Origin of the sequence: Bacillus sp. 7894-2, from assembly GCF_002272225.1 — a bacterium.
In the GTDB taxonomy this organism is placed as follows: domain Bacteria; phylum Bacillota; class Bacilli; order Bacillales; family Cytobacillaceae; genus Cytobacillus.
In genome coordinates this window covers 1-49,823 of record NZ_NPDG01000111.1, presented here as the reverse complement: position 1 = coordinate 49,823, position 49,823 = coordinate 1, and the positions used below count along the sequence as shown (strand labels likewise).

Sequence of the window (49,823 nt, the reverse complement as noted above, 5' to 3'; positions counted from 1 at the left end):
AAAAAAGCAGCCTCCCTCACATGCACCAGTTTGGGAGACTGCTTTTTTGTTATATAAACAGCAGCAGACTGAGAGCCATGACGGCCATTCCTGCAACTAAACCATAAATGGATGTATGGGCTTCATCATACTTCTTGGCAGCCGGCAATAATTCATCAAGAGAAATGAACACCATTATTCCGGCAACTGCAGCAAAAATGACACCAAACATGACATCGTTTAAATATGGCATTAAAATCAAGTAGGCCACTATTGCGCCAATCGGCTCAGACAGTCCTGATAAAAATGAGAGCTTAAAAGCTTTCTTCTTGCTTCCTGTGGCATAATAGACAGGAACTGAGACAGCTATTCCCTCCGGTATATTATGAATGGCAATGGCCGCCGCAATGGCGATTCCAAGTGAAGGATCCTGGAGTGCAGAAGTAAATGTTGCAATTCCTTCCGGGAAGTTATGAATCGCAATCGCCAATGCCGCAAAGGTTCCCATTTTCAAGAGTGCCGGATCCTTGACGGCATTTCCGGATTCATTCATTTCTTCAACCGTCCTCACTTCATGGGGATTATCCTTTTTAGGAATAAACCGGTCAATTAATGCAATAAGGAGTATCCCCCCAAAAAAACCTCCAACAGTTGCCCAGTTGCCGCTTACTTGACCTAGTGCTCCTACAAGTGCATCTTTGGCTTTTACAAAGATCTCAATCATGGAGACATAAATCATCACACCTGCGGAAAAGCCAAGTGCCAATGATAAAAACTTCGTATTCGTTCTAGAAGTAAAAAAAGCCATTAAACTGCCAATACCTGTCGCTAAGCCGGCAAACAATGTTAGACCCAATGCAAATAATACTTCCTGCGACATTACACTCTCTCCTTTTTCTCTATTGCCAAAAAGTTTCTCCAGGGCAACTTTTGCATTAAAAAAATATATATCAATAAGTATATGCGCCTAACTTAAAAAGTTTACTTTGGTAAACATTTTATCTCCAACCCAAACCAAAAGCAATAAAAAAGGACTATTCGATTATTTTTTCTTCAATATTATAAGAATAAATGAGGAAAATGTGCATTAAAAAATAAAAAACCTTCGCTCTTTATTGCAGCGAAGGATTAATCCCAGACACGTTTTAATTGAAAAAGCTCCTGAAGGTATCCCCATACAGATATGGGCGACATTATCATTTGATAGATAAGGATAAACGTTAAGAATCCTAAAATATTTTTTCTGACTTTCAGGTTCAGATTTTTAAACACATAATGCTTTTGATATATATATAAGATACCGTAGCTTAAAATGGTAAGCGGCAGGACAAACAAGGTCATCGGTCCAACTATCCAGAAATAACCGAAGAACGCAAGCATCAATCCCGGAATCCAGAAGAAAGTATACACCATATCCAGATATGGCATTACCAGGTTAACGCCTGTTAAGTATTTTGTGTAAATTTGCGGCTGATTCCATGGCTTAATTTCATTCAGGCCTTCAATCATTCCCCTTGCCCACCTCGACCTTTGCTTTGCAAAGTGAGATAAAGAGGAAGGAACATCGGTAAAAGCTGCAGCCAGAGGCTCAAAGTACACTTTCCATTCTTTTTGAAGCAGTCTCCATGTTAATACGATATCTTCACCAATGGCATCGGGCCAGCCATTTACCTGACGGACTGCATCTGTTTTGTATAAACTGAAAGCACCTTGGGCAACCAGTGTTCCCTGATATAACCCCTGCAGCCTCTTTATTGAAGCTATACCCAGGTAATAGTCCCACTCCTGTATTTTAGTCAAAAGGTTTTCACGGCTATTGCGCACAAGCATGGAGCCTGCTACCGCACACACCTCTTCAGGACTGCTTTCCATGCGCGATACTAAAAAGCGGACTGCTGAAGGATGCAGCAGGGTATCTGCATCAAGTGTGATAACATACTCTGTTGTCACATGCTGAAGACCTCTATTTAATGCATGGAATTTTCCGGTATTAGGTTCCTTCAAAGTATCAATCGTAAGGTTAAGCTCTTTTTGAGCTCTTACTATTTCATTTTGCGTATTGTCTGTAGAACGATTGTCTATAACGATTACCTTAATCTTCCCTTGATAGTCCTGGCTCGCCACATAGCTTAACGTTTGAAAGATTGTTTTTTCTTCATTGAAGGCAGCTACCAGCAATGTCACTTCCTTATCAGGATCCGAATTTTTAAAAGATGGCTGCTTGTCCAAAAGCAGACTCATTACCAGAAAGGCATTCATATAGCCCGGTACATAGGCAATACCTCCAATAATAAGAATGCTGATCGGGTATGTGACAATTTCTGCTAAATCCTTCAGCCAGGGCAGTGAGATATATATAGAGAAAGCCATCCATAATATAGAAATCAGGTGACTAATGACAAATTTCTTATTTATGGATAGATAAACTTTTTTTCTCCTGCGATTTATGACTGGATCTGCAGGTTTAGAACTCGGCACCATAAGCTCACCTTCAATGAATATAGTTAATTAAAAAATATAGTATTTTATCATTTAAGTAACCTGGTAATTTATACAAGTATTCAAGGCAGAATGTCTTCTTTTTTGAATGTCTGAAGCATTGCTCCCGCAAAAAAGAGCAGCCTTAGACTGCTCCTCACCCGTATCTTACCTTAGAAAGGTACCATTCATATATTCCTTATACGCCGTCCGTATTTCTTCTTCGGTATTCATGACAAACGGTCCACGTGCCACAACCTGTTCTTTGACTGGCTCGCCTGCATATAGTAAAAAGCGCAAAGGCTCTTCAGCTTTTACGAAAATTTCGCTTCCAGCGTTCCCGCCATCTCCCAATTCAAGGACCTGGCCTTTTGCTGCATTGACTTCATTTTCTCCAAAAACCCCGCTGCCTTCTAAAATATAGATGAAGCCTTTGTAGCTTCCAGGCAGGTCCTGCGAGGCTGCCGCGCCTCTTTTCATCCTTGCTTCAATCATCGTAACAGGCACATGATTTAAGGCAGGAGATACAACCCCTTTGGAGGATCCGGAAAAGACTTTAATAGTAACGCCCTCTTCCTCTCTGACAGGAACTTCACTGCCTTTAAGATTTTGATATCTTGGTGCTGTCATTTTTTTCTCGCTGGGAAGATTGATCCACAGCTGCAGCGAATGGGCAGTTATTCCTTCTGTTGGCACTTCGTTATGGACGACACCGCTGCCAGCTGTCATCCATTGTACATCTCCAGGGCCTAACACACCGCCCTCACCGGAATGACTGTCATAGTGCTCAATGGCGCCTTCGATGACATAAGTTACTGTCTCAATCCCGCGATGCGGATGTACGTCAAACGCTCCCTTTTGAAATTTATCTTCCATCATCAAAAGGAATGGGTCAAATTTTTCCCACTTCCCTGGTTCTATCACAGGGCCTGCTGCATGAATGGGGCTATGTTCCTGCAGATTTACTTTCCTGATTGAAACAATTTTCCGCTTAGTAATTTCCTCATTTTCCATACGCCATTTCTCCCCTTTACATGTAAAGGGAGCAATTGAAAAACAATTGCTCCATCTGTAATTACTGATTACCTTTTTTAATCCACCCAGCAACTGTGACGGTTCTTTTCGCCTGATGCTTAACAGCTTCCTTCACATCTTCAATCATTTTCCCATCCTGGTCAACCGTTACGCTGATTCCATACGGATTGCCGCCTGCTCCGAAGAGAACCGGATCTGTATATCCAGGAGCAGCCACAATCGCTCCCCAATGGTACATTGTAGTATAAAGGGAAAGGATAGTTGCTTCCTGGCCCCCATGCGGATTTTGGGCTGATGTCATTGCACTTACTGCCTTATTAGCAAGCTTCCCTTTCGCCCAAAGACCGCCAGTTGTATCAATGAACTGTTTCATTTGGGAAGGCATATTGCCGAAACGGGTCGGCACGCTGAATATAATGGCATCTGCCCATTCAAGATCGTCCGGCTTAATTTCAGGCACATCCTTTGTTGCCTCAACAGTAGCTTTCCATACAGGATTGCCTTCAATTGCAGATTGCGGTGCCAATTCTGGAACCTTAAAAACTTTAACTTCCGCACCAGCTTCTTTGCCGCCTTCCTCCGCCCATTTAGACAATTGATAGTTTGTTCCGCCCATGCTGTAAAAAATTACGGCCAATTTCACATTTTCCATATGAATCGTCTCCTTTTTAGTTGAATTTCCAAATAACCTTGATAGGATACCCATATCAGCACCGCCTATTCTTTCATTCTCTTCCCTTTAATTCATTTCATTAACTAGTTTTATATTTGTTTATACCAGCGGGCTGCAGCCTGAACTTCACCCATGGTTAATTGGTGTCCAAAACTTTCCCAGTGAAGCTCGACTTTCGCTCCTGCACTTTCCAATAAAGACTGTAAATCAGTTGATTCTTCTGCAGGACAAATCGGGTCATTGGTTCCTGCAGCGATAAATACCGATGTTCCGCTAAGATCAGGCAATTCAGCACAACGCCTTGGAACCATCGGATGATGCAGAATCGCCGCTCTTAATGAGTTTTTATGATGGAATAATAAGCTTCCTGCAATATTAGCTCCATTCGAATAGCCAATTGCCACTATGTTTTCACGTTTAAATTCATATTTCTGTGCAGCTTCATCTAAAAAATCGTTTAATTCTTTAGTGCGAAAAATCAAATCTTCTTCATCAAAGACACCTTCTGCCAGTCTCCGGAAAAACCTCGGCATACCATGTTCCAGCACATTTCCCCGCACACTAAGGACAGATGCCTCAGGATCAATATGCCCTGCAAGCTGAAGCAGGTCAGTTTCTGTACCTCCTGTTCCGTGAAGCAGCAATAACACAGGTTTAGAAGCATCTTTTCCTTTTTGAAAAATATGTTTCAAAGTATCTTCCCCCTCTTCTTTTTAATCCAATTCTCTAACTTCAATTGGGATTAGTTTCCGCTCGATGTGATTTCTCATATCCTCATATTGTTCTGGAAGCATCAGCTTCTCTCCCATTTTCCCAGGTGATTCGTCATGCGCAAATCCAGGTGGGTCGGTTGCAATTTCAAAAAGAAGTTCCCCTTGCTCCCGAAAGTAAATGGCATTAAAATAATTCCGGTCCCTGACTGGCGTCACACCATATCCATTTGATCTCACATATTCCTGCCACTCCAATTGATCCTCGTCATCTTCTGCCCGCCAGGCGATATGATGGACTGTGCCGACACCCATCTGGCCGCGCTTGCCGGAAGTTTTTTTCAGGTCAATGACATTGCCGATCCGGGCAGTGGATTGGAACCGGATCATTTCTCCCTCTTCCCCAATGCGTTCAAGGCCCATAACTGTTTCAAGCAAATGTGCCGTTTGCTCAGGCTGGGTTGAATATAGTGTCGCTCCAGCAAAACCCTTTATTGCAGCATCAGGAGTGATGCCTCCAAAAGACCATGTATTCATCTCTCCCTCTTCTCTTTCTACCATTTCTAATACAAGGCCATGTGGATCAAGAAGCTTAATCGACTCTTCTCCGAATCTTTTTTCCATTGTGTAAGAAATATTAAACTTCTCAAATCTGTCTTGCCAAAATCCAAGGGCACCCATGGGAATGGCATAGGAGGTTACCCCAACCTGGCCATCCCCTATGACTCCCTGGAAAGCATTCGCCCATGGAAAGAAAGTAATGATTGTCCCCGGCTTTCCTTCTTCATTGCCAAAGTAGAGATGATAAGTGCCGGGGTCATCAAAATTTACGGTCTGCTTGACCATTCTCAAACCCAGTACTCCTGCATAAAAATCGACATTCTCCTGCGGATGGCCGACGATGGCAGTGATATGATGGATCCCACTAGTTTTTCTGCCCACTGTAAACACCTCTTCCTATTTAATGTATCCTAAATTCAGCCAATAAAACTCATTTCAATTCAAATATTTTTAATTCAAGATATTAGATTTAACTCTCTGTTCGTTTTTTAACTTTTTCAAGTAAATTTACTAAATGATCCAGCTCAGCTGAATTCAGTTCTTCAAAAAATGTATTAACCCATTGCTGGTGTTTCGGCATAATCTCTTCCAATAACTTATTTCCTTTGTCAGTTAAACCAATATGAATCGCCCGGCGGTCATTAGGACATGCGTTCCGTTTTGCATATCCCTTTTCCACAAGCTTATCAATTACATAAGTCATCGAGCCGCTCGTAATTAATATCCTCTTACCAATTTCGTGTATCGTTTGCATATCTTTGTGGTATAGAGCTTCCAGCACTGCAAACTCGGTCATGCTAAGGCTAAATTTGGTGATACTGTCCTTTATGCATTCATGAATGGATTTGGATGTCTGCATGAGAATCAGGAAGGCCGGATTAGGGCACGACCTTTTCATATTATCACCTGCCAATACCTCAAATTAATTTATCTTGATTTCGAGATAATTATAAAATACATTTCTGATTGTGTCAATCTTCTGGATTGAAGACCTCTTTCTTCAGTCAGCTGTTTTAATTTAGCCGAGTGTTTTTCACATTATTAAACACCGGCCATTTTAAATCATTCAGCATATTGACTTCTTCTTTAACATAAAGGTATATATGATTTATAATGTTGGAATTTTCCGATAAATTCAAGGGGTGAGGGAATGTATAATGCATACTGCCGAATGGTTCAAAAAACCTTCAAGCTGGCATCGCCTTTTCTGCCATGGCGGGAACCGGAATTATTAGAAGGCGCCAATAGCCTGGATAAGCTTCCGGATGTAATTAAGAAGAATGACATCAGCAGAATTCTGATTGTAACTGACAGCGGCATCAGTGCTCTTGGCCTAATGAATGGTTTGCTGTTAAATTTACAGAAAAAGAGCATTGAGTTTTATATATATGATCAAACCATTCCAAATCCTACAATTACGAATATAGAAGAAGCACTTGACGTATATAAAAAAAAGGATTGCCAGGGGATTATAGCTTTTGGCGGGGGTTCTCCGATTGATTGCGCCAAAGGAGTTGGTGCAAGAGTTGTGAGGCCAGAGAAAAGCATTTCACAAATGAAAGGCCAATTTAAGGTTAGAAAAAAGCTCCCTCCCATTTTTGCAGTCCCGACCACAGCAGGTACTGGAAGTGAAGCCACTGTTGCTGCGGTCATTACTGACAGCGAATCACACGAGAAATATGCGATCATTGATTTGAACTTAATCCCGCATTATGCTGTTCTTGACCCGTTGATTACTTTACAAATGCCTCCTCATATAACAGCTGCAACCGGTATGGATGCACTAACCCATGCCATCGAAGCCTACATTGGCAGAAGCAATACAGCAGAGACTAGAAAATTCAGCATTGATGCAGTCCGGCTCATTTATAATAATCTTTATGAAACATACAAGAATGGAGAAAATCTGACGGCAAGAGCCAATATGCAGAAAGCTGCTTATCTTGCAGGACTGGCTTTCACCAGGGCCTACGTTGGCAATGTTCATGCTATTGCCCATACACTCGGAGGTTTTTATTCGGTCCCTCACGGTTTGGCAAATGCCGTCATCCTTTCATATGTCCTGGAGCATTATGGAGAGACAGTATGGGATCCTTTGGCTGAGCTGGCAGTGGCCGCACGTATCGGCAATGCGACAGATTCGGCTGAAGAAAATGCCCGAAATTTTATTCTTAGCATAAAATCCCTAAACAGCAGCATGGGGATTCCGCCAAAAGTGAGCGGAATTCAAGACAGGGACATTCCAATCATGGCTGAACGTGCCTTAAAGGAAGCAAATCCCCTGTATCCTGTTCCGAAAATCTTCAGCAGAGATGATATGTTTAGACTGTACCAGCTGATAAAAGAGTAAGAGGCAGGTTGCATTTGACTGCAATCTGCCTTTCTAAAACCGTTTTTTTATAAAATTCATGAACACAAGCATGGAAGTTGAAATCAGTAATATAATTGAAACCCACATCCAAGCCAGTTCCATATCTCCTGAATCCATAGCAACGTAGATCGCGGTGGGAAGTGTTTGTGTCTTTCCGGGAATATTGCCTGCAAACATTAATGTGGCACCGAATTCTCCTATTGCCCTTGCAAAGCTTAATATTGCTCCTGTCATGATAGCTTTAGAAGCCAGCGGCATCGTTACATGCAGAAAAACCTTTAAATCTGATGCACCATCGACTCTAGAGGCGTCTTCAACCTCATTGTCAATGGATTCAAAACCAGCCCTGGCAGATTGATACATCAGAGGGAAGGCTACAACGGCCGCTGCAATAACAGCAGCCCACCACGTGAATATGACTGGCCCGTTAAACAGCGATTCAATCCCTCGTCCGACGAAAGATTGCTTTCCAAAAACCACAATAAGCAAAAATCCTACAACGGAAGGCGGAAGGACCAATGGCAAAAGCAGCAAAGTATCTATAATTGCCTGGCCTTTAAACGTCCGATTTGCCATCAGTTTTGCAGCTAAAACCCCTATTACTAAAACAGCGAGAAGCGATATAGAGGCAATTTCCAGTGAGAGTTTAACCGGTGACCAAAAGTATTCGGATTGAATCATTTCAGCAGGTAAAAAAACCGTATGGCTCCATTTTAGACATTCCTTGTTCAGCTTGCATAAATCTGTAGAAAAGCTGTTTCGTATCCCGGTTATTACTCTTTTTTAATACTCCCAGCTGATTGAAAATAATCATATAAACTCCTTTATAAATAAAAATACATCTGTTAAATATAATATACCTAATCATTATAAATGAAAAATTAAGAGCAGCATTCTATTATCTTGAAGTTTTTGTGTCACGGATCAGATTTTTATAGTAAATCACTGTTGCCTCCAGATTGCCTTGTTCAGACTGTGCGAAGCCTGGTATGATGCCTGCTTTAATATATCCTGCTGATTGATAAAGGATATTGGAAACATCACCTTCTCTAGTATCAAGCACAAGCAGGCTTCGGCCCTCCTGCTTCGCTTTATCTTCTGCCGCTTTTAATAGCAATCGTCCCAAACCCTTTCTGCGGATGGAGGGGTCAGTCATTAATTTTGCAATCTCCGCACGATGGCTTCCATTTTCTTTCTGGCATAAATGGAGCTGGATTGTTCCGGCAGCTTTCCCATCCATTACAGCTAAAAACAAAACCATATCTTTGTTTTTTAATAAACCCTCCCAATATTCCTCTGCCTTAGCTTGACCAAGCGGGGGCAGAAACCCTATTGATGCTCCCTCATTTACCACCTCAATTAATAGTTTGGACAGCTCTTTTTTGTATCCTTCAATGGATTTAACCTCGAAAATATCCATTCCCGTTCACCCGTTTCTTTTAATTTATCTAACCTGTCCACTTCTGGCGAATCTAATACATTAACATTCCATATAAGTAAAAAGTTCTCCTCCCTTCCTCAAAACAAAACAAAAAAAAGCTCTGCCAAAAATTTCACGCAAAGCTTTCATTATGCTTTATCGAAACCAGCCCTTCTTCTTAAACCACCAAAACATGCCTAAGGCAATAATAAACATTAATAACAGCGTTTCAAAGTATCCATATTTCCATGTTAATTCCGGCATGTTTTCAAAATTCATTCCGTAAATTCCCGCAATGAAGGTTAATGGCATAAATATGGTGGTTATCACGGTAAGAACTCTCATTACCCGGTTTGTCTGATGGGAGTTGATCGATAAATAACTGTCACGGATATCGGTTGTCAATTCCCTGTTTTCATCAATCATTTCAGTCAATTTCAATAAGTGGTCATGAATATCAGCAAAGTATTCGTATCTTTCCTTTACGCCTTTAAGCCTATGGGAATTAATGACACGGTATATTAAATCCCGCATCGGAATGACTGTATATCTTATCTGCAATAAATGATGGCGGATATCAAATAACTTCTCCAATAATTCTTCCATCGTTTCATCATTTGGGTTGTCTTCAATGAGACTCAAACGATCTTCCAGCTGATAAACGATGGGAAAGTAATTATCCACTATTTTATCAATGATATGGTACATGACCAGGTAAGGGTCCCATTTACTAATCTTCTTACTCAAGCTCAGCCTTTCCCAGACATCATCCATTTCCCTGGAGAGGTCATGATGGTAGGATACTATGTAATTTGAACCAATAAAAAAGTTAATTTCCTGTTTATCTTCGTTAATATGATTTAGGCTATGGGTGACAAAAAAGCTATAGTCTTCATAATAGTCCATTTTGGGGCGCTGGAGTTTGACAACACAATCCTCTATTGCCAGGGGGTGAAAATGAAAAGTCTTATCGAGCTCAGCAGTTTCCTCCTCGGTTGGCTGATCAAAATCAACCCAAAACCACTTATAACTTTCCCACTCTGCTTTCAGCCGCTCAAATGTAATATCTTTCTGCAGTTCATTTTTTTTATTAACAGCTTGTATTCTAATCATGATTGTCTCCTAGTCTTTCCATTCTGTAAACGTATTTTTTCCACTTTTGATACCGATATCCTAATGAAGACTCTTCCACTGGATATTTATTATTTACCTCTTCACCTTGCTCTGTTAAACAAGAAAATACTTTTCCGATTCAAGTCAGACCATGCATGTTTTTATTCCCTGATCCAAATTGCTTTTGTGTATCCAATTTTCATACCCGCTTTTTCCATATTATTCTGGCTTACCGAACCAAACCTTGCCTGACCAGTCACCAGCTCGGCATCATTTGTAATCGCCTGGGAGATTCGGTCTTGAATAAGCGCACTGTGGACTCCCCTGTTTTTGAAAGAAGGCAAAACAGCCGCAGCGGCAAGATTTGCCACCCCTTCCTCCATGAAAATGACACCTATTCCAGCTGGTTCGCTGTTTACAAAAGCGAGGTAAAAGACCCATTTTTCATTGCCATGAAGCACCTCATTATTTTCAGCTATCCCCTGGCTAAGGAATCCTGGCATGCCAAATCCCTTTGTATAAACCTCACCGAAAAGTCCAAAATCCTTTCTTTGCATCCTGCGTATATAAATACCAGCATGAATGGGAAGATCCTTAAGATCTGATGGCTCCGCAAACAGAGTGGTATGGAAATCACATTGATAAAATCCTTTTTGATGATCCGTTTGACGGTGTGATCTCCAATCGAATGGGAATCCCTTTTCCCTGGTAGAAATCAACTATTTGGTCAAGAACTTCGGTATCGGCTTCCTTAAACCCCTTTACGAGATTGAAGGTTGGACCCGGAATATTCCTGGCAAAAAAAAGCGGTTGTCTGGCCAAATTTTTTTATCTCCACGCCCATTGGGTTTCCATCCCGTTTTTTAATAGCTGTCAATCTGGAGTGCAGCACATCTGTCTCTGCCTGGTCCAGCCTCTCAGCTAAGTCCCTTTTCATCACTAGATTCATAATTTTCACCTCATTTATCAAAATCAAGCCTTCCAAAAGAATGCAATATTTTATATCGCTTAACTGCAAGTATTCCTTTCCAATGATTGCGTGCAACTTGGAATTCCTTATCAAATTGTCCCCAGCTCCAGGAAATATCCCATGTCCCTTCTTTTGAGATCTGCTCAATATAGAAATCAAGATTATCATCAATTAACAATCCAAATTTCATAGAGAGAGAATCTTCAGGATGCTCAGCAAAATCCAACGGAGTGGCTGTATAGCCTAATCCCCAATCTCCTTTGTTCTTCCCGGCAGCTATGTATGCAAGAGCATTCACTTTGTCAGCCGTATGCTTGAGAGTGCAATTAATTCTGGAATCAAATTCAGTTTCCTGCTTAGACATTAGCTTTATCAACTGCTGAAAATTGTTTTAGGAGACAAAGATGAGTGATAGGGATTTAGAAACCGGACAATGTTTTACTATGTACGTAGAGTACAGAGACAACGAAGGAAATTTTCTTGAACCACTTAAAAGAAAATATCGTCCGGTTGTAATATTTAAGGATCCTTTGGATGATTCTGTTTATGCTTGCCAAACAACTGGCCAAATGGATAAACCACGCTATAGAAAAAATGGTGTAGTTATCAGGGACATTCAAGAAGCCGGTATGAAGAAAGAAACTATTATCCGGCTCGAATACCACAGTAGATACAAAATCGAAAATCCAGAAGATTTGAGAGGACCTATAGGAAAGTTATCTGAAAGAGATATTGATAACTTCCTTGAAAAGCTAGTTGAAGTACGATTAAAGGAATACTCAAGAGAAAATTCATTAGAACTTTAAGGGGGCACTTCGAAAATTTTGTGTTGTAAGCAAAATTTGACACGACAAAAGCCAAATTCCTATTAGGTAAAAGGATTTGGCTTATTTTTTCGTAGGCTTTAAAAATTCTTTTAAACACCAACCAGATTATACATTAACGCTGTAATTGATAGTCGTTCAATTCTTGAAGTAACATTTCAATCCCTCTAGGGCTTAAAGTTAATTCTCCGTTTCCAAAGGTCTTATTTTCAGGTGTGATTTCTCCGGTTATAGCACAAGCTTTACCAGGGTTATATTTTTGGAGAATTATTTTATCGTTTTCAACAAAGATCTCTAAGGGATCTTTTATTTCTATATTAAAAACTCTGCGTAATTCAATGGGAAGAACAACTCTTCCTAATTCATCAACTTTTCTAACCACACCAATGCTTTTCATTGAAAATCATCCTTTCCCAACTCTATCCATCAAAATATTTATTATTATAGCAAACTAATTATAAGGTGTATCGCCAACATTTCACAAAAACTTCATATGCTAAGATCGCTTAATTCTGACGCTATTCAATATGAACTTAAAAAAGATGACTCCGGCTGCTTACCGAAGTCATCTTATCGCTGCTTGGTGTCTACTTAATAGGTTTCGGTTAACATAACAACAAAAACAGTTTTTATTAATTGTTGTTTACAACGTCTTCAACAATCTGAAAGATTCAGTAAATAATGCCGGAAACTTTTTAATTATCAGAGAATATTTAATTCAAAAGTGCCTAATATAAGAAATTTAATACTTATTTCATAAAACTCCAAACAATAAAAAACAATAAGAGTACACTGTTTAAAATAAGCATTTTCTTTATACCGAACCCTTTAAATGTAAAACCCAATTTGTAAAATATAACATCAACTACACTTTTACTAATAAAGAACAATCCAGCATATAAGAAGGAGTTTTCAGTCGATTGTTTGATTAAATAAATAATCAAAAACAGGATACCTACTGTAATGAGAGAATGGTAAATGCTAAGTTGTGTTTCATTGGTATTTTCATTCATTTTCACTTACTCCTCCACTTTAAAAAATGTGTAAAAGTCATTATTTACTAGATTATTAATTAATTGTCTTAGCTATAGAGCAAATAGTATTTTTTGGTTGTACCAGCTTGGTGTTGACGGTTAGGATCCCAATACATAGTGACAAAATATTCTTGAGCAAGAATACCTAAACTCTTATGATCCCATCTTTGCTTTTTGTAGAATATAGCATACGCATTAATGTCAGTTTCAATTGCAATAGCAATCAGCATGGAGGATATTACAGTCCCTAGAACAGTTGAAATTACTCCTATAGCAACAGCCAAAGCACCAGTTGTCATGTTTTTGATATTTGTTGACAGCTGTACATTACCATAAGTTGCACCTTTATTTATTGTATAGTCGCTACTTGGATACGGAGAGGTTTTCGATTCATGATATGCCATGATTCCTATTTCATTATCTGTCTCTTTTGAAGCTGGCGTTAATGCCTCACTTTCCGGAACATACTCTTCATTGAAAGTCGCAACTTTCTTACCATTTTCATCATATAAAACGTTGTCATCCAACTTAAAAGCTTCTACATTGCCTTCAGGGCTATGCGCTTCCATTCTAACAGATCCATCAGCTTGTTGATACTGATAAACGTCGTATTTTTCTCCTCTAACCTCAATAGATTGCTTTTCTTCCTTTTTCAAGGAATCTAAATAAGCCTTCTTGTCAGTAATTTCTTGAGTTCCATTACTGTTGGCAAAAACATTTGATACTGGACTTAGTAATACAGCAACCGAAAGTAATGATACTAATGTCTTTTTAAACATAGTTTTTCCCCCTTAGATTAGTGGACAATGACTTTTACACACTTTAATCTTACCTTAAATTATCCAAAAATACCAATAATTTATAAAAATGTAAAAATTATGGGATTGTGTGCTATGATTCAAATCTCCTATAATTAGGGGGTTTTCTGAACATCAAAAAAACCGACAAGGTATAAACCCTGTCAGTTTCTTGTTTGTTTTCTCCTTAATGACCATCTGATCCATCTAACTAGCCATATAATCACAGTAATAACAAACAACACAAATAAAGGAAGGAAGTTATCCTTTGCTATTTCGGTATTAATATAATTCAGGGCAAAAAGAAACAAGATTGTACCAAACGTAGCTACATAAATTTTTTTTAGCATTCCTTTACAACCTTTCGCTCATAAATGTTTTTTCCTGAATTTAGGAGGAAAAATGGATATATATATAGAATTATTATATTGTGAAAAAACTTTAAAAAGGGAGATAACTCATGAGAAAAATTATGAAGTCTTTAATTGTTTTTCTAACGCTTTTACTAGTTTTAACGTCTTTCCCAAGTTTAAATTTTGCAAGCACTAATCTACAGAGTGATTCTTCATTAGAGAAGTCCCAAGTAGATGAAAACGAATTGGAAACCAATTTAAATGGTGATATTCAACCTAATGCTATTATTGGTGGCGGTGTAATAACTTGCCAGGGTCTTACAGGATATGCAGAGTGTGACATCGACTTAGTTTCTACAAGACCTTTAACTTCCGGACAACTTACTGTAAGATTTTATAAAATAGTAGATGGAACTAAAACTTTATCAAAATATTATAATCTTCCTGTACGCGGACTTAACGGAAAGACTTTTGTTGAGCTAGTTACAAATCCTGTTTTAACTAAAGGCAGTTACCAAGCAAGTGTCCATGGTTATATATACGGATATGAAAGCGATATTCCATATAATGTAGCTACATTTTGGTCTACAAAATTTACAGTCAAGTAAATAAGAATGGGAGATAAAATGGTCTATGAAGGATTGGGCAATTAAACGAGATTCTCAGGATACATCCATTTTTATAACAAACGAAATGGAAAACAAGGACTTTAAGTCTATAACCAAAAAAGAAAGAATTCCTTCTGAGATCAGAACTAATACCGGAACTTTATCTAGTGTAGAGCAACTATTACTATCTAGAAACTATGTGTTTAGTAATAGTCTTTCTGAGTATATTTGGAATCCTTCAGGCTATGATATGAAGAAATTAACCCTTTATACTAAACACTTTAAACAAGTAAGATTCTTATATTCAGGTGAACAATTAAAATTTATTCATCTTGAAAATCCAATTGAATCTTCAATCCATCAATTTTCCAATCAAATTAATAATAATGATTTAAACTTGTTTGTTAAAGGACTTTACTTTAGTCCATTTAATGGGTTTGAAAAAAAAGATTATTCACAAGTAGTCCCGGAAACTGGAGAAAAAGAGATTTACACATTGAATAATAATTTTATTGAACCGTTAAATCTCACTGAACAATCTTCAGAGACTGAGTTGATACATTTTTTAAAAAAATGTTATCCTAATTTCAGAACAGAACCTGACAGACTTTTATTTAATGAAAACATTTTGAACAATTTTGCTGTTAGATTACTAGCTACAATTTATGAACAAATTTCTTTTGTTGTAGAAGTAAGTTCTAAAAGAATTTTACTACTAGGAGTCTCTAAATAGCTATTTCAAAAACAGGAAGGACTATCTTATTTAAGTTCTTCCTGTTTTTGATTATGTAAAAACCCTCTAAATTAAGCCAGAAATTAAGATAGTAAAGGATGTGGTCTTTTGAATAAACTTTGGTTTTTTCTTTTTATTTTAGCCATAATTTTTGGAGTTAATTTTGCAAAAGAACATACCAATGAAATTCTGGGAACAATAATATTATTCGGACCTCTTATCTTTTTTCTTTTATACTTAATTCCAGCAGCAGTATATTACTTTAAAAATAAATTCTAACTCAGTTTGATGATTACTGTTCAAATTATTACAAACACGACTAGGCTACCTTAATGGCCTTTTTTTCTTGAGGGCAAACTACATAAGTTCCAAAAAAAGTTAATACCAATTTACTTTACTTATTTGCAAATTCAATCCAGTTTTTATCCATATTGAACACCACATCGGCCTTATATGACTTTCCTTGTTTTGACTTCAGTGTCACCTTAATGGTTTTACCAGAAAAGAGCTTATCAGCTTCATTTTTGGTAATAGTCTTTTTCCCTAACTTCTCTAATCCATTTTTCCAAATAGTTGTTTTGCACCCATCTTTATATCCTGAACATGAGTATCCTTTGCTATTTTCATAAATTTCCTTTTTGCATTTCGGGCAAATAGCAACAGATTCTTTGGCTGGATTTGATGCTGAAGAAAGAGTTTTTACATTTCCTTTAATTTCTTCAGCAGTTCGTTTCAGAAGCCCTTCAAGTTCTTCATAAAAGGTTTCTTCTTTCAATTCTCCTTTTTCTACTTGGGATAGCATTGTTTCAAAAAATGCAGTTAACTTAACACTATACAAGGAAAAATCTTCAGGCATCATTTCTATTAATTCTCGGCCAAGTGTTGTTGAAATGATTTGGTTTTTCTTTTTCTCAATAAAGCCACGCTGCACTAACTTTTCGATAATGCTATCCCTAGTTGCTGTGGTGCCAATCCCCTCAACTGCTTTCATCATTTTTTTATCATCTGCTTGATCCAGGAACTTAGCTGCGTGTTTCATATCATGTAATAAAGTTCCTTCAGTATATCTCTTTGGTGGTTTTGTTTCTTTTTGAATTAAAGAGTATTCTCCTACATCACTTAAACTAGAATTCTTCAACGAACCTTCCTGAAGAGATTCACCATAAAGCTCTCTCCATCCAAGCTCAATTAGTACAGTTTCTTTCGCCTTAAATGTGTATTCTTGATCTAAAAAAGTAGCTGTTGCTTCTTCTTTTACAGCATACGGATAAAAGGCTGCTAAAAATCTGGTGAAAATCACATTATATAGTGTTGCTTCATCCCCCGAAAGGTTGCTGGCCACTTTAGATGTAATAATAATTGTCTCATGATCTGTTACTTTCGAAGGATCTACAAATGAAGATTCAATCTTATACCCCTTTGAAAGAATGTTTTGAACCCATTCATGGCCAGAATGTTTTTCAAGCAGTTCAGGGAGTTCCGAATCGTTCGCAATGTATTCCGAACTAGTACGAGGATATGTTACATATTGTTTTTCGTATAAGGCTTGGGTGGTGCTTAATGTATGGCTTGCACTCCATTTATATTTTTCATTCATAAACTTCTGAAGCTCAGTTAAATCAAACAATTTATTAGGCTTCTCTTCCTTTGTTTTTACAGTCATATCAAAAGCCGTACGGCTTCCGAGAGTTTTTAAAATGGATTGTGCAGCCCCTTTCGTTAAATGAGTATCTTTATCCAATACAAGCTCATATTTAGCTCCGTTTTTAGCTGTTGCAGAAATTGAATAATGAACAACCTTAGAGAAATTTTCTATAGTTTTATCCCGCCTTACTACCATGGCCAGAGTAGGAGTCTGAACCCGACCTAAAGAAAGTACTTTAGGACTTTTGCTTAATTTTGTAACCATCATGGTACTATTCATTCCAATAAGGAGGTCCGATTCTTCTCTTAATTTTCCGGCCGCAGCTAAACCTTCATAATGTGATCCGTCTTTAGCGTTTTTGAATGCTTTGATAATCCCTTCCTTGGTCATATCCTGAATCCACATGCGCTTTAAAGGTCTTTAGACCCCACTTAACGAGTAGATTTTTCGAAAGATGTGTTCTCCTTCTCTTCCAGCATCAGTCGCAATATAAACTAAATCTGATTGTTTCATAAGGGCTGTGATCGTCCTGTATTGCTTTTTGACTCCTGGATTGTCAATTAAAGTTAAAGGAATATTCTTGATGAAAAAAGGCAGCTTGTTAACATTACCCTTCCATCCCCATTCTTCGTTTATAGATTCCGGACTTACACAATTAACCAGGTGGCCAAAAGCGAATGTATAAAGTTTTCCATCGTTTCCGATATAATGTCCTTCCCCTTCTTTATAACCTCCTGAAATGGTTGCTGCTAAGTCTCTCGCTACACTTGGTTTTTCACAAACAAATAGTTCCTTCATATTACAATCTCCTTTTTAACAGTAGTATTTAAGTATTTAATTTCGGAAATTAACGAAACAATAATGTGCTTCTCATCTTGCGTAAAAAAACCCGATTCTTTATTGGGACTAAAGTAAGAAAAAGAATAAAGATAAATATTTCATTTTCATGGATGGATGGTGGTAATATATCAAGTAATCCCTTTGGGCTTTTGTAAAACTATCACTTAAATCTGATATATTTATTGTTTTACGATTTAAATAAACATCGTTTCCTAAATTGTATTCTTCTATTATTGAATCCAATTTTTCATTTAATGCCATGCATTCAACTTCATTAAATTCATCATATTTATACTCATTAACAAAGGTACTAAATCCTAGTAGATTTAGTTTCTTAACCCGATCCCTGAAAAATATATTTTTTATATAATTAATCATTGTTTGTCTTCCTCCAAAACAAGGGGGTGTCCCAAAAGTATTTCTTTTGGGCACTCTCTTTTTGATTGCATAAAAAAATAAGAAAATCGTTCACTTTTGGTATAATTAAGTCACCACAACAAACCATACGTGAAAGGAACGATTTTCTTATGTATAGAGAGTATAACACGAAACAACTAGTTCTTCCATTGGACCTTCAAGTACGAATCCCCCAACAACATCTTGCCCGTTTGATCGACTTCGCAGTCGATCAGATGAATCCTACTATCTTTTCATCTTTATATCCAGGAGGCGGAAGTCCTCCTTACCACCCTCAGATGATGTTGAAAATTATTCTTTATGCTTACTCAAACCGAATTTATTCTTCCCGTCAAATCGCTAAACAGCTAACAGAAAACATTATTTTCATGTGGCTTTCAGGTGAACAGCAGCCCAATTTCCGCACTATTAATCGGTTCCGATCTGAACGAATGAAAGATGTCATTTATGAAACCTTCTTTTCCATTGTCGACCTCTTGCGGGAAGAAGGATATGTAAAACTAGAGGATTACTTTCTGGATGGCACCAAAATAGAAGCTAATGCGAATAAGTATACCTTCGTCTGGCGAAAATCGACTGAGAAATATGATCGGAAATTGGATGAGAAATTTAAACAGCTTAGCCTTCAGATTGAGCAGGTTACAGAGGAAGACGAAGAGGCAGAACAGGAATTAGATCTAATGGAGAAGTTAGAAGAGTCTCCGATTTCTTCAGAAAAAATAGCTGAAACGGTAAAAAAATTGGAGAAACGTTTAGAAAAGGAACCGAAAAATAAGACCTTAAAAAAAGTAAAGAACCAATTGGAAAAAGACCTTCTGCCAAGAAAACAAAAATATGAACAGCAAAAATCGACCTTTGAGGGGAGAAATAGCTACTCTAAAACAGATCAGGACGCTACTTTCATGCGGATGAAAGAGGATCATATGAAAAACGGCCAGTTGAAACATGGCTACAACGTGCAAATCGGGACAGAAAACCAGTTCGTTGTTGGTTTTAGCCTGCATCAGCGTGCTGGAGATCCAGGTTGCCTTATTCCCCATATGGAGGTACTGGATAAATATAACCGTCCCAAGCCCAAGTCAATAATTGCCGACTCTGGATATGGGAGTGAAGAAAATTACGCTTATTGTGAAAAAGAAGAAATCGAAGCCTACATTAAATACAATACATTTGATAAAGAAACCAAGAGGAAATGGAAAGAACAAGTCGGAAGAATAGAAAACATGGATTACGATGCGGAGTTGGATGAATGGATTTGTAAGAACGGCAAGCGCCTTACTTTCCAATATGAGTCTAAAAGAAAATCAGATAATGGATATGAATCAATTAAAAGAACGTATCGCTGTACCCAGTGTCAAGGCTGTCCGTTTCAATTAACCTGTGCTAAAGATAAAGACACAAAGACCGTTCAGGTCTCCATCGGAAATCAAAAGCAGCGAGAGGAAGTCAGGAAGAGACTTGCCTCAGAAGATGGTGCTCGAAAGTACAGAAATCGAAAAATTGATGTCGAGCCAGTCTTTGGACAGATTAAACACAACCGAAAATTTAGCCGTTTTTCTCTAAGAGGCCTATCAAAAAACAGCACGGATTGGGGTCTTATTTGTGTTGCCCACAACTTAAAAAAGTGGGATGAACGGAGAAAAAACACGATAAAATTGGAAACAAACTAGAGGGAAATGGCCCTCTAGTTTTGATTATTTGTTCAAAAATAGAGAAAAATATCCAAAAAAATAAAACTGACTCAAAAAAGTCGTCATTCAACGACCTTTTGAGTCAGCCTCATTTTATCTCCTTTTAATTAGATTTCCATTTCGTTGATTTCGTGTCTATCCATTTCATCAGCTTCCATTAAATATGCAACTACGGTTCTCCACCCTATTTCAGCAGCACTGCTTCCTGGCAGTGACCAATGCAATAAGAACCCGGCAAGCTCCGCACTTGGATTATAAGACCAATTTTCCTGAACACCCTCAGTCCAATGCCACCATGGAGCATGTGGGTAATCGTTGTTTGCAGGCATCACTGATGGCCACATATTCTTTTCATGTATATAGCTGTGTTCTAAATAATTTAATAGCTTTTGTACAACCTGTAACTCAGGTTTTGCCTCAATGTTCATCAATATTTGTCCGGCTGCCCATGAAGCCATCGGTGATGAGTGTGGTGACCAGAAATCAGGTTCAATGCCATTCCGAATCCTCCGTCGTCATTCTGAAAAGCTTCAATGCAGTTTATTGCCCCTTCAGCATTACGATCCTCAAAATGGTATGACCATAAAGCTGATTCAAGCGGTCTTGCATTTCTCTTTATCCATCTGCTGGTGTTCTCAAATCTTTCTTTTGTTATCTTCATAAAGGCTTCCTTTCTTAATTGGGCGCATTTGATTTCTTATTAGTTTTCTAGCTATAATTACAATTTCCTTTTTTTACAATCAAAAAGGAAAAGAGTCCAAGCTCTTTTCCTAATCAATCCACTTTACAATATCATCGAAAGGTCTGCGTGTTTTCGGCCTTGGGTCTTTCACTCTGTACCCAAATGCACACATTACCGACAGTCCGAAGCTTCCATCTTCAAGAAGACCTTCCTCACCCAGAAGCTTATTCATTTTTTCAATGTCAAAACCTTCAATCGGGCAGGAATCTATGCCAATTTGTGCAGCAGCAGTCATCATATTCCCCAGTGCGATATAGCTTTGCTTACAGGCCCAATCAAAGAGAGGTCGGTCTCCTTCCAGAAGATCAAAATCAGACTTCTGGAATTCCTCAATCCGCTGCAAATATTTTTCCAGCATTTCTTCCGGCATCTCCAGAGTATTTCTAAAATGATCCTGCAGATACCGGGAATCATACTTTGTATCTTTTTTCGTTCTTGCCAGGACTAAGACAAAGTGGCTTGATTCAGGCAGTTTACCGAATGCTCCCCAGGAGGCATTCTTAATTTTCTCACGAAGCTCCTCGTTCTGAACAACCACAAAACGCCATGGTTCAAAACCAAATGAACTTGGTGACAGACGGCCTGTCTCCAATATAAATCGAAAATCTTCTTCCGGTATATGTTTATTTGGATCAAATTCCTTTGTTGCATGCCTGAATTGATAGGCATTCAGAATGTCTTCCTTTAAAGTTTCCTTTTCACGCAAAACCAAACACTCCTTTTCTGACTGTTCTAACTTTAACGTAACACATTACAGCACAACATTCATGAAATCAGCTTTTAGTTTGTCCTTTTCACTGCCGTTTCTAATTATTTGGGGGACTTTCTTTGTAAATCCATAGACAGTCTGATCATATCCCGGCAATGAATTCCATTTTCATGAATATCTTCTTTGTAATGCCGCACAAAAAAATCTCTATCGACCCCTGTGATTCTAAAACCGCATTTTTGGTAAAGAGCCAGCTGCCCGATACTGGAATTCCCCGTACCAATTTCAAGGGTCTTATTTCCGCCTTCAAAAGCAAGCTCTATTGCATGCTGAAGAAGTTTTCTGCCGATGCCCTCTCCCTGATGTTTTTCACTAACGGCAATATTAACTATCTCACAGGTTCCTGGCCTTGTGGCAAGAAGGATATAAACGCCGACAACTGCCCCGTTTAGTTCTGCAATATATATTTCCCCTCGACTTAGATAATCCTCAATAAATTCAATTGAAGGATCTGCCAATAATAGCAGATTCATAGGCGGAGACTCTGAATGGTCTATACTTCGAATCTTCATTATGTCCTCCTATTTATGTCAAGCTAGCAAAATAATCTTTGAAAATACTTTCTGTTTGTTCTTTCGGATCAAAAACGGAATGTCCTGCCCCTGCAATCAATTCTTCTTTTAATGAAGGGTGATATCTTCTAAATTCCTGCACCTCTTCTTCCTTTATCAGAGTGCCTTTTTCCTCTCCGCGCAATAAAAGGACCGGCTCTTCAATTTGATCCAGTCCGTGCGTTAAGTCCAAATCCTCTGAATCCATCTGAAGTTTTATGGGGAGATCTTTATGAACCCTTGCGTGAATTCCATCTACTTTTTTCACATAGAATTCTTCCTTTCTTTCTGCAAATTCTTCCGGGCTGATTTCCTGATTAGGGGAGATAGCCTGATAAAGCTCCTCCCATGTCTGATGAACTTTATATCTGGCGATTAGGTTTTCAACCCATTCCTTTTTCATAACAAAGCTTTTTGCAGGAAAGTCCCCGACCACAAAACCCTTTATTTTGCCCGGATAATCTACTGCAAATTGCACAGTATTCGGGACTCCCCTGGAAAATGAAATAAAGTGTGCTATCTCAATTCCGGCGTGCTGGAGAACCGCCTCAATATCACTGGCCAGATGCCGGATTGTAAAGCCGGTCTCCGGAAGACCGCTGTCCCCGCACCCTCTTAAATCAATTGAAATGACCCGTCTTGGTTTTCCCCATTTTCCTTGAGAAAGTTTTTCCCCAATCCACCTGAACATTCTTCCATTTGAAAGGTTCCCATGAATGCATATTACTGGAAGGCTGTCATTCTCGAATGCAGGTATCCATTCCAGATAATGAAGGGTAAAGCCTTCCTCTCTTTCTATAAAATGATGATCCATAGCTGTCATCTCCCCAGTCCATTTTTGATTACCTTTTTTATTTGAGTTTCCCTTTCATGCTTAGCGATATATTCAAAATATCCAATTCTATTTCCCCAGGGATCCGAGAATGTTGCCCACTTAACAGGGACTTCTTTCCTCGTATGAATATCAAATGGTGTTATTTTTAATTCTGTGATCAGCCTTTCACGTTCCTGTTCAAGATCAGGCACACCCAGTCTAATTGGACCGCTTCCTATACTGGGGGTACCCTCAGCTATCTGAAGCCAGCACCCAGTGATGAGTTCCCACTCTGCAAATCCTTCATGCGGAATGAAATCAGGTTTTTTATTAAGCAAAGTTTCGTACCACCACAATCCCTTTTTCATGTCCAGCACCCTGAATTGAATCGTCATTTCATAAATCATTTCAATCCTCCCTTCCTATTCCAAATTATGTAATTCGTTAATATTATCACATTTCCTTTATTTTATTGTTTTTGAACCATAGTAAAGGGAATTAAGAGTATTGGATATTAGAAAGGGAGTTGATAAACCATGACAATTAATGCTTTAGTATTAAACTGTACGCTAAAAAAGAGCAGTGAACCCTCCAATACCGGTGCACTTATAGATGAGGTTATTAAATTTTTTGATAAAACGGAAGTGGAAACAGAGGTGATTACAGCAGCAGACTTTAAGATTGGATACGGCATAACTTCTGAAGCTGTGGATCAGGAGGATGAATGGCCGGATATTTTTAAGAAGGTTGAAGAGGCAGATATCCTTATCCTTGGTTCTCCCATCTGGCTTGGCGAGCAAAGCAGCATCACCACTAAAGTGATCGAAAGATTATATGGAGGGAGCAGTCTGACCAATGAAAAAGGCCAGTATATTTATTACAACAAGGTTGGCGGCGTAGTGGTGACTGGCAATGAAGATGGAGCCAAACATGTTTCGCGTTCTGTGCTATATTCACTCTCCCATATGGGATTCACCATACCGCCAAACGTTGACACCTATTGGGTTGGAGAGGCTGGTCCCGGCCCATCCTTTATTGAAGCAAAGGGCTATGAAAATGACTTCACAAGACAGCATGCCAAAATAATGGCCTATAATTTAATCCATTTTGCTAGAATGTTAAAAGCTCATCCGATACCTGCAGAAGGAAATATCGTTAAAGGCTAGTTGCATTAATAAGCAGTAAAAAACCAGCATTGACCCTCAGTGCTGGTTTTCCTCATTATCTTTTAGGGGAAATCTCCAATCCCAATTGATCCAGTGCGAAAGTGATTCCCTGCTGCAGAATGGAAAAACACGGAATTTTCGTTTCTTTATTTCCGCTCTCTATTATTTGGAGGCTAAGATCTGGTGAAATCCCGACAAATATGCAGTTGCTGCCCAATAGGGAAGCGGCTCGGACAAATTTCTTCAAGAAATCCAGAGTATATTGATCTACACCTTTTAATGCGGTTAAGTCCAGTATTAAATATTCAGCTTTATATCGGGGAAGATTCAGTAATGTTCTGTTCAGTAATTCCTCTGCCCGCAGCTCTTCATATCTTCCAACCAAAGGGATGACCAAAATGGAGTCGATCACGGGTATAATAGGAGAAGAACTCTCTTTAATAATTTCAGATAATACTCTGGTCTGCTCGGCAATTTCCTTTTCCAGCTCTTTCTGGGCGCTTTGTGTCCGCTCTTTTATCATTGCGCTGATATTCTGGGAAGGTGTGATTTCGGATTCAAAAAATTCGTATTCGGAATACTGATCCCCCTGGACCTGGCTTTGCCTCACTTTATACCATATATTTGTTTCGAACAGCCCGCTTAACACCCCTGCCCAATGCCCAGGCAAAAAACTGCCTTCTGTTTTTTTCTTTTGAGCAATATTAATCTTATATTCCCAGCCGCTGTTAACACGTACAATAGCTTTCTTTTCTTTGAGACAGAAGGAAACAATGTCTGTTTTTCCCCATCCGGCAGTTAGATAAATATTGGGCAGATGATTGATAATGTCTTCTTTTTCTTTATTCGATTCCATATAAAATTTGCTGACAATTTTCCCTGTACGGTACCCGGCCGTTTCCAGCACAAGCTTGGCCGACTTTTCACCTGAAATTTCTTCAATGGAGTCCAGCAGTGTCTTGAAAGCTGTGTTTACCCAAAATACCACCACATCGTCATTCTCAAATCTAAACGTTGCCTCATCCAAATCCCAATCGAATAAAGATCCATTTACATTTATTTCATACTTGGAAGAGTTAGCCTCCATCGAATACCCCCTCATTTATACATTCCAGTCATCTATTTAAAGAACATTATTATTCTACCCTCAAGATTATTTCGGAGTCAAAAATGTATATGCTTCCGTTAAATCCTTATTAAGGATGAAAAAAATCCATGTAAAATAGCTGCTGAAATTTACCGTCTGCGAGCCTGAAAATCCATTCAATTTTCCGCATCTTATCGTGCAGAGTTCCTATTCACCTCCAAAAAAAAGAGATAGGCAAGCAAGTCTTCCCCGCTTATACCTACCCTTCTTCTTCCCACTTAATCGTAAATGTACTGCCTTTTGCCGAACTTTCTTTTAAAATTAAATTTGCGTTCAAAGCACCTGCAAGCAGTTTGCTGAATGGAAGCCCCAAGCCAAGCCCTCGTACTTTCAGCTTCTTCTGTTCACCCCTGTAAAAACGCTCAAAAATAAAAGGCTGCTCCTCTTCCGCTATTCCTGAACCAGTATCATGAACATCAATAAAACTTTCACTTAAAATAACAGTAATGCTGCCATCTTCATCAATGGCATGATAAGCATTATTCAATAAATTAATCATAATCTGCTGCAGACGGTACGGGTCTGTTGATCTGCAGATGGTTTCAGAGGGCACTTCCACACGATAATGAAAATGGCCTTTCTGTGCCAGTGCCCATTGCCTTACAATATCCTGCACGAGCTTATTCATATCACAGTTTTCGGGCCTGATTGAAAAAGCACCGGAAGATAGCGAATTAAAATCGAGCAAGTCCTCAATCATTTTCTGCAAACGGCCGACTTCTTTTAAAGAAATATCAAGAAATTCCTCTCTTTCTTCCCCGCTTACAACATCATCACGCACTGCCTGAATTAGACCGCTTATAGATGTGACAGGCGTTTTCAAATCATGTGTGACCCCAGCCAGCAATTCTGCCCTAAGTTTTTCAAGGTGCATAAGCCGCTCTGTCATTTCTTTAAACGATATGATTAAATTATGAATCTCTTCCTCATTGGCCCTGGCTTTCAGTTCAATTTTATAGTCACCTTCACTGACCTTCGAGGCAGCTTGAGCAACTTCCTGAATGGGTCTCGAAATTTTCCTGGAAAGAAAATAAATGACACTCCATCCGAGAAGACCCAATCCTGTGAGCATGATAAATAACAAGGAATATTCCTGATTTACGTTCGTCAAATCATCTGCGCTTTGGACCACCACGACCCATCCTGCCTGGTTACTATCGAATGATATTTCCGACTTGACTGCGTATACGTCTTGCCCATCCTGTGTCTCCAGCTTTTGAACGTTCTTTTGGTTCTCAAGCAAATCTGCAGGCAGAGTCCCGAGATTGGGGCCAGACCGGTTATTTCTCTGCATACGTCCAGATTTTTGATATAATATCTGGCCATTTAAATCACTTATAAAAACCTGGGGATCAAACTTAAATTCCAGCAGCTTCGCTCTTTCCTCCAGCATTCTGTTAAAAAATGGATCAAATTCGATGCCGCCGTCCTGCTGTACGACACGCCCCGCTGTTTCATCAGCAACATACTGCAGCAAATTCAGCCGGTTTTCAAGAGTTGTATGCCTGATCCACCACATAGATCCTGCTGCCAGTATGATAAGTCCGATGACAAGTGTAAATAAATAGCGGGTTGTCCAATAGCGGAGCAGTGTTGTTCTTTTGTTATTTTTCATAAACATGGAATTGGTACCCCATTCCTCTGAGCGTCCTTATTTCACCTTCTGTTTCCGGCCAGTCCGTTAATGCCTGCCGTATTCTCTTTACGGCCAAATCGACAGCACGGTCGCTTCCGTCATAATCCATTCCCCAGACATGTTCAATCAACTGATCCCTGGTGAAAGTTCTGTTAGGCCTTTCAGCCAAAAACAGCAGCAGTGATAAGTCTCGCGGAGTAAAACTTAACTCCTTGCCATTCAGAAAAATGGTATGCGCTTCAAAATTTATCGTTAAGCTTCCATATTGTTTTATATGCTCATCCGTGTACATATTTGATGATCGCCGTAATACGGCGTTCACACGTGCAACAACCTCATCCCCAATAAAAGGCTTTGAAATATAATCATCCGCACCTGTATTCAAGCCCTTCAGCTTGTAATCGATATCCCCCAGTGCTGTAAGCATGATGACAGGACATGCGCTTTTTTCACGAATTTTTTCAAGGACACTCCATCCATCCATGCCAGGCATCATAATATCCAGGATCACAAGGTGGGGGGAGTGACTGAAAAATTGCTCAAGGGCATTGGTGCCGTCATATGCTGTCAGAACTTCAAACCCTTCTCGCTGCAAGTAGGCGCTCAAAACCCTGGAAATAGCCAATTCATCTTCTGCCACAAGGATCTTTTTCATTTTAATTTCCTCCAATAAGTTAACTATACAGAAAAATCCCCGGATTTGTACACGGGGATTTTTAAAACTTATTACAGAGAGCCTGTGTCTGTACCTGTTTCAGTTATACCTTCTTTAGATACGTGCTGCTTCATGCTGCCATCTTTCCCTTGCCCATGACTGCCTCTCATTTCCTTCATGCCCAAGCCTTTAATACCCATAAAATTTTCTCCGAGTACATCCTGTAATTTAGCACTGTCCTTCTCTTCTATTTCCGAGATAAGTTCTGCTGTTGATTTATCATTGGTGGAAATACCCAAGTCCTTAGCGAGATCAGCCACTTTTTTCGCCCTGACCTCTTGAGCAATTTGCTGAATAAATTTCCCATCTATTGATATGCCCAGTTCCTTCGCTTCTTTTTTGACCTTCATGGAAAACACCTCTTGCCAAGCTTCCCTGATATCTTTGCCTTCTATGGAGATTCCCAGTTTTTCAGCCTCTTTTTTTACGGATACTGTGTATATCTCTTTTGATAAGGTCTGCAGATCTTTTCCATCAGTAGAAATCCCTAGCTCTTTTGCCTTCTTATTTAAGGAAGCAGTCTGTATTTCTTTCTTAAGAGTATCCAAATCTTTGTCATCAGTTGATACTCCCAGTTCTTTGGCCTCCTCCTTCAGTTTCGCTGTACCGATTTCTTCATGAAGAGCTTCTGCATCTTTTCCTTCTGTTTTAATGCCCAATTCTGCAGCTTCCTTTTTCAGCTTAGCAAGCATTACTTCCTCCAGTAGGTCTTCAGTATCTTTTCCATCCGTTTTAATCCCAAGCTCCTTCGCTTCTTTCAGAATTTCTGCTTCCCTGATTTCACCAATTAAAGTTTCGGCATCTTTTCCTTCTGTTTTAATGCCGAGCTCTTCAGCCCTTTGAAGAACAGATTCAGAGTCATTAGTAAACCCTCTGCCATGATGTCCAAACCCCTTGTTTTTAAATTTCCAGCTTAACTCGCTTTTTTCTGCAGAAGTTTCTGTATCTGCTGCAAAAGATGTTGTTGCATACCCCCCCGCCAGTAATAAACCTGCAAGGCTAAAACCAATGATTGTCTTTTTCATTCCTATACCTCCTGAATATTTTCAAGGCCAAGCATTCTTAACCTCGACTTTACTATATCGGGGCAATGTGTCAGGAAGATGTCAAAAAAACTTAATAAATAAAAAAACCGTCAATGCCGCAATAAACGGCCAGACCGTTTTTAGCCTGCTTCCCGAATTTCTTCATTGATAAATTTCCTCTTCTGTATAAAGATGAGCCTCATTGAAAGACAAACACCTGCAGCAAGAAGCCCGAAGGTAAGGCCAAGCCAATATCCAGTAGCCCCGAGGCTGGTATGATGTGCAAGAACGTAGCCAGCAGGCAGATCAGCCAATAGGCAATCAATGTGATGACAAAAGAAATATTCACATCTTTATATCCTCTTAATGCAGCTTGTGCAGTAGCCTGGATGGCATCAGAAATCTGGAAAAACAGGGCGTAAATCAGAAAATGGGCAGTTAAGGCAATAACAGCACTATCAGTAGAATAAAAACCTGCAACTTCATAGCGGAAAAAAACGACCAGCAGCCCAGTAAACAAGGCAATCAATACGGCTAAATAGATGCCAAGCCAGCTGTAGGACTTTGCATCCTTATACCTGCCTGCACCTACTTCAAATCCGACTAACACTGTCTGCGCCATGGAAATGCTGATCGGGATCATATACAGGAAGGAAACAATGTTTAAGGCAGACTGATAAGCGGCAATAGTTGTCACATTGAATTTACTGATTAAGATGGTCACCACTGCAAACATACTTGTTTCAAAAAAGATTGACAATCCCATGGGTACTCCAATCTTTAAGATTTCTTTGCATTTATCCCATGAAAAATCATTAAGACCGCTGAATATCGTATAGTTTGAAAAAGGCTCCTTCGTTTTGATAATAAAAGCAGTCATGACAAGGATGAACCAATAAGTAATAGAAGTTGCATACCCTCCACCAGCTCCTCCCAGTTCAGGAAATCCCCAATAGCCAAATATCAGGACATAATTCAGAAAGAAATTGATTGGAAGCGAACAAAACTAAATCACCATTACAACTCTCGTTTTGCCGAGTGCATAGATGAAAGATCTTAAAACATTAAATATGAATAAAGGAATGATTCCAAAGCTGAGTCCCACAAGATAGCCCCGAGCCGTTGCTTCCACAGCATTAGTCAGATTCATGCTGCCAAGCAGCGGGTCAAGCAAAAATGAACCCAACAGAATGACGGCAAAGGCAATAACAAAGCCCAGAAATATTCCATTTTTCACGATAGAAGTAACTTCCTTGTTCTTTTTCTCTCCAAACGCTTGTGCCGCAATTGGAGATACAGCCATTAAAATTCCGCTGAGCCCGGTAAAAACAGGATTCCAAATGGAGGAGCCTATCGCTACGCCAGCAAGGTCGGAAGCATTATATCTTCCCGACATGATCGTATTAAAAAAGACCATTGCAAACATGCCAAGCTGCGTGATTAGAATAGGAATCAGCATGATGGTAATTTGCCTGATCTTCTCCTGTAAAGTAAACGTCTGATACATCCTAAGGACTCCTTCTCAAAATATTAATCATAAATATCATTATATTATATCTTTAAGAATAAAGACCTTATTTTTAGACAAAAGAAAAAAGAGCTGCAGAAGCTCTTTTTTCAAGACATCACTCATTTTCTTCTTCAACTATATATTTAAGTTTTTGCAGCTTATTATTCCAGTATTGTTCATAATAGGAAAGCCATTGCTTCAATTCTGTCAGCGGCTCAGGCTGGAGATGGTAGATTCTTTCTCTGCCTGCCTTTTTCCCTTTTACTAACTCAGCTTCAGAAAGGATTTGAAGATGTTTTGATATGGCGGTCCGGCTTATGGGAAAATGAGCACTTATCTCTGAGATCGGGCGTTCTTTTTCAGCCAGCAGCCTTAATACTTCTCTCCTCGTTGGATCGGCGATTGCCTGAAACACATCATGTTTCCTGGCAGAAGCACCCATTATTCCTCAACAACCTTGCCAAGCTTCGCAAGAATTCCAGTCCATCCCTGTGACATTCTTTCACGGATAACCGCACTCTCAGCTTGAGCTTTCTCAACCAGTTCATCTGACTGTTTCCAGCCGCCATGTATAAGAGTAAATTCAGTTTTGCCGCCCAAATCTTTCAATAGGAAAGATACAAACCATCCATCTGTATCCCATTTAAAAGAAAGCCGGTTAGGCTCATCCAGTTCTGTAACCTTACACGGGGAAGGACCAAATGGGGACTGAATATGAAATTCATAGCCCAGCTCAGCCTTAAAATCATTTGGCATAAACCAGGCTTCGATCCCTTCCGAAGTAGAGACTGTCTTCCAAACTTTTTCAATCGGCGCATTAAGTATAACTGTTTGTTTAATATCCTGAAGTGTTTCCATTTACATACTCTCCTTTAATGATAAAATACAACCTTTTGGTTTCATTTAAATCATATACAACCTTTTGGTTTTATGTCAACTGGAATATTATGATGTTTCCTAAAATAAAGCCTAAATATGCAGGTTAATCCATATAATTTACAGAATTAATCTAATATCTAAAGGAGGGATCATGATGCAGGAAACGATTCAAGCCCAAAAACTTTCTGATCTGGAAACTGCGATTCTTACATATGTGAGACCCGATACTTTTCCGCTGGCTATAAGAGTTTTAAAAAAAGACGAGGAATTGCCGGACAGGATAAAACGTCCGGCAAGAGACTTTGGCAAAACATTCAGCATCTGTCAGGGTGTGACAATGTCTAGAAGATATGGCTGGTCCATTGCCATGGGCAAAGAAGACTTATCATGCCCAATTGCCAAAATCGCTTTTGGATTTGAAGAGGAACTGGACTATTACTCAAAAGGAAGCTTAACAGATGGCATGTATACAAAAACCTGTGACCTTGGTGCCTTAACCGAAGCGGCAGTTCCTAAATTTTCAAAAGAGGAAGCCGGAACGGTATTAATCGCTCCTCTGGGGAGAGCAGCATTTGAACCGGAAGTAATCACGGTTTATGGAAATTCAGCCCAAGTCATGAGAATGGTTGCGGCTGCCCTCTATCATACGGGCGGTGAAATTACATCCACTTTTACGGCTAGGGTCGACTGTGCCGATATCGTTATCAAGACCATAAAAACCGGTAAGCCGCAAGTGATCCTGCCATGCTATGGAGATCGGGTTTTCGGGCAGACACATGATCACGAAATGGCCTTTACCATTCCTTTTTCCATGGCAGATGAATTTGCTGAGGGATTAAAGCAGACCCACAAAGGCGGTGTGCGCTACCCAGTCCCAACCTACCTTCAGTATGAGGCAAAATATCCGGACACGTATGAGAAGCTGAACGAGATGTTCGACAGCCTCCCATGATTATTTGATGCTGCTGCCCCTAAGAGTGGTACGGCTTGTTTCGTTTTGGGAAAAGGGTAAAATAGAAAAAGACAGCTATTAAGAAAAGAGTGAAATTTTTGAGCAGCTTATTCCCATCCCTATATGATTTGGCCATGCAGCCACTTGAAAAAAGAAAATTCCGGAAAATCAGAAGTCAACTTCTTTCAAAGGCGGAGGGCCGGGTACTCGAAGTTGGTGCCGGCACAGGCATTAACTTCCCATTATACAAAAAAGCTGAGCAGGTCGATGCCATTGAACCGAGCCAGGCAATGATTGAAAAATCTATTTTACGAAAGAATACGGCTGCAGTACCTATCCAAATTCATCGGCAGTCTGCTGAAAATCTAGAATTTGCGGACAAAACATTTGATTCAGCAGTTGCCGCTCTTGTATTCTGTACGATACCAAATCCTGACAAAGCACTCGCGGAAATCAGACGAGTCTGTAAGCCGAAGGCAAAAATACTATTCTTTGAGCATGTTAAAATGGAGCAGCCCGCTCTGGCATTTGCCCAGGAAGCCCTAAACCCTCTATGGAAACGAATTTGTGACGGCTGCCACCTAAACCGTGATACACTTCTGGCTATTCAGAAATCCGGCATGCAGGTTACGAACGTGACTTCCTATTATAAAGGATTGTTTCTGGTAATAGAGTGTGAAAATAGCGGTGGCAGCTGATTAGCTGCCGTTTTTCCCTTTTTTAACTTTTTCGGCGTTAATCCCGTCGATTAACTGCCTTTTTCCTCCTCCACTAACACCTTCGTCATTAATGTAAAATATTTACTCCTATTCATGATCCACTTTAGCTCTTATTCATAGTCCAAAATTAGAAATCCGTTTCAGTTCTCCATAAGAATAGAAGGCCGATTCAATCAGCCTCCTTTGACTACACCTTTTTTAATTCGTAATTCCGCTTATCGACCAGCTTCTTATCATCCTTTTTAATAGAGCCTGACGCTATTAATTCAAGTATTGGCTTAACCCTGATCACATTCTGGATCTTTAAAGCAAGCTCAGGGTTTAATTCCTCTACTGATTCTACGAAAATCTTAATCTGATCCTGCCCCTGCTCATTTGTTACCACAGCCTGGAAAACCGGATACCCTGCTTCATTCAAGACCTGTGCAAGCTGTTTTTCTCTTACAAACATTCCTTTTACCTTTACTCCATCACTAACACGCCCCAGCACTCCTGCAATCCTTTTTCCCTCGTACCCTTTAACCCAGCGGGAGAGGTCGCCTGTGCCAAAGCGGATCAGCGGATAGCTTTTATCAAATAGAGTGACAACCACTTCTCCTTCTCCATCTGAAACCTCCCATCCAGTCTGCGGGTCACAGATTTGCACGATGGCAGAATCAGTTATTCTTAACCCAGGGCCCTGCTTGTCTTCAAATGCAATACATCCGCAATCCGCAGTCCCATAACCTTCATATACGGAAATCCCATTGTCTTCACACCTTTTCCGCATTTGTTCAGTCAGCATTTCAGCAGTAAAGAAAGCTTTGTTCAAGACAACATCATTTCCCATTTTCCATCCCTTTTCTTCAAGGGCATCAAGCAAAAGGTTAAAGAAGCTGGGAGTTCCCACATAGCCGGTTACCCTGATATCCTTCATGATCTGAATCTGCAGTTCCCGATTCCCGGTTCCCGCCGGTATGACAGTTGCTCCTAATTCACGGAGTGCCGAGTCAAACATAAAGCCTGCCGGTGAAAGATGATAGGAAAATGTATTCTGTACAATATCATTACTGTTAAACCCAGCTGCACTGAGAGCTTCTGCGAAACGCCAAAAATCCTTCTCGGTGGTTTGCGGATCATAAATTGGTCCTGGTGACATAAAGATTCGTGTCATCTCATTAGGCTTTACAGCGGCAAACCCTCCGAAGGGCTGGTCTGCAGATTGCAAATCCGGCAATCGATCTTTTTTAAGCACGGGAATTTTTTGTAAATCTTCTAGGGATAGAATATCACTTAGAGAAATATGTGCATCATCTATCTGACTTTTAAATCCTATGGCATTGTCATAGGCATGCTGGATCACTTCCTTCAGCTTTTCCACTACAGCCACCTCTTTCTTCTTTTATAAGATTTAATATCTTTATAGCTTTTCCGTCCTTTATCCCCCATTCCAAGGTAAAATTCTCGCACATCCTGATTGGAAAGAAGCCGATCCACCGTTCCATCCATCACAATCCGGCCGTTTTCCATGATGTATCCATAATCGGCAATCGATAAGGCAACATTGGCATTCTGCTCCACTACCAGGATCGTGGTCCCCTCTTCTTCATTGATTTTTTTTATGATCCCGAAAATCTCTTTTACTAATAGAGGGGCCAGTCCTAATGAAGGTTCATCGAGAAGCAGCACCTTTGGCTTTGCCATGATTCCCCTGCCAATGGCCAGCATTTGCTGCTCTCCTCCTGACAGATAACCGGCCTGCCTGTGCTTCAGCATTTCAAGCTTTGGAAAGTAATGATAGACTTTTTGGATATCACTTTTAATATTCTTCCGGTCTTTCCTGGTATGTGCACCTGCGATCAGGTTATCTTCCACAGAAAGGTGCTTGAACACCCGTCTTCCTTCCATGCACTGAAAAATGCCTTTCTTTACGATGGTTTCAGCATCGCTTACATCAATGCGCTCCCCATAAAGCTCGATAAACCCATCCGTCACTTCACCGTTTTCACTTTTCAAGAGGCCTGAAATCGCCTTAAGAGTGGTCGTTTTCCCGGCGCCATTGCTGCCGAGCAAAGCAACAATTTTTCCTTTTGGCACCACCATCGACATCCCTTTTAATACAAGGATGACGTTATCGTACATCACTTCGACATTGTTTATTGTCAGCATGCATCTGTCCTCCCGGCTATTTCTCTATTTTTCGTTCCCATGTCAAGTTCTGAAACAGTTGTTGCTTGCTGGTTTTCTATATTTGCAGAATCAGAGATTTGTTAGCGAAATTTCATGTTTATTTTCCAAATTTCGAGTTTAAGTTCCAAGCCTTTAAAAGTGAACAGGAGGCGGGTATAAAACCTCGCCCCCCACATGTTAGTAGCCGATATAATCAGTGAACACTTCAAACTGGCCGTTCTTCACTTCTGCCAATCGAACTTGGTTTGTACCAGCATGATTGTCAGGTGAAAAAGTTACTGGAGCAGCTAAGCCGCCAAGATCCAGATTTGAAATCTTCTCCAGGCCGGCACGGATGCCTTCGCCTGAAGTCGGGTCTTCAGCAAGCTTCATGCCTTCAACCATGATTTTGGCGGATACCCATCCCTGGATAAACTTCTGGTTCTTGTCTTCCAGCTTTTCACCCTTGCTTTCTACGAACTTTTTAACTTCTTCCATGCCAGGCAGGTCTTCATAAGGGAAGGCATGTGTGACGACCCCGATAAATCCTTCCGCAGCATCACCCGCAATAGGAAGCAAGCCTTCACCGGTAGCCCAGTTTAAACCGATGAATTGTGTATCCAAACCCAGTTTTTTCGCATCTTTTAGAATCGTGGCTGTGGCGCCCCAGGTTTGGTTGATAATCGCATAATCAGGGTTTTTCTTTTCCATGTTCAGCAATTGGGATGTTGCATCAAGTGTTTTCAGGTCAACAATTTGTTCATCTACAATTTCAATGCCATTTTCCTTGGCAAACTTTTTGGCATCTTCAATTGGCGATTTGCCAAAGGCCGTATCATTGTAAATTAATGCTACAGACGGTGTGCCGCCAGTATGATTGTCTTTAATCCATTTCAGTACGGACCTTGCCTGGTCGGAGTAAGAAGCCGCAGCCAGGAAGTTATATGGGCTTTCGTCAATATTCTTCAGGTTCTCTGAGTATGAAGCCGAGATGAATGGAAGCTTATCGGCTGCCACCTGCTGGCGAAGAGCTTCAGTGTCCCCTGTTCCCCATCCTAAAATGGCCGATACTTTATCTTTTGATTTTAATTTCTGATAAAGCTTTTGGGCTTCGGGGATTTTATAAGCATAGTCATCACCAATTAATTTGAGCTTATAGCCATTAATCTCCTCGCCTGCAATGGATTCAAAAAATGCTTTTTCACCCTCTGCATATGGTGTTCCAACATCACCGGTACCTCCCGTAAGGTCAAAGATACCGCCGATTTTAACAGTGCCGCCTTTCTTGTCACCTGATGCTTCCTCGCTTCCTCCAGAACAGCCAGCCAGCATTCCAGCCATTAAAGTTGCTGCCAATAAACCCTTCCAAACCTTCTTCATAATGTTCCCCCTCATTTTTCCTCTTTTTTTATAAAAATTTGAAAGAATTACTTTCAAAATTTTCAGATATTATTACCCGGGAATTAATAGGAAAACGGCCAGAGCTTAAAATAGTCTTTAATGTTTTTCCATATTTTCGCGAGACCCTGCGGTTCATAGATCAGGAATAAAATAATCACAAGGCCGAATACTACCTCTTTCATCCCGATTAATACAGCTGATAAGTCGGGAAACACCCCGCTCATCAATTCCACCCCTGATCTTAGGACAACCGGAAGCAGCGTGATAAATACAGCTCCGTAAATAGACCCGAATACGCTTCCCAGACCACCGACCAGTATGATCGCCAAGTATTCGATGGACACTGTAATGCTGTAAAGCTCTGGACTGACAACCATTGTATAATGGCCCAGTAAAGCACCGGCAATGCCAACAAAGAAGGAGCTAACAATGAATGCCAATACTTTATATTTAAACAAATCAATACCCATAACCTCTGCTGCCACATCACGGTCACGGACTGCTATGAATGCCCTGCCGACCCGCGACCTGAAGAGGTTAAGGGTGAAGATGGCCGTAATAACCAGCACCACAAACATTAGGTAGTAATAGCTCCGTTCACTGTAAAAGACAAAACTGCCAAGTTCAGGCCGTGATAGGACCATTCCGGCTGTTCCGCCTGTCAGCGCATCCCAGCGGGAAATAACAAACAAAATGATTACCTGTGCAGCCAGGGTGGCAATCGCCAAATATAATCCCTTTAGCCTTAAGGATGGCAGTCCGAATAGTCCGCCGACAATCGCCGTCACAATACCTGCTGTCGGCATGGCAATCCAGAAGCTTAATCCCAGCTTTGCTGTCAGAATAGCCGATGTATACCCGCCTACCCCGAGAAAGGCGCCTACCCCAATGGAAATCTGACCTGTAAAGCCCGTCAGGATGTTAAGGCCAATCGCACCAATGGCGGCAATTCCGCAAAGCGTAGCCAGTCCAATGATATAATCGGATGCAAACATCGGGAAGACTGCAAATAGAGCCAGAAGAATGAACACGCGCATCCTTACCCTGGTAATCTTCCAGATCGCCATATCTTGTTTATAATTCACATGGAACTCTCCACAATCCATTACAAAAGGATTTCTCATCGGTTACACCCTCTCGATTTCTTTTTTTCCGAACAAACCATATGGCTTGAACATCAGGATAAATACGAGGATGACAAACGGCATAACCTCTTTAAGACCCCCGCCAACCAATGGATCCAGATATCCGCCGGTCAGGCTCTCAAGAATGCCGATGATCAGTCCGCCGATGATGGCACCGGGAATACTGTCGAGTCCTCCAAGAATGGCAACCGGAAGCACCTTTAAACCGATCGCTGAAAGGGATGCATTCACACCGTTGATGTTTCCGAGAAGGATTCCCCCAACTGCCGAAACAATGGCTGCAATCGCCCAGGCCACAGCGAAAATCATTTTCACGCTGATTCCCATTGACATTGCTGCCTGCTGATCATCTGCGGTTGCCCTCATCGCAATTCCAAGCTTGGAATATTTGAAAAAGAGGGTAAAAATGACAAGCATCACCACAACGATTACAAGTGACCATAGATAGACCGGCGCAATGACGATCTCACCAAGGTTAACAGGCTGTTCAGAGAAAATCTTGGGAAATACACGTGTTTCATGGCCCCAAATAATATGGACAATCCCGGCAAGAACACTCGATAAACCGATCGTCGCCATAATCATTGATATGACGGGCTCTCCAATAAACGGCCTCAGAACGATCCGTTCGATGACAAATCCTAAAACAGCACTGAACATCAGAGCAATTAACAGGGCTGCTATAAATGGAATGTTGTAGGCTGTGATAAGCGTTAAACAGACATACGTTCCAATTAAAAGGAACTCGCCCTGTGCAAAGTTGATGGCATCACTGGATTTATAGATAAGCACAAAGCCCAGTGCGACAAGAGCATAAACGCTGCCTACCACGATGCCTGTTACGAGCATTTGCAAGAAAAATGTCATTAAGCTGCCCCCTCTCCTTCATCCATAAAAATCACCTGAAGCGTTGTCTGGATGGTTTGTTCCATGCCATCACGATACTTGATCGTGCCATTGACACGTATTTTTTTGTCCTTTGTATAAAGACCATCGATTAAGGCCTGATATTTTTTAGCAACAAACTGCCTGCGGACTTTCTTTGTTCTTGTTAGCTCTTCATCATCTGCATCCAGCTCTTTATAAAGAAGAACGAATTTTTTCACCCGGGCTTTTTCAGGCAGAGTCTGATTGATTTCCTGCACCTGTTTTTCGATCAGCTCCAGCACTTGCGGCTTGGAAGATAAATCGGTATAAGTGGTATAGCTGATTTGGTTTTTCTCCGCCCAGCGCCCTACATTTTTCATATCGATATTGATCATGGCAACCACATATGGGCGATCCTTCCCGATTGCTACCGCTTCCTGTATGAACGAACTGAATTTCAGCTTGTTTTCAATAAACTGCGGAGAGAACATTTCACCCGTATCAAGGCGGATGACATCCTTAATCCGGTCAATGATATACAAATGCCCTCCTTCATCCAGCCTTCCTGCATCCCCGGTATGCAGCCATCCCTCCTGAATGGTTTCCGTTGTGCTTTTCTCATTTTTGTAATACCCCTTGCAGACACTTGAGCTTTTAATCAGGATTTCCCCTTCTTCAGAAATTTTCACTTCTGTACCCGGTATTGGAATTCCAACACTATCAAGCTTAATATCGCCGTCTCTGTGCACAATGGAAATGCCGGCTACCTCTGTCTGCCCGTAAATACTTTTTACATTTACGCCTATACTATGGAAAAATTCAAATACATCAGGTCCCAGTGGGGCACCGCCTGTATAGGCTCGCTTGATCTTCAAAAGTCCAAAGTGATCGCGGATCGCACTGAACATCAGATAATCGGCCATTTTATAAAGAACCTTCGTACCCGTACTGATTGGTTTATTTTCAAAATGGGCCTGTGCTACCTTCTCACCTATCGGCTTGCACCAGTTATAAATCTTTCGTTTCAGCCAGCCGCTGTCCTGAATTCTGACCTGAAAGCGAGATACCATATCTTCATAGATTCTCGGAGGCGAAAACATAACCTGGGGTCCAATTTCGCGGAGGTCCTCCAAAACGGTTGCCGGCTCTTCCGGGAAATTAATCGTCATCCCATTGTATAAGCCCATGGCAAGAGTCATCATTTGCTCCCCGATCCAGGCAAGAGGAAGGAATGAAACATATTCATCTTTATCTGTCAGCGGATCAATGTCTGACAGATTTTTAGCCATATCGATCAGATTTTGGTAAGTAAGCATCGTCCCTTTTGGATTGCCTGTCGTTCCTGAAGTATAGGATAATATCGCTACGTCATCTGCAGAACCCATATCAACTTCCTCTGAAAATAAGCCTGGCTGCACTGAGTGAAAACTCCGTCCCATTTCCAGAACTTCGTTAAATTCCAGCAGAAAATCCTCCCGGTAACCCCTCATGCCGCGTGAATCATAATATATAATCGTTCTGACTTTCGGAATGGATTCTTTAATTTCCAGCAGTTTATCCACTTGCTCCTGGTCCTCTGCAACAATAATGGTTGCGTCACAATTATCGATAATGTAACTTAGTTCAGCAGACAGGGATTCCTGATAAATTCCTACTGAAATGCCGCCTAAGCTTTGCGCAGCAAGCTCACTGATGACCCATTCAGGCCTGTTATCGCCAATAATGGCAAGCTTATCTTCCCTTTTCAGCCCTAACGATGCCAAACCCAAGCTGAAATTCTTTACTTTGTCCAAGAACGTTTCATACGTAATTTCATTCCAGATTCCAAATTCCTTTTCTCTTAAAGCAACTTGTGTCCCATTCTTGTAAGCCCTTTCAATCAGCAGCTGTGGAAACGTCTTGCTCATAGAATCGCTCCCCCCTCCTAAATATCTAAAAATCACTTTAGCCGGTCTATCTTTTAAACGGCATTCTCTTCTCCCAGGTAGGCTTCTATGACTTTAGGATTATTCTGAATCTCTTCCGGTGTCCCATAGCCAATCAGTTTCCCGAAATCAAGAACTGCTATGTGATCGGATAAGTCCATTACAACCCCCATATCGTGTTCAATTAAAATGATGGTTGTGTTCATTTCTTCATGGATGTCGATAATGTATCTGGCCATGTCCTCTTTTTCCTCACTGTTCATGCCTGCCATCGGCTCATCCAGAAGGAGAATTTCAGGTTCCAGTGCCAAAGCCCTGCCGGTTTCGACCCTTTTCTGCAGTCCATATGAAAGAGTTCCCACTGGGGTATTGCGGATATCCTCGATTTCAAGAAAATCGATCACCTGCTCAACTTTTTTCCGATGTTCAATTTCCTCTCTCTGCGCCTTTCCCCAATAGAGCCCTCCAGCAAGCAGCCCGGTTTTCATTCTCACATGCCTGCCAAGCATCAGATTGTCCAAAACAGACAAATGCGGGAAAAGCTCGATATTCTGAAAAGCACGGGCAATGCCCATACTAGCTCTTTTGTGTGGTTTATACCTTGTAATATCTTCCCCCTTAAAATAAATCGATCCGGATGAAGGTTTGTACAGTCCGCTAATGCAATTCAGCATACTTGTCTTACCTGCTCCATTTGGACCAATCAGCGAAAAAATCTCCCCCTCCTGCACCCCATACGAGACATGGTCTAGAGCTGTTACGCCTCCAAACCTTAAAGTAGCATCCTTTATCTCCAAAATTCCCAATCTTTTAACCCCCTTTAATTCGATTGGTGAAATATTTTTCATAAAATTACGAATAGTTTTAATATTCTTTATACAAGTGTTTTCTCCTTTTAATATTTTAAATATTTTTCTCTCCTAAGCTATTTTTCATTTTTATGTGATTGGAAATATTGATATGACAAATTCCTTATGTGTAAGTATTTTTCACTATGAAGATGGTGATATATTAGCTGGGTCAAGTAAATTAATAAAAGCTGGACACACATGTGCCCAGCCGTAAAGCGAATTCTATTAATCTTCAAATTTTATAACGATACGCCCATTTATTTTCCCTTTTTCAAGATCATCAAAGACTCTATTAATTTCTTCAAGGGATGCCGTTTCCACTATAGTTTTTACTTTGCCGTCTGCTGCAAATTGGAGGGCTTCCTGCAGATCCTTTCTTGTTCCGACAATAGAACCGACGATGCTGACACCGTTCAGAACTGTATCAAAGATCGGAACTTCCATAACTTCAGGCGGCAATCCCACGGCTACGCATTTTCCTCCGCGTTTGACAGCACGATATGCTTCATTGAAAGCATGTTTAGACACTGCCGTGCATATGGATGCTTGAACCCCGCCAATTTTGCGCTGTATGAAGACAGCAGAATCCTCAACTTTCGGATTAACAGTTAAATCTGCACCTAAATCTTTTGCCAGCTCCAGTTTTTCGTTAAATGTATCGACTGCCACGACCTTTAATCCCATGGCTTTTGCATATTGGACTGCCACATGCCCAAGGCCTCCAATACCATAAACAGCGACCCATTCACCCGGCTTTGCTTCCCCTACCTTGAGCGCTTTATAGGTCGTTACACCCGCACAAAAAATCGGTGCTGCCTCAACATAGTCAAGAGAATCAGGAACCTTCACCACATATCGGGCATCAGCAAGACAATATTCTGCGTATCCGCCATTAATTGAATATCCCGCGTTCAGCTGATTATGGCAAAGTGTTTCACGCCCGGTTAGGCAGTATTCACAATGTCCGCAGGCTGAATATAACCAAGGCACTCCGACACGATCTCCAGCCTTCAAATGTGTAATGCCTTCTCCCACTTCTACAACTTCGCCGACCCCTTCATGCCCCGGGATAAGGGGAAGTGCCGGTTTAACAGGCCAATCACCATGTGCAGCGTGTAAATCTGTATGGCATACTCCACAGGCTTTGATTTTTACTAATACATCATTTTTTCCAACGGATGGTATTGTAACATTTTCAATTTCCAGGCTTTCCTTAAATTTATGCACAACTGCTGCTTTCATCATGTTTTCACTTCCGCATTGTTCACACATATCAGTCACCTCAATTGTTATTTAAGAATATCAACCACATCGTCATTGTCTAACAAAAGAAGTTGTCCGGCAATTGTCTTGTGAATGATTTCACAAATGTGACGATACTTTTTTACAGCTTTGCAAACAAACCAAATTATGACTTGCTATTTGCAATTAACGGTATTTTTATTAGTCAGGTCTGTTATCTTAAGGTACTATTAAAAAGTAATGAAGCGCATGGAGGATTTTTGAATGCTTGTAAAACAAAGTGAATACAGGAAAAATAAAACAGCCATCGTGATTGGAGGGAGCATTGCCGGCATGCTGGCGGCGAGAGTGCTTGCAGACTCCTTTGAAAAGGTTATGATTATCGAAAAAGATGGAGAACAACTGAAGGGCAGCCCGCGAAAAGGGGTACCTCAGGCCGCTCATGGCCATGTTCTTCTGAAGAGCGGCGAGAAAATACTTGAGGACCTTTTCCCGGGTCTGAGAGCTGAAATGATAAAAGGTGGTTCAGTTCCTGCAGATTTTTCTAATGATATAGCCTGGCACCATCATGGAAGCTGGAAAGTCAGATATGACTCAGGCTGCTCTATTATTCAGCAAAGCCGTCCATTTCTTGAATACCATCTTCGTAAAAGAATAGATCAGATTGAAAATATACATACTTTATATAACACAAAAGCTAAAGATTTTACCTTAAATGGTTCAAGAATTACGGGTATTGAAGCGGAAACCGCAGAGGGTAATGCTATATATCCTGCCGATTTAACTGTTGATGCATCAGGTGCCAGCAGCCTTGCATTTCATTGCCTGGACAAAGTCGGGGTGGCCCCGCTAAAGAAAACTGAGATATCTATCAATTTATTTTATGCAAACCGTATTTACAGAAAAATTCCGTCAGATCCTGAATGGAAAAGTTTATTGGTTTATCCGGATCCCCCGCTTCAATCCTTTGGAGGAGCCATTTCTCCAACCGAGAACAATGAATGGATGATTACCCTCTTTGGATATGGTGCCAATAATCCGCCAGCGGATAACAATGAATTTCTCGAGGCAGCGAAAAACCTGGAAAGGCCGCATATTTATGATTGCATAAAAAATGGAGAACCTGCTTCAGATATAAAGGTATACCGTTTTCCTTCCATGAGGCGATATCATTTCGAAAAAATGAAGACCTTTCCTAAAGGACTGCTTGTCATGGGTGATGCTTTTTGCCGGATCGATCCGGTATTTGCGCAGGGAATGAGCATTGCTGCAAAGGAAGCAATGGCATTGCAGGAAATCCTTATAAGTGCAGGAGAAGCGGATGCGGACCCGTATAATTTCCATAGAAAAATCAGCAAAATAGTGGATATCCCCTGGTTAATTGCTTTAACTGAGGATTTTAGATTCTCCCATACAGCCGGGGCTAAACCTTTGGGACTGCCCCTTCTTCAATGGTATGTCAAAAAAGTGGTCAATGCCTGTTCATATGATCCCTATACATATGACTGCTTTATGAAAGTGCTCCATCTGCAGGCCCATCCGGCTGTATTGTTCACCCCAAGAGCAGTAAGAAATATTTTTCGAAGACGAAAGAAATAAATTTCCCTCTTTGAATGTGGATTACTTTGCAAGTATATGTTACTCTTTACTTTTAGAATAGGAAGTGATGATATTGATAAAAATTGAAATACCAGAACCTAATCTCGTCTTAACAAGAAGCAGACAAATGGGACAGGCAGGAGAAAGTGACCTTAGCAGTGTCTATGGATTCACAGATTATCATAAGATACCAAGAGACAAGGGCGGCATGATTCTATTTTTTGATGCGAAAGAAGATCTGCTCTTTGTAGGAAAGGCCCGCAAATTAAGACAGCGGGTTAAAAAGCATTTTGAAGACAATGTTTCTCCAATAAAAAATCATCGTGATGATGTTCATAAAATTGCGGTCATTTACGTGGAAGACAGCATGGAGCGCGAAATTTATGAGACTTATATCATTAATGCCCTTCAGGCAAAATATAATATCGACAAAGTATTTTACAAATAAAAAAAGGCCAGCCTGGCCTTTTTTTTATTTAATCTATTTCTTTTTTGTTTTTGCCTTTTATGAATCGGTATGTCAGATACGCAATGTAAAGAGGAATCGCAATATAAATCAAATCCGGAAACGGCCCGTACGAGCCCTTATAAATGACGTAAAGGACACTCCCCAGAAAAACGGTAACAATCGTTCCGTATTTTGGAAGGGGAACTTCTTTAAAGCTGGGAATCCGGATTCTGCTTACCATAAGAAAGCAGAGTGCAGTGAATACAACCGTTGTAATGATATTGGGAATACGATCACCAAAAAGGGTCAGTATGGCCATGATCCCGCCTGCTGCTGTTATCGGAACTCCAATAAAATAGTTTAAAGAGGATTTTGGCGGACTGATATTGAATCGGGCCAGGCGATATGCCCCAAATAATGGGAAAAGACCTGAAACAGCTAATCCAAGGATTCCAAATTGAAAAAAGTATGTATAAAAGACCAAAAATGAAGGGGCAACCCCAAACGTAACAATATCTGCCAGAGAATCAAGTTCTTTACCAAGTGTACTATCCGCTTTCAGCATTCTCGCCAGCCTGCCGTCCATGCTGTCAAGCATCATGCCGATTAAGATTAAAATGGCTGCATTTTTAAATTCTCCATTGGCAGCCATGCCGATTGAAAGAAAGCCGCAATATAAATTACCCAAAGTGACCATATTGGGGATTGTTTTAATAAAACGCACTAGTGACCATCACACTCCAAAATTTGAAAAAGATTATTTTAATTTATTCCCTTTCATTATACCATTTAATCCTAGCTGCATCCCTCCCTTTCGTAAATCAAAGGCAAAAATCCATTTATTTAGTTACTTGTCCTATACCAATTTTGAAATTAATCATTAAATATAGTAAGGAGGTGATTTATTTGTTATCTTTTAATTCCGATGAACACTATTGCTCGGGTAAAGAAGGATTTTCAAAAGCTCCGGGCAAAATTTATGTAACCAATGATTTCATTCCCCAATTTTTTGACCAGAACACATCCATACCATCCACAGTCAGCCTCAACAGCGCTAAAGGGAAATCCCATTTTTACTTTGATCCGATGAACAATACCATTACAGTTAAGGAAAACGGTTTTTATTTTCTTCAGTTCAGCGTACAAGTATTTGCTGCTGCAGGACAGGCGAATCTGCCGCTGAAATTTGAGCTTCAGCGGAATGGCGGAACTCTCATCAACTCCCAAACATCTTTTAATAACAATAACTTTGACGTAGATTATGCAACTTCCACTTTATTGCTGGAAGAGCTGGAGAAGGGAGATAAGATCCGTCTTGTACTATCCGGCCCTTCGCCTTTCCCCCAAGGAAGAGTGACTCGCCTGGATTTCGCCAGTGTCACCATTTTTGAGGCATAATAAATGAAAAATCCCTAATCATCCTCAAGATTAGGGACTCTTTAATCATTCCGGTCATATTTTAATATTTCTCTTTGCAATACTGCTTAGAACTTCCTCATTATGTTCTCCTAATTTTGGAGGCCCCCCCATTGCTGATTCTATTCCGCCATGCATTTTTACCAAAGGGTAATTTTGGGTAGTGTCTAATATTCCGTTAAATAGCGGAAAGTCTTGCAATTCGCCGGTCTCCAATACAGGAGTCAGGCAGCAATCTGCTCTTAGGCCAAATTCAGTCCACTCTTTTAATGTCCTGCTTTTAAATAGTTCGGTTATCTCCAAAAAGACAGGATTATCGCCAGAGGCACTGGAAAGATGATAATCAATCCAATCCTCCCTTCCTGCACTCTTACAGAAATTCACCCAGAACTTCGGCTCCAGAGCGGCAAGCGCAGCAAACCGGCTGTCCTTTGTTTCATAAATTGAATAGGCAACGACTTCACCGTTTAATACCGAAAGTCCTTTAGAATATCCTGTCTTATTCTCAATCAGCAAATGGTTCCCCATGGTGGAAGCCAGCACTTCCGCAATGGAAATGCAGTGATGCCCGCCTTTTCCGGACATCTTGCTGGAAAGCAGGGCAGCCAGTATCCTTTCACTGGCTGCCATTCCTCCCATATAGTCCGCTATTGTGTTGGACGGGTGAACAGGACGGCCGCTGCGGTCCTTCAGCTGGGCAAGAACACCGCTTACGGCCATATAATTTAAATCATGACTTCCTAAATATTGATAGTCTTCATTCTCACCATAGCCTGTAAGAGAGCAATAAACAATATTTTGTTTGAGTTTTTTCACAGTCTCATAATCCAGGCCAAGCTTTTTCATCACACCAGGCCGAAAACTTTCAAGCACTGCATCACTATCTGAAATCAGCATGAGGGCAGCATTTCTTCCTTCTTCGCTCTTCAGGTTAAGTGTAATGCTTTTTTTGCCGCGGTTATTGGCGGCAAACACTGCACCTGTCCCCTCTATTTTGATATCCAGATGCCTCCCGGGATCACCGGATACCGGTTCCATTTTTATCACTTCTGCTCCAAGCTCTGCAAGCCTCTGGGAAGCAAACGGTCCAGGAAGATAGTTGGAAAAGTCGATCACTCTTATGCCTTTTAACATCTTGCATTCCTTCTTCCGGCTAGATTTTCCCTTCAGCGAACAGATCCTCCAGCTGCTTTCGGAGCATGAACTTTTGAATCTTGCCGCTCGCATTTCTTGGCAGTGCTTCACAGAAAACATATTTTCTCGGCCGCTTATAATTGGCGAGTTCATCACTATTCCTGCATAATTCATCGAGTTCTTCTTCAGAGAGTGCCGGATCTTTTTTGACAACGAAAGCTGTGACGGTTTCACCCCAGCGGTCATCCGGCTGGCCGATCACTGCCACATCCAGTACGCCATTATGGGTATATAAAAGATCCTCCACTTCACGGGGATAAATATTTTCTCCGCCGCTGATGATCATATCGTCGACTCTGTCTTTGACGAACAAAAAGCCATCGTCATCCAGATAACCGATGTCACCAGAGTGGTACCAGCCTCTATGCATGGCATGATCGGTTGCCTCGTCCCGATTGAAGTAACCACTCATCATGCATGGGCCTTTTACGATGATTTCACCCGTTTCTCCAGGAAGCATCACATCATCTGGACCTGATGGACCATTCTCATTCGGCCTGACAATCCTGATTTCATGGTTTAAACAGGCCTGTCCTGCAGACCCAGCTTTCCTGATTTGATCATCTTCCGATAAAAACGTAATCGCCGGACCCATCTCGGTCATTCCATATGCCTGTACCAGGGAGATGCCTAATTTTTCACGGCAAGCATACACAAGAGCAGGAGCCATCGGTGCCGCTCCATACAGTCCCAGCTTCAGGCTTTCCAAATTATCATGGTCCAAGTTTTCCTGAAGCAGCATATTCCACATGGTCGGTGCCGCAAAAAACTTTGTGATTTTTTCTTCTGAAATTAACCGCAATACTTCCTTTGCATCAAAGTGATGGAGGATGGTATTGGCAGCACCCACATGCACCCTTGGCAGAAAGGCACAGTGAAGCTCTGCGCAGTGGAACATAGGTGCAGTCACGAGTCCGTTGTCATTGCTTTCAAGCTTTGTCGCTCCTATAACAATTAGACTCTGTTCAGCCATATCCCTGTGTCTGTGGACTACACCCTTCGGCCTTCCCGTGGTGCCGCTTGTGTACATGATGGCGTACAAATCATTTTCATGTATTTCAATGTCTATTTCATCAGGCGATGCTGCATCGACCTTTTCCCGGTAGGATGAAGCGTATGCTGGCGGATTTTCATCAATGTACCAGAATTCTGTATGCGGAAAACGCTTAGCGATGGGGGTAATGCCGGATTCCAGCATTTGTTCAAATAACACTACTTTTGGCTCTGCATCCTGGAGGATATAAGCAATTTCTTCCGACATCAGCCTAAAGTTGATCGGATTAAACACGGCGCCGATTTTTGCACAGGCAAAGAATGCGGTAGCAAGCTCCTCAGTGTTAAAAAGGCAGGTTGAAACCCTGTCACCCTTCCTGACGCCTGCATTTATTAAAGCATTGGCCAATTTATTGATCTCAAAACTCCATTCCTTATAGGTAAAACGCAGATTTTTTCTGACATCATACAGAGCTTCTTTATCCGGAAATTTCCCGGCAGTAAGATCAAAAATTCTTCCTATAGTAGTTGTCATTTTCATTCCTCCCCATTTTTTCAATCTAATCGTTCAATAATAGTCGCATTCGCCATCCCAAGACCTTCACACATCGTCTGCAGTCCATAGCGCCCTCCTGTTCTTTCGAGTTCATGCATCATGGTGACCATCAGCCGTGCACCGCTTCCGCCTAAAGGATGGCCGAGTGCAATGGCACCCCCATTTGGGTTAAGCTTTGCCGGATCCGCACCTGTTTCTTTCAGCCAGGCAAGCGGTACAGGAGCGAATGCTTCGTTCACTTCGAATACATCGATGTCCTCAATAGCCAGTCCTGCTTTATTTAACGCGTTTTCTGTTGCGGGTATTGGTCCAGTCAGCATTAATGTAGGATCTGAGCCTACTGCCGTACGTGCTAGAATTTTGAACCTTGGTTTCATTCCAAGCTCCTCTGCCTTTTCACGCGACATTATTAATAGGGCTGCAGCTCCATCGCTGATTTGGCTGGAATTTCCTGCATGAATCACACCATTCTCTTTAAAAACAGTTTTTAAGCTTGCCAATGCTTCCAGAGAGGTTTCCTTTCTTGGCCCGGCGTCTTCTGTTACAGTCAAAAGCTGTCCATCAGACATTGTCACATTTAATGATGCAATTTCTCTCTCAAACCGGCCTTCAGCCTGGGCTTTTAAAGCCTTCTGATGACTCTCAAATGAATAGCGGTCCAGCTCATCTCTTGTAAATCCATATTTTTCAGCAATGCGTTCAGCTGATAAGCCCTGGTGGATGATTTCATGTCTGTCTTTCAGTTTTTCACTGAAACCAACCCCCTGATAGCTGGAGCCGATAGGAACACGGGACATGCTTTCCACCCCTCCTGCGATCACAATATCCATATCCCCTGCTAAAATAGCCTGAGCTGCAAAATGAACAGCCTGCTGGCTGGATCCGCATTGGCGGTCTATGGTTGTACCCGGCACTTCAATCGGAAAACCTGCGATCAATGCAGCGACCCTTGCAATATCCCCTGTTTGCTCGCCTATTTGCGAGACACAGCCAAGAATGACATCATCAATCATTTCGGGCTTCAGGCCTGCACGTTTCACAAGTGCCTTTAGTGCTTCTGCAGCCAAATCATCCGCCCTGATGTCCTTTAATAAGCCGTTTTTTCTTCCTACTGGTGTTCTGACCCCTTCGACAATGACAGCTTCACGCATATTTACTCCT

General features: G+C 40.8%; 53 protein-coding genes and 1 pseudogene. 11 read left to right on the top strand and 43 right to left on the bottom strand.

Features of this window, described 5'->3' with window-relative positions:
• Positions 1-49 precede the first annotated feature (49 nt).
• The 7 genes from zupT to CHI10_RS17015 all read right to left on the bottom strand — a co-directional run bounded on the left by zupT (position 50) and on the right by CHI10_RS17015 (position 6,334).
• A complete protein-coding gene (zupT, locus tag CHI10_RS17045) occupies positions 50-859 on the bottom strand; it encodes a zinc transporter ZupT (protein ID WP_095245416.1) in 810 nt (269 codons plus the stop codon).
• Positions 860-1,107: 248 nt separating this feature from the next.
• Positions 1,108-2,460: a glycosyltransferase family 2 protein gene (locus tag CHI10_RS17040; RefSeq protein ID WP_095245415.1), complete on the bottom strand. Its 1,353-nt coding sequence runs from the start codon at positions 2,458-2,460 to the stop codon at positions 1,108-1,110.
• A gap of 165 nt (positions 2,461-2,625) precedes the next feature.
• Positions 2,626-3,471, bottom strand: coding sequence for a pirin family protein (locus CHI10_RS17035; protein WP_095245414.1), 846 nt, complete (start codon positions 3,469-3,471; stop codon positions 2,626-2,628).
• A gap of 61 nt (positions 3,472-3,532) precedes the next feature.
• Positions 3,533-4,144: an NAD(P)H:quinone oxidoreductase gene (gene wrbA / locus CHI10_RS17030; protein WP_095245413.1), complete on the bottom strand. Its 612-nt coding sequence runs from the start codon at positions 4,142-4,144 to the stop codon at positions 3,533-3,535.
• Between the two features lie 110 nt (positions 4,145-4,254).
• Entirely contained in the window at positions 4,255-4,857 is a 603-nt protein-coding gene (locus CHI10_RS17025; RefSeq protein WP_095245412.1) for an alpha/beta hydrolase, read from the bottom strand.
• Between the two features lie 21 nt (positions 4,858-4,878).
• Positions 4,879-5,817, bottom strand: coding sequence for a ring-cleaving dioxygenase (locus CHI10_RS17020; protein ID WP_095245411.1), 939 nt, complete (start codon positions 5,815-5,817; stop codon positions 4,879-4,881).
• Positions 5,818-5,905: 88 nt separating this feature from the next.
• Positions 5,906-6,334, bottom strand: a complete 429-nt coding sequence (locus tag CHI10_RS17015) for a MarR family winged helix-turn-helix transcriptional regulator (protein ID WP_095245410.1) — start codon at positions 6,332-6,334, stop codon at positions 5,906-5,908.
• Positions 6,335-6,586: 252 nt separating this feature from the next.
• On the opposite strand from CHI10_RS17015, the gene CHI10_RS17010 reads away from it, so the two are divergent.
• The gene (locus CHI10_RS17010) at positions 6,587-7,786 is read left to right on the top strand and encodes an iron-containing alcohol dehydrogenase (RefSeq protein WP_095245409.1); all 1,200 of its coding nucleotides are present in this window, start codon (positions 6,587-6,589) and stop codon (positions 7,784-7,786) included.
• Between the two features lie 33 nt (positions 7,787-7,819).
• Here the strand turns inward: CHI10_RS17010 and modB are convergent, their stop codons facing one another.
• From modB to CHI10_RS16985, 6 genes are all read right to left on the bottom strand, one after another.
• Positions 7,820-8,488 carry a molybdate ABC transporter permease subunit gene (gene modB / locus CHI10_RS17005; RefSeq protein ID WP_095245408.1) on the bottom strand — a complete coding sequence of 223 codons (669 nt, stop codon included), beginning with the start codon at positions 8,486-8,488 and terminating at the stop codon, positions 7,820-7,822.
• A gap of 217 nt (positions 8,489-8,705) precedes the next feature.
• On the bottom strand, positions 8,706-9,227 hold the full coding sequence (locus CHI10_RS17000) for a GNAT family N-acetyltransferase (RefSeq protein ID WP_095245407.1): 522 nt from the start codon (positions 9,225-9,227) through the stop codon (positions 8,706-8,708).
• Between the two features lie 156 nt (positions 9,228-9,383).
• Entirely contained in the window at positions 9,384-10,340 is a 957-nt protein-coding gene (gene corA, locus CHI10_RS16995) for a magnesium/cobalt transporter CorA (protein ID WP_095245406.1), read from the bottom strand.
• A gap of 161 nt (positions 10,341-10,501) precedes the next feature.
• A complete protein-coding gene (locus CHI10_RS16990; protein WP_286137440.1) occupies positions 10,502-11,059 on the bottom strand; it encodes a hypothetical protein in 558 nt (185 codons plus the stop codon).
• 32 nt (positions 11,060-11,091) lie between these two features.
• Positions 11,092-11,289: a hypothetical protein gene (locus tag CHI10_RS22780; RefSeq protein ID WP_286137438.1), complete on the bottom strand. Its 198-nt coding sequence runs from the start codon at positions 11,287-11,289 to the stop codon at positions 11,092-11,094.
• A 10-nt stretch (positions 11,290-11,299) separates the two neighbouring features.
• Entirely contained in the window at positions 11,300-11,674 is a 375-nt protein-coding gene (locus CHI10_RS16985) for a hypothetical protein (RefSeq protein ID WP_286137437.1), read from the bottom strand.
• A gap of 40 nt (positions 11,675-11,714) precedes the next feature.
• Between CHI10_RS16985 and CHI10_RS16980 the strand changes: the two genes are divergently transcribed.
• On the top strand, positions 11,715-12,116 hold the full coding sequence (locus CHI10_RS16980; protein WP_095245405.1) for a hypothetical protein: 402 nt from the start codon (positions 11,715-11,717) through the stop codon (positions 12,114-12,116).
• Positions 12,117-12,249: 133 nt separating this feature from the next.
• On the opposite strand, the gene CHI10_RS16975 is transcribed toward CHI10_RS16980, so the two are convergent.
• Together CHI10_RS16975 and CHI10_RS16965 are read right to left on the bottom strand one after the other, a co-directional pair.
• Positions 12,250-12,531 (bottom strand): AbrB/MazE/SpoVT family DNA-binding domain-containing protein, encoded by a 282-nt coding sequence (locus tag CHI10_RS16975; protein WP_095245404.1) that lies wholly within the window; start codon positions 12,529-12,531, stop codon positions 12,250-12,252.
• Between the two features lie 684 nt (positions 12,532-13,215).
• Complete coding sequence (locus CHI10_RS16965) at positions 13,216-13,947, bottom strand: hypothetical protein (RefSeq protein ID WP_095245402.1); 732 nt, start codon at positions 13,945-13,947, stop codon at positions 13,216-13,218.
• 478 nt (positions 13,948-14,425) lie between these two features.
• On the opposite strand from CHI10_RS16965, the gene CHI10_RS16955 reads away from it, so the two are divergent.
• Together CHI10_RS16955 and CHI10_RS16950 are read left to right on the top strand one after the other, a co-directional pair.
• The gene (locus tag CHI10_RS16955) at positions 14,426-14,926 is read left to right on the top strand and encodes a hypothetical protein (protein WP_095245400.1); all 501 of its coding nucleotides are present in this window, start codon (positions 14,426-14,428) and stop codon (positions 14,924-14,926) included.
• 25 nt (positions 14,927-14,951) lie between these two features.
• Positions 14,952-15,659 carry a hypothetical protein gene (locus CHI10_RS16950; RefSeq protein ID WP_095245399.1) on the top strand — a complete coding sequence of 236 codons (708 nt, stop codon included), beginning with the start codon at positions 14,952-14,954 and terminating at the stop codon, positions 15,657-15,659.
• A 394-nt stretch (positions 15,660-16,053) separates the two neighbouring features.
• On the opposite strand, the gene CHI10_RS16945 is transcribed toward CHI10_RS16950, so the two are convergent.
• The 3 genes from CHI10_RS16945 to CHI10_RS16940 all read right to left on the bottom strand — a co-directional run bounded on the left by CHI10_RS16945 (position 16,054) and on the right by CHI10_RS16940 (position 18,522).
• Entirely contained in the window at positions 16,054-17,694 is a 1,641-nt protein-coding gene (locus tag CHI10_RS16945; protein ID WP_286137436.1) for a type IA DNA topoisomerase, read from the bottom strand.
• Between the two features lie 30 nt (positions 17,695-17,724).
• Positions 17,725-18,102 (bottom strand): toprim domain-containing protein, encoded by a 378-nt coding sequence (locus CHI10_RS22775; protein ID WP_286137434.1) that lies wholly within the window; start codon positions 18,100-18,102, stop codon positions 17,725-17,727.
• A gap of 108 nt (positions 18,103-18,210) precedes the next feature.
• Complete coding sequence (locus CHI10_RS16940; protein ID WP_095245398.1) at positions 18,211-18,522, bottom strand: hypothetical protein; 312 nt, start codon at positions 18,520-18,522, stop codon at positions 18,211-18,213.
• 149 nt (positions 18,523-18,671) lie between these two features.
• Here CHI10_RS16940 and CHI10_RS16935 point away from each other — a divergent pair, with 149 nt between their 5' ends.
• On the top strand, positions 18,672-20,231 hold the full coding sequence (locus CHI10_RS16935) for an IS1182 family transposase (protein WP_095245397.1): 1,560 nt from the start codon (positions 18,672-18,674) through the stop codon (positions 20,229-20,231).
• Between the two features lie 128 nt (positions 20,232-20,359).
• Here the strand turns inward: CHI10_RS16935 and CHI10_RS22770 are convergent, their stop codons facing one another.
• The 6 genes from CHI10_RS22770 to CHI10_RS16910 form a co-directional block, all read right to left on the bottom strand.
• The gene (locus tag CHI10_RS22770) at positions 20,360-20,683 is read right to left on the bottom strand and encodes a hypothetical protein (protein WP_286137433.1); all 324 of its coding nucleotides are present in this window, start codon (positions 20,681-20,683) and stop codon (positions 20,360-20,362) included.
• On the bottom strand, positions 20,680-20,913 hold the full coding sequence (locus CHI10_RS22765; RefSeq protein WP_286137432.1) for a hypothetical protein: 234 nt from the start codon (positions 20,911-20,913) through the stop codon (positions 20,680-20,682). The genes CHI10_RS22770 and CHI10_RS22765 overlap by 4 nt, the downstream gene beginning before the upstream one ends.
• A 109-nt stretch (positions 20,914-21,022) precedes the next feature.
• Positions 21,023-21,700 (bottom strand): NAD(P)H-dependent oxidoreductase, encoded by a 678-nt coding sequence (locus tag CHI10_RS16925; protein WP_095245396.1) that lies wholly within the window; start codon positions 21,698-21,700, stop codon positions 21,023-21,025.
• A 104-nt stretch (positions 21,701-21,804) separates the two neighbouring features.
• Positions 21,805-22,275, bottom strand: a complete 471-nt coding sequence (locus CHI10_RS16920; protein ID WP_095245395.1) for a GNAT family N-acetyltransferase — start codon at positions 22,273-22,275, stop codon at positions 21,805-21,807.
• Positions 22,276-22,288: 13 nt separating this feature from the next.
• On the bottom strand, positions 22,289-23,128 hold the full coding sequence (locus CHI10_RS16915) for an alpha/beta fold hydrolase (protein ID WP_095245394.1): 840 nt from the start codon (positions 23,126-23,128) through the stop codon (positions 22,289-22,291).
• Positions 23,129-23,133: 5 nt separating this feature from the next.
• Positions 23,134-23,535, bottom strand: coding sequence for a VOC family protein (locus CHI10_RS16910; protein ID WP_095245393.1), 402 nt, complete (start codon positions 23,533-23,535; stop codon positions 23,134-23,136).
• 129 nt (positions 23,536-23,664) lie between these two features.
• Here CHI10_RS16910 and CHI10_RS16905 point away from each other — a divergent pair, with 129 nt between their 5' ends.
• The gene (locus tag CHI10_RS16905; RefSeq protein WP_095245392.1) at positions 23,665-24,294 is read left to right on the top strand and encodes a flavodoxin family protein; all 630 of its coding nucleotides are present in this window, start codon (positions 23,665-23,667) and stop codon (positions 24,292-24,294) included.
• 55 nt (positions 24,295-24,349) lie between these two features.
• On the opposite strand, the gene CHI10_RS16900 is transcribed toward CHI10_RS16905, so the two are convergent.
• The 7 genes and pseudogenes from CHI10_RS16900 to CHI10_RS16870 form a co-directional block, all read right to left on the bottom strand.
• A complete protein-coding gene (locus CHI10_RS16900) occupies positions 24,350-25,381 on the bottom strand; it encodes an STAS domain-containing protein (RefSeq protein ID WP_095245391.1) in 1,032 nt (343 codons plus the stop codon).
• Positions 25,382-25,640: 259 nt separating this feature from the next.
• Positions 25,641-27,062 (bottom strand): sensor histidine kinase, encoded by a 1,422-nt coding sequence (locus tag CHI10_RS16895; RefSeq protein WP_095245390.1) that lies wholly within the window; start codon positions 27,060-27,062, stop codon positions 25,641-25,643.
• Positions 27,046-27,732 (bottom strand): response regulator transcription factor, encoded by a 687-nt coding sequence (locus CHI10_RS16890; protein WP_095245389.1) that lies wholly within the window; start codon positions 27,730-27,732, stop codon positions 27,046-27,048. The genes CHI10_RS16895 and CHI10_RS16890 overlap by 17 nt, the downstream gene beginning before the upstream one ends.
• A gap of 71 nt (positions 27,733-27,803) precedes the next feature.
• Positions 27,804-28,817, bottom strand: a complete 1,014-nt coding sequence (locus tag CHI10_RS16885; RefSeq protein WP_095245388.1) for a hypothetical protein — start codon at positions 28,815-28,817, stop codon at positions 27,804-27,806.
• A gap of 140 nt (positions 28,818-28,957) precedes the next feature.
• A pseudogene (locus CHI10_RS16880) lies at positions 28,958-30,324 on the bottom strand (MATE family efflux transporter).
• A 118-nt stretch (positions 30,325-30,442) separates the two neighbouring features.
• On the bottom strand, positions 30,443-30,769 hold the full coding sequence (locus tag CHI10_RS16875) for an ArsR/SmtB family transcription factor (protein WP_095245387.1): 327 nt from the start codon (positions 30,767-30,769) through the stop codon (positions 30,443-30,445).
• On the bottom strand, positions 30,769-31,185 hold the full coding sequence (locus CHI10_RS16870; protein WP_009333568.1) for an SRPBCC family protein: 417 nt from the start codon (positions 31,183-31,185) through the stop codon (positions 30,769-30,771). Before CHI10_RS16870 ends, CHI10_RS16875 begins: the two co-directional genes overlap by 1 nt.
• Positions 31,186-31,357: 172 nt before the next feature.
• On the opposite strand from CHI10_RS16870, the gene CHI10_RS16865 reads away from it, so the two are divergent.
• Positions 31,358-32,158 (top strand): DUF169 domain-containing protein, encoded by an 801-nt coding sequence (locus CHI10_RS16865; protein ID WP_095245386.1) that lies wholly within the window; start codon positions 31,358-31,360, stop codon positions 32,156-32,158.
• A 98-nt stretch (positions 32,159-32,256) separates the two neighbouring features.
• Entirely contained in the window at positions 32,257-32,856 is a 600-nt protein-coding gene (locus tag CHI10_RS16860) for a class I SAM-dependent methyltransferase (RefSeq protein ID WP_095245385.1), read from the top strand.
• A gap of 208 nt (positions 32,857-33,064) precedes the next feature.
• On the opposite strand, the gene CHI10_RS16855 is transcribed toward CHI10_RS16860, so the two are convergent.
• From CHI10_RS16855 to adhP, 8 genes are all read right to left on the bottom strand, one after another.
• Entirely contained in the window at positions 33,065-34,237 is a 1,173-nt protein-coding gene (locus CHI10_RS16855) for a phenylacetate--CoA ligase family protein (RefSeq protein ID WP_095245384.1), read from the bottom strand.
• On the bottom strand, positions 34,237-35,025 hold the full coding sequence (locus CHI10_RS16850) for an ABC transporter ATP-binding protein (protein WP_095245383.1): 789 nt from the start codon (positions 35,023-35,025) through the stop codon (positions 34,237-34,239). The genes CHI10_RS16855 and CHI10_RS16850 overlap by 1 nt, the downstream gene beginning before the upstream one ends.
• Positions 35,026-35,223: 198 nt before the next feature.
• Positions 35,224-36,405 (bottom strand): ABC transporter substrate-binding protein, encoded by a 1,182-nt coding sequence (locus CHI10_RS16845; protein ID WP_095245382.1) that lies wholly within the window; start codon positions 36,403-36,405, stop codon positions 35,224-35,226.
• 83 nt (positions 36,406-36,488) lie between these two features.
• Positions 36,489-37,550 carry a branched-chain amino acid ABC transporter permease gene (locus CHI10_RS16840; protein WP_095245381.1) on the bottom strand — a complete coding sequence of 354 codons (1,062 nt, stop codon included), beginning with the start codon at positions 37,548-37,550 and terminating at the stop codon, positions 36,489-36,491.
• Between the two features lie 3 nt (positions 37,551-37,553).
• Positions 37,554-38,438: a branched-chain amino acid ABC transporter permease gene (locus CHI10_RS16835; protein WP_095245380.1), complete on the bottom strand. Its 885-nt coding sequence runs from the start codon at positions 38,436-38,438 to the stop codon at positions 37,554-37,556.
• On the bottom strand, positions 38,438-40,345 hold the full coding sequence (locus CHI10_RS16830; RefSeq protein WP_095245379.1) for an AMP-binding protein: 1,908 nt from the start codon (positions 40,343-40,345) through the stop codon (positions 38,438-38,440). The genes CHI10_RS16835 and CHI10_RS16830 overlap by 1 nt, the downstream gene beginning before the upstream one ends.
• A 53-nt stretch (positions 40,346-40,398) precedes the next feature.
• Complete coding sequence (locus CHI10_RS16825; RefSeq protein ID WP_095245378.1) at positions 40,399-41,169, bottom strand: ABC transporter ATP-binding protein; 771 nt, start codon at positions 41,167-41,169, stop codon at positions 40,399-40,401.
• A 270-nt stretch (positions 41,170-41,439) separates the two neighbouring features.
• Positions 41,440-42,456: an alcohol dehydrogenase AdhP gene (gene adhP / locus CHI10_RS16820; RefSeq protein WP_095245418.1), complete on the bottom strand. Its 1,017-nt coding sequence runs from the start codon at positions 42,454-42,456 to the stop codon at positions 41,440-41,442.
• A gap of 264 nt (positions 42,457-42,720) precedes the next feature.
• Between adhP and CHI10_RS16815 the strand changes: the two genes are divergently transcribed.
• The gene (locus CHI10_RS16815) at positions 42,721-44,055 is read left to right on the top strand and encodes an FAD-dependent oxidoreductase (protein WP_095245377.1); all 1,335 of its coding nucleotides are present in this window, start codon (positions 42,721-42,723) and stop codon (positions 44,053-44,055) included.
• A gap of 127 nt (positions 44,056-44,182) precedes the next feature.
• Positions 44,183-44,503 (top strand): nucleotide excision repair endonuclease, encoded by a 321-nt coding sequence (locus tag CHI10_RS16810; RefSeq protein WP_483294958.1) that lies wholly within the window; start codon positions 44,183-44,185, stop codon positions 44,501-44,503.
• 28 nt (positions 44,504-44,531) lie between these two features.
• Here CHI10_RS16810 and pssA read toward each other — a convergent pair whose 3' ends face one another.
• Positions 44,532-45,227: a CDP-diacylglycerol--serine O-phosphatidyltransferase gene (pssA, locus tag CHI10_RS16805; RefSeq protein WP_095245375.1), complete on the bottom strand. Its 696-nt coding sequence runs from the start codon at positions 45,225-45,227 to the stop codon at positions 44,532-44,534.
• Positions 45,228-45,409: 182 nt separating this feature from the next.
• On the opposite strand from pssA, the gene CHI10_RS16800 reads away from it, so the two are divergent.
• Positions 45,410-45,901: a hypothetical protein gene (locus CHI10_RS16800; protein ID WP_095245374.1), complete on the top strand. Its 492-nt coding sequence runs from the start codon at positions 45,410-45,412 to the stop codon at positions 45,899-45,901.
• A gap of 54 nt (positions 45,902-45,955) precedes the next feature.
• Here the strand turns inward: CHI10_RS16800 and CHI10_RS16795 are convergent, their stop codons facing one another.
• From CHI10_RS16795 to CHI10_RS16785, 3 genes are read right to left on the bottom strand one after another with little or no spacing between them, the layout of a single operon-like run.
• Positions 45,956-47,053, bottom strand: a complete 1,098-nt coding sequence (locus CHI10_RS16795) for a CaiB/BaiF CoA transferase family protein (RefSeq protein ID WP_095245373.1) — start codon at positions 47,051-47,053, stop codon at positions 45,956-45,958.
• A gap of 19 nt (positions 47,054-47,072) precedes the next feature.
• Positions 47,073-48,641 (bottom strand): fatty acid--CoA ligase, encoded by a 1,569-nt coding sequence (locus CHI10_RS16790; protein WP_095245372.1) that lies wholly within the window; start codon positions 48,639-48,641, stop codon positions 47,073-47,075.
• Between the two features lie 20 nt (positions 48,642-48,661).
• Positions 48,662-49,813: a thiolase family protein gene (locus CHI10_RS16785; protein ID WP_095245417.1), complete on the bottom strand. Its 1,152-nt coding sequence runs from the start codon at positions 49,811-49,813 to the stop codon at positions 48,662-48,664.
• Between the last annotated feature and the right edge of the window lie 10 nt (positions 49,814-49,823).

What these genes read in the sequence shown, in the direction of transcription:
- zupT (WP_095245416.1), bottom strand. Translation starts at nt 859, where the DNA reads ATGTCGCAGGAAGTATTATTTGCATTGGGTCTAACATTGTTTGCCGGC.
- CHI10_RS17040 (WP_095245415.1), bottom strand. Translation starts at nt 2,460, where the DNA reads ATGGTGCCGAGTTCTAAACCTGCAGATCCAGTCATAAATCGCAGGAGA.
- CHI10_RS17035 (WP_095245414.1), bottom strand. Translation starts at nt 3,471, where the DNA reads ATGGAAAATGAGGAAATTACTAAGCGGAAAATTGTTTCAATCAGGAAA.
- wrbA (WP_095245413.1), bottom strand. Translation starts at nt 4,144, where the DNA reads ATGGAAAATGTGAAATTGGCCGTAATTTTTTACAGCATGGGCGGAACA.
- CHI10_RS17015 (WP_095245410.1), bottom strand. Translation starts at nt 6,334, where the DNA reads ATGAAAAGGTCGTGCCCTAATCCGGCCTTCCTGATTCTCATGCAGACA.
- CHI10_RS17010 (WP_095245409.1), top strand. Translation starts at nt 6,587, where the DNA reads ATGTATAATGCATACTGCCGAATGGTTCAAAAAACCTTCAAGCTGGCA.
- modB (WP_095245408.1), bottom strand. Translation starts at nt 8,488, where the DNA reads ATGATTCAATCCGAATACTTTTGGTCACCGGTTAAACTCTCACTGGAA.
- CHI10_RS17000 (WP_095245407.1), bottom strand. Translation starts at nt 9,227, where the DNA reads ATGGATATTTTCGAGGTTAAATCCATTGAAGGATACAAAAAAGAGCTG.
- corA (WP_095245406.1), bottom strand. Translation starts at nt 10,340, where the DNA reads ATGATTAGAATACAAGCTGTTAATAAAAAAAATGAACTGCAGAAAGAT.
- CHI10_RS22780 (WP_286137438.1), bottom strand. Translation starts at nt 11,289, where the DNA reads ATGAATCTAGTGATGAAAAGGGACTTAGCTGAGAGGCTGGACCAGGCA.
- CHI10_RS16985 (WP_286137437.1), bottom strand. Translation starts at nt 11,674, where the DNA reads ATGTCTAAGCAGGAAACTGAATTTGATTCCAGAATTAATTGCACTCTC.
- CHI10_RS16980 (WP_095245405.1), top strand. Translation starts at nt 11,715, where the DNA reads ATGAGTGATAGGGATTTAGAAACCGGACAATGTTTTACTATGTACGTA.
- CHI10_RS16975 (WP_095245404.1), bottom strand. Translation starts at nt 12,531, where the DNA reads ATGAAAAGCATTGGTGTGGTTAGAAAAGTTGATGAATTAGGAAGAGTT.
- CHI10_RS16965 (WP_095245402.1), bottom strand. Translation starts at nt 13,947, where the DNA reads ATGTTTAAAAAGACATTAGTATCATTACTTTCGGTTGCTGTATTACTA.
- CHI10_RS16955 (WP_095245400.1), top strand. Translation starts at nt 14,426, where the DNA reads ATGAGAAAAATTATGAAGTCTTTAATTGTTTTTCTAACGCTTTTACTA.
- CHI10_RS16950 (WP_095245399.1), top strand. Translation starts at nt 14,952, where the DNA reads ATGAAGGATTGGGCAATTAAACGAGATTCTCAGGATACATCCATTTTT.
- CHI10_RS16945 (WP_286137436.1), bottom strand. Translation starts at nt 17,694, where the DNA reads ATGACCAAGGAAGGGATTATCAAAGCATTCAAAAACGCTAAAGACGGA.
- CHI10_RS22775 (WP_286137434.1), bottom strand. Translation starts at nt 18,102, where the DNA reads ATGAAGGAACTATTTGTTTGTGAAAAACCAAGTGTAGCGAGAGACTTA.
- CHI10_RS16940 (WP_095245398.1), bottom strand. Translation starts at nt 18,522, where the DNA reads ATGATTAATTATATAAAAAATATATTTTTCAGGGATCGGGTTAAGAAA.
- CHI10_RS16935 (WP_095245397.1), top strand. Translation starts at nt 18,672, where the DNA reads ATGTATAGAGAGTATAACACGAAACAACTAGTTCTTCCATTGGACCTT.
- CHI10_RS22765 (WP_286137432.1), bottom strand. Translation starts at nt 20,913, where the DNA reads ATGAAGATAACAAAAGAAAGATTTGAGAACACCAGCAGATGGATAAAG.
- CHI10_RS16920 (WP_095245395.1), bottom strand. Translation starts at nt 22,275, where the DNA reads ATGAAGATTCGAAGTATAGACCATTCAGAGTCTCCGCCTATGAATCTG.
- CHI10_RS16915 (WP_095245394.1), bottom strand. Translation starts at nt 23,128, where the DNA reads ATGGATCATCATTTTATAGAAAGAGAGGAAGGCTTTACCCTTCATTAT.
- CHI10_RS16910 (WP_095245393.1), bottom strand. Translation starts at nt 23,535, where the DNA reads ATGATTTATGAAATGACGATTCAATTCAGGGTGCTGGACATGAAAAAG.
- CHI10_RS16905 (WP_095245392.1), top strand. Translation starts at nt 23,665, where the DNA reads ATGACAATTAATGCTTTAGTATTAAACTGTACGCTAAAAAAGAGCAGT.
- CHI10_RS16900 (WP_095245391.1), bottom strand. Translation starts at nt 25,381, where the DNA reads ATGGAGGCTAACTCTTCCAAGTATGAAATAAATGTAAATGGATCTTTA.
- CHI10_RS16895 (WP_095245390.1), bottom strand. Translation starts at nt 27,062, where the DNA reads ATGTTTATGAAAAATAACAAAAGAACAACACTGCTCCGCTATTGGACA.
- CHI10_RS16890 (WP_095245389.1), bottom strand. Translation starts at nt 27,732, where the DNA reads ATGAAAAAGATCCTTGTGGCAGAAGATGAATTGGCTATTTCCAGGGTT.
- CHI10_RS16885 (WP_095245388.1), bottom strand. Translation starts at nt 28,817, where the DNA reads ATGAAAAAGACAATCATTGGTTTTAGCCTTGCAGGTTTATTACTGGCG.
- CHI10_RS16875 (WP_095245387.1), bottom strand. Translation starts at nt 30,769, where the DNA reads ATGGGTGCTTCTGCCAGGAAACATGATGTGTTTCAGGCAATCGCCGAT.
- CHI10_RS16870 (WP_009333568.1), bottom strand. Translation starts at nt 31,185, where the DNA reads ATGGAAACACTTCAGGATATTAAACAAACAGTTATACTTAATGCGCCG.
- CHI10_RS16865 (WP_095245386.1), top strand. Translation starts at nt 31,358, where the DNA reads ATGATGCAGGAAACGATTCAAGCCCAAAAACTTTCTGATCTGGAAACT.
- CHI10_RS16850 (WP_095245383.1), bottom strand. Translation starts at nt 35,025, where the DNA reads ATGCTGACAATAAACAATGTCGAAGTGATGTACGATAACGTCATCCTT.
- CHI10_RS16845 (WP_095245382.1), bottom strand. Translation starts at nt 36,405, where the DNA reads ATGAAGAAGGTTTGGAAGGGTTTATTGGCAGCAACTTTAATGGCTGGA.
- CHI10_RS16840 (WP_095245381.1), bottom strand. Translation starts at nt 37,550, where the DNA reads ATGAGAAATCCTTTTGTAATGGATTGTGGAGAGTTCCATGTGAATTAT.
- CHI10_RS16835 (WP_095245380.1), bottom strand. Translation starts at nt 38,438, where the DNA reads ATGACATTTTTCTTGCAAATGCTCGTAACAGGCATCGTGGTAGGCAGC.
- CHI10_RS16830 (WP_095245379.1), bottom strand. Translation starts at nt 40,345, where the DNA reads ATGAGCAAGACGTTTCCACAGCTGCTGATTGAAAGGGCTTACAAGAAT.
- adhP (WP_095245418.1), bottom strand. Translation starts at nt 42,456, where the DNA reads ATGAAAGCAGCAGTTGTGCATAAATTTAAGGAAAGCCTGGAAATTGAA.
- CHI10_RS16815 (WP_095245377.1), top strand. Translation starts at nt 42,721, where the DNA reads ATGCTTGTAAAACAAAGTGAATACAGGAAAAATAAAACAGCCATCGTG.
- CHI10_RS16810 (WP_483294958.1), top strand. Translation starts at nt 44,183, where the DNA reads ATGGGACAGGCAGGAGAAAGTGACCTTAGCAGTGTCTATGGATTCACA.
- CHI10_RS16795 (WP_095245373.1), bottom strand. Translation starts at nt 47,053, where the DNA reads ATGTTAAAAGGCATAAGAGTGATCGACTTTTCCAACTATCTTCCTGGA.
- CHI10_RS16790 (WP_095245372.1), bottom strand. Translation starts at nt 48,641, where the DNA reads ATGACAACTACTATAGGAAGAATTTTTGATCTTACTGCCGGGAAATTT.
- CHI10_RS16785 (WP_095245417.1), bottom strand. Translation starts at nt 49,813, where the DNA reads ATGCGTGAAGCTGTCATTGTCGAAGGGGTCAGAACACCAGTAGGAAGA.